Raw genomic sequence first — 57,671 nt, 5'->3', positions numbered from 1 at the left:
CGTCTAGAACTCCACGCCCGCCTGCGCCTTCACCCCCGACCGGAACGGGTGTTTCACCTGAGTCATCTCCGTTACCAGGTCAGCCATCTCGATGAGCGCATCCGGCGCGTTGCGTCCGGTTATGACGACGTGCGTCATCTCGGGCTTGCCCGCCAGTGCCGCCAGAACTTCGTCGACGGGCAGATAGTCGTACCGCAGCACGATGTTCAGTTCGTCCGCTACCACCATCGCATAGGAGGGGTCCGCGATCATCCGCTTGACCTCGTCCCACGCCTCGCGCGCCACCGCAATGTCTCGCGCGCGATCCTGCGTATCCCAGGTGAACCCCTCCCCCATCGGCTTGAACTCGCATAACTCCGGGAACGCGTCGAAGACCGCCTTCTCGCCCGTCGTCATCGCGCCCTTTACGAACTGCACCACGCCGACCTTGCGGCCATGGCCGATCATCCGCACCGCCATGCCGAACGCAGCGGTCGACTTGCCCTTGCCCTTGCCGGTGTGGACGATGATCAGCCCCTTCTCGATCGTCTTGCTCGCGACGATCTTGTCGTGGACCTCCTTGCGCTTGGCGCTCTTGGCATTCTGCTCGTCGTCGGTCCGCATGGTCATGTCCTCTCCTGCACCCGATGGCGGATCGCGCCGCGCGGCGCTAGAGCGACCGACATGCTCCGCATCACCGACCTCAAGCTCCCGCTCAACCACGCCGACGAAGCGCTCCCCGCCGCGATCCGCGACCGCCTGCGCGTCACCCCGCGCGACCTGATCCGCTACACCATCGCTAGGCGCGCGCACGATGCCCGCGACAAGATGGACATCCAGCTCGTCTATTCGGTCGACGTCACGCTGAAGAACGAGGACACCGTCCTAACCCGCTTCCGCAAGGATCGCCACGTCCAGCGCACGCCGGATACCGGCTACCGCTTCGTCACCAAGGGCGGCGCGAGCTACACTGGCCCCCGCCCGGTGGTGGTCGGCGCAGGACCTTGCGGGCTGTTCGCAGGCCTGATCCTCGCGCAGATGGGGTTCCGCCCGATCATCCTCGACCGCGGCAAGGTCGTCCGCGAGCGCACCAAGGATACCTGGGGCCTCTGGCGCAAGAGCGTCCTCAACCCCGAATCGAACGTCCAGTTCGGCGAGGGCGGCGCCGGCACCTTCTCCGACGGCAAGCTCTGGAGCCAGATCAAGGACCCGCGCCACTTGGGCCGCAAAGTCCTGACCGAGTTCGTCAAAGCCGGCGCGCCGCCCGAAATCCTCACCGAAGCGCACCCGCATATCGGCACCTTCCGCCTCGTCACGATGGTCGAGAGCATGCGCGAGACGATCGAGGCACTCGGCGGCGAATACCGCTTCTCGACGCGCGTCGACGGCCTCGACATCGTCGAAGAGGCCGGCACCCGCCAACTTCGCGGGCTCCACCTCAGCACCGACGACTATCTCGAAGCCAACCACGTCGTCTTCGCGGTCGGGCACAGCGCGCGCGACACGTTCGAGATGCTTCATGCCAAGGGCGTCCATGTCGAAGCCAAGCCGTTCTCGATCGGCGTTCGCATCGAGCATCCGCAATCCTGGATCGACGAAGCCCGGTTCGGGCCGTGCGCGGGCCACCCCGATCTCGGCGCCGCGGCGTACAGCCTGTCGCACCACTGCAAGAACGGCCGCACCGTCTACAGCTTCTGCATGTGCCCGGGCGGCACCGTCGTCGCAGCGACCTCGGAGGAGGGGCGCGTCGCGACCAACGGTATGAGCCAATATTCGCGCAACGAACGCAACGCGAACTCGGGGATCGTGATCGGCATCGATCCCGAGCGCGATTATCCCGGCCACCCGCTCGCCGGCATCGAACTCCAGCGCCACTGGGAATCGCGCGCCTATGTCGCGGGCGGCTCGAACTACAAGGCGCCCGCGCAACGCATCGGCGACCTGCTCGCGGGCCGCGCGTCGACCGCGCTCGGGTCGGTGATCCCATCGTACAAGCCGGGCGTGCACATGACCGACCTGTCGGAATGTCTACCGGAGTTCGCGATCACCGCGCTGCGCGAGGCGCTGCCCGCGTTCGGGCGCGAGATACCCGGCTACGATCATCCCGACGCGGTGCTGACAGGCGTCGAGACGCGTACGTCCTCACCGGTCCGCATTACCCGCGGCGACGATTTCGTCAGTCTTAACACCGCCGGGCTGTTCCCGGCGGGTGAAGGAGCCGGCTATGCGGGAGGCATTCTGTCCGCGGCGGTCGATGGCATCAAGGTCGCGGAAGCGGTTGCACTGAGCATGGTCGGGTAAAACCCCAAACGGGCCACGTCGACCACGTCCGCAAACCAAACCACCCCGGCGAAGGCCCAGGCGCAGTTGAAGGACGGCCGTAACTTTCGGGCGGTTCCCGCTTACGAAAACCTTGCCGATTGGGCCCCGGCCTCCGCCGGGGTGGTATGCGGTCGTGGATGCAACGCCCCTATTTCGCCCGATCAGGCCGTGTCTTGATCAGCCAGGCCCGCGGCAAACCCGTCGGCTTGGCCACGCCGTCGAGCCGCCGCGCGCTGACCAGTGCCACCCGCTTCAGGATCATCTGGTCCTTGAACGCATCCATCCCGCCGCCAGTCGGCTTGGCGAGAATGCGCTTCACCACGTCCATCCCGGCGACGACATGCCCGAACGCCGCGTACCCCGGATAGCCCGCGCGCGCGTCCATCGCCGGCGCCGGACCGACGGTGATGAAGAAATTGCCCCCCGCCGACGCCGGGTTCATGCCCCTCGCCATCGAAATCGTCGCATCGCCGTGCTTGATCCCGGTCTGCGCGGTGGTCTCGAGCGGAAACGGCGGCAGGATGCGCCGCGCATCGGTGCGGATCCCGGCCTGGATGAAGCCCGTCGTCGGCGACGATTTCTGGCGGCTCGCGCGGTAGAAATCGGTTCCGTCGAAGCGTCCGTCATCGACATATTCGAGGAAGTTCTGCGTCGTCTTCGGCGCGTGCCGCGCATCCAGCGCCAGCAGGATCGGCCCTTCCGACGTAACGAGGCGGACGCGCACCGTGCCCGGCTTCGGTCCCGCCCGGTTCGCCGCTTGCGGAGACCCAGCGCCGGCGAGCGTCGCAACGGCCAGCAGCCCCATCATCACACGCCGCATCTTCGATTACTCATGCCTTTACCGATCGATGTCGGCTAGCCGTCCGTCTCCGGCGAGGCAAGCGGGCATGGCGTGACAGCCGGTCCAGTCGTAGAAGCTCCGCCCGAGCAATCCCTCCCGGCGGCGGCGGAGTACGACACGGCTTTCACGATCCACCCCCTCAAATATACCGAGGGATCGGCCCCGATTGCGGCGTCTGGTCCGGCAGATCGACCATCATCTCATCGACGAAACACCAGCCCCAGCCTTCGGGCGGATCATAGCCTTCGATGATCGGATGCCGCGTCGCGTGGAAATGCGCGGTCGCGTGGCGGTGTGGGGAATCGTCGCAGCAGCCGACATGCCCGCAGCTTCGACAGAGCCGAAGGTGCACCCATTCGCTCCCCATCTTCAGGCATTCCTCGCATCCCTTCGCGCTCGGCACGACCGGGCGGATCGTCTCCATATGCGTGCAACCGTAACTCATCCTGCCTCCTGTTCCGCCGCCGCGGCCAGCGCGACATGAATCTGCGCAACCACCGCCGCCCCCTCGCCGACCGCGGCGGCGACGCGCTTGGTCGAGCCCGCGCGGACGTCGCCGATCGCGAACACCCGCGGGCGGCTCGTCTGCAGCGCGAGCGCCGCGGTGCCGGTGACGATGAACCCCTTGGCGTCGGTATCGACACAGCCCTGCAGCCAGCCGGCGTTCGGATCGGCGCCGATGAACAGAAACAGGTGGCGCATCTCGCAGCGCGTGGTCGATGCGTCGCCGCGATGCCGAAAAATCGCCGCGGTCAACCCGGTCGCGCCATCGCCCTCGAGCCCGACGACCTCGGTGCCGACATACAGCGTCACGTTGGGCAACGCGGCGATCCGGTCGATCAGATATTGCGACATCGTCGCCGCCAGCGGTCGTCGCACGATCAGGTGCAGATGCTTCACGCGCGGCGCGAGGAACACCACTGCCTGCCCCGCCGAGTTTCCGCCGCCGACCAGCGCGACTTCCTGGCCCTCGCACAGCCGTGCCTCGATCGGCGACGCCCAATAGGAGACGCCCGCGCCCTCGAACATCGCCAGGTCGGGGATGTCGGGCCGGCGATAGCGCGCGCCCGACGCGACGATGACGGTCCGCGACCGCACGCGCCGATCGCCCGGCAGCGCGAGCACCAGCGGATCATCCTCGGGTCGCGCGTCGTCGCAATCGAGCAACGCCACTTCGAGCGGCACTGCGATCTCCGCGCCGAATTTCAGTGCCTGGTTGAACGCACGTCCCGCCAGCGCCTGCCCCGAAATGCCGGTCGGGAAGCCAAGATAATTCTCGATCCGCGCCGACGCGCCAGCCTGCCCACCGATCGCGCGCTTGTCGAGCACGATCACCGACAGCCCCTCGGACGCGGCGTACACCGCCGCCGCCAGCCCCGCCGGTCCCGCGCCGACGATCGCGACATCGTACACCATGTCCGGATCGAGATCGGGCGTGATGCCAAGGCATGCCGCCACCTCGACATCGGACGGCCGCTTCAGGATCGTCCCGTTCGGACACACCACCAGCGGCAGGTCGCCGCGCAGCACGCCGATCCGCTCGACCAGCGCCCGGCCCTCCTCGTCCGACGCGGCGTCGAGCACGATGTTGGGATAGCCCGATCGCGTGAGGAAGCCCTGTAACCGGACGATATCTGGGCTTCCCGGCACGCCGACGATCACGGTCCCGCCGCTGCCCTGCTCGATCAGGCCGACGCGGCGCAGGATCAGCGCGCGCATCACGATCTCGCCGACGTCCGCCGACCCGACCATCAACGCGCGCAGATGCGCGGGATCGAACGGCAGCGCGGTGCAGCCATCGGCTCCGGCCCGGCCGCCGGCGAGCGATGGCCGCCCCGCCAGCTGGTTCACCTCGCCAGTGATCTGTCCAACCCCGTGCGAGGTAATCGGGGCTTCGTGGCTCAATCCGTCGCGACGGATGACCTTGATCGATCCGGATAACACCAGCCATGCCGGCGCGCCCTGTTCGCCGATCGCATAGATCTGCTCGCCGGCGGAGAAAGTGCGCGCCGGCCCGCTGGCGAACCGCCTCGCCGTTGCCAGCTGGTCAGCGTCGAGCACCGGGAACATCTGGTGCTCGCGCGATCCGCCGATGGTCATGCCTTTGCCACCGGTTCGAGCCCGAGCAGCACGGTCGGGATCAGCTCGGAGACGGTGGGATGGATCGGCACCGCCCAGCGCAGCGCGTCGAGTGTCTGGTCGGCGTTCATCATGTCGAGGATGCCGTGGATCGCCTCGTCGCCGCCCGTCCCGAGAATGGCCGCGCCGAGGATGCGCCGTGTCCCGGCATCCGCGACGATCTTCATGAACCCCTTGGTTTCGCCTTTCTCGACCGCGCGCCCGACGCGGGTCATGGGCCGTTTCGAGACGAGAACCGGTCGCCCGGTCTTCTCCGCTTCGGACTGCGTCATCCCGACACGGCCGAGCGGCGGATCGGTATAGAGCGCGTAGCCGACCAGCCGCTCGCTCAGTGTGCGGTCGTCGCCGTCGAGCAGGTTCGCCGCAACGATCTCGAAGTCGTTATAGGCGGTGTGCGTGAACGCCCCGCGACCGTTGCAGTCGCCGAGCGCCCACACGCCAGGCACGTTGGTCTGGAGCAGATCGTCGACGACGATATCTCCTTTGCCATCGGTCGCGATGCCCGCAAGATCGAGGCCGAGATCGTCGGTATTCGGCCGCCGCCCGACTGCGAGCAGCACATGGCTGCCGACCAACACCAGCTCTCCTGCGTGGCAATCGACCGTCACTGCGACACCAGAGTCGTGCGCGGCGAAGGCGATGCAGTTCGCGCCGGTCCGCACCGCGATCCCCTCGTCCTCCAGGATCGCGCGCACTGCATCGGACACGTCGGCATCCTCATGCGCGATCAGTCGCCGGCCGCGTTCGACTATGGTCACGTCGGCGCCAAACCGGCGGTACATCTGCGCGAACTCCAGCCCGACATAACTTCCGCCGATCACCACCAGATGCTCGGGCACGAGGTCCAGCGCGACCATGTCGGTATTGTCGAGATGCGGAACGTCGCCGACGCCCGGCATGTCCGGCACGCTCGCGCGGCCGCCGACGTTCAGGAAGATGCGCGGCGCGGTCAGTTCCGCATCGTCGACAGCGATCACGTTTGGCCCGGTGAACCGCGCATGCCCGCGAATGAGCGTGAGCCCGGCCATGTCCCCAAGCCACCGTTCGTTACCGGTTCGCGCGTCCAGCACCACCTTTCCCGCGCGCGCCGCGACGGCCGGCATGTCGACCGAGACTGCGCCGGTGACGATGCCGAAATCCTGCGCGCGTCTTGCAAGATGGGCGGCATAGGCGCTCGCCACGAGCGTCTTAGTCGGCATGCAGCCGGTGTTGACGCACGTTCCGCCGACCAGCTTGCGCTCGATCAGCGCCACCGTCATGCCGGCCGCGGTCAGCCGGCCAGCGAGCGGCGGCCCGGCCTGCCCGGCGCCAACGATGATCGCATCGAACCTCTGCATCACGCCGCCACCGCTAGAGCGCCGAAAACACCAGCACCGCCAACAGGATCGCGACCGCGTCCTCGATCAGCGCCGCCGGTCGATCGCTGCCGAACGCCGACGCCAGTCCCGCGCGCGCCGCGGCACCGCCATAGGTGCCGATCACCGCACCGACGATGCCCATTACGAAACCGGGCAGTGGCGCTGCGATGCCATAGCCGATCGCCGCGCCCGATAGTCCCCCCAGCACCATACGTGCAGCGAATTGTGCGGGCACCTTGCGGCTTGGCGTCGACGGCAGTTGGTCGGTGATGAGTTCGCCGATCGCAAACAGCGTGAAGATCCATGGTGTGAACCGCCACCCCAGGAACGCCAGCAAAGTACCCTGCAACGGTAACGCGCCGCGGCTTGCCGCCCATGCGATCGCGGTGGGCGCCATCATCGCCCGCAATCCCGCAACGATTCCGATCGCAAGCGCTAGCAGAAGTCCTTCGACGAGCGGGGGGACGAGCATGGCGTTCTCCGATCCGGCGTGAACCCGATTTATTCCACGCGCCTCCTCCATCGTCAAATCGTAACGCTATCGATATGATCCGAAAACGATGGAAGGGCGCCCTTCGACGGGCCAACGCACTGGAATCAAGCGGGAACGCCCACCGCCATTGCCCGCGATTTATTTTGCCGCAGTCGCCTCAATCTCGACCAGGAACGCGGGGCCGGCGAGTGCGGCGACCTGCACGGTCGATCGCGCGACCGTATTGGGGTTGTCCGCGGTGCCAAAGAACATCTTGAAGGCGTCGTTCATGCCCGCAAAATCCATTTTGCCGCCGAGCTTCGGATCGCCCGCGACGAACACCGTGAGCTTGATGATGTCGCTCATTGCATAGCCTTGCGCGGCGAGGATCGTCTTGATCTTCGTGAACACGCTGATCGTCTGCGTCTTCGTATCGCCGAAATCAGCGATCGTCAGGTCGGCAGGTGCAATTTTCCTGCTCGGATCGACCTGCGCGGCGAGCTGGCCGCTGAGATACAATGTCGTCGCGCCAGCCGGCACCGTGACGCCCTGCAGGATAAGACCCGGTGGCGTATTGGCGTGCCGAACCACCGCGCCCTTGGTCGTGGCAGCCGAGGCCATGCCCGGCATCGCCAGCACACAGGCGATGACTGCGGCAATCGTTCCGGTCGTGATCTTCATTGCGTATCTCTCCCTCAATTTTACTCGAACGGTTCGGACGCGGCGGTTCGTCTCGCCGCGCCCGATCTCTCAGAAGCTTACGTTCACGCGGGCATAATAATAGCCGCCGTTGATCCCGTATGGGCTGAAGGTCAGCGGTGCGTCGAGCTGGTTGCCGCCGCCGACCAGCGTGTTGTTGGTCGTGCCCGGAACCAGTCCGAGCGTCGGCGACTTCTTGTTTAAGACGTTGTTGGCACCGAACGACAATTCCAGATCGTCGGTTGCCTGGAAGTTCAGTTCGACGTCGCCGATGAACGCGGTGCCGATCTTCTGCGTGTAGAACGTCCCGCCATCCGGGCTGTATTTCGACGAGCTCTTTCCGTAGACGGTGCCGCGCAACGTCATCGAGACCTTGTCGATCGAGTAGAAGGTCGATCCGATCAGCTTTACGCGGGGCGACGCGGTCTCGATGTTGGCGCGGGCGCCAGCGTCGAACAGCAGGATGTTGCCCAGTGCGGTCGGCGCGGCGGCCAGCTTGGTGATCTTGGTCGTGTTGTAATTGCCCGACAGCGTCCAAGTCGCCTTGCCGTAATCGCCGAAATCGCTGGCATAGCTGGCGACTAGGTCGACTCCGCGGGTGCGCGTGTCGGCACCGTTGGTGAAGATGTTGATACCGGTCTGGCTGACGGTCGCGTCGAGGACGTTGCCGTTGGCGCGGATCGCGGTGGTGACGATCGGGAAGTTCGTCGCGCCGCCGCTGCCGAAGATCGATCCCGTGCCGAGAATGCGATCCTCGATCTTCACCTGGTAGGCGTCGAGCGTGATCGTGAGGCGCGGGACTGGCCGGATGACCGTACCGAGACTGTAGTTGGTCGACTTCTCCGGCTTCAGATTGTCGAAGCCGATCAGTTTGGCGGCGGCCGAGTTCGCCGGAAGCTGGACGAACGCCGATGTCGGGGAGACGTTCGTCGCCGAGTAGAAGGACTCCGCCAGCGTCGGTGCGCGGAAGCCGGTCGAGAACGTGCCGCGCAACGCGAACGCATCCGAGAAGTCGTAGCGCGCCGTGCCCTTGTAGATGAACTTGCTACCGAAATCGGAATAATGCTCGTACCGGCCGGCGACATCGACCTTGAGGCCCTCGACCGGCATCAGTGCGAGGTCGATATAGGCGGCCTGGCTTTCGCGCCCGTTCACGCCCGCATCCGAATTGCGGAAACCGGGATAGGACTGGCCGCCTTCCTTGTAGGTCGATGCGGCATCGCCGGCACCGATCTCATAGACGTTCTTGCGATACTCGCCGCCGAAAGCGAGGTTGATCGGCGCTGCCATGCCGGCTTCGATCTCGTGCGTGAAATCGGCGTTGGCGGTGAACTCGCTCGACTTGAAGAACCCGTTGTAGAAGCTGGTCGGGGTGAAGCCGGTATCCGCATAGAGCGAGGCGTTGGCGGAATTGACGGTGTAAATCTCGTTCTTGTCCTGCCCGAACGTCGTCGACAGGTCGTAATGGAAGCCGCTGGCGTCGCCGCGCAGGCCGCCGGTGAACGCCATGTCCTCCTCGCGAATCTTCTCGCGCGGCGAGAAGCCGTTGACCGGGCTGTCGCCCTCGGGATCGAAATAGGTCGTCACGCCCGCCACGGTGCGCGAGACGCGGGTCGGCACGCGGACATTCTCGTACGCGCTGGCGATCCGTCGCGAGAACGTCCCGAAGCTGTAGACTTCGACACTGCCGAAATCATAGCCGGAGTTGAACTGGAGGTTGGTCAAACGCGATTGGGCGTCGCCGCTGATCTTGTTGACGTAGGGAAAGTCCGACATGCCGGGATACAGTTGTGACTGGATCGGCGTGATCGAAGGGCTGGTCGTGCTGGTAAGCAAATTGCCGTTGATATCGGTGACACGCCGATCGAGCCCGCCGACCTGCGTGAAATCATGATAGCGGTAGAAGCCGGTAACGTTGATGAACCCCGCATCGCCGAGCTTGGTCGCGAGATGCAGCGTGCCGGCATAGGTCCGACCGCCCGTATCGTAATTCTCGCCCGCGGTGATGTAGCCGTCGCCGCCTTCCTTGTCGTCCTTGAGGATGACGTTGATGACGCCAGCGATCGCATCCGACCCATATTGTGCCGCCGCGCCGTCCTCGAGCACTTCGATGCGCTTGATCGACGACGGCGAGATCAGGTCGAGATCGGCGGTTGCCGCACCTTGGTATGGGCCGCCAAGGACGGCGAGGTTCGACGTACCGTGACGGCGCTTGCCGTTGATCAGCACGAGCGTGTGGTTCGGGCTCAGTCCGCGCAACCGCGCCGACAGCGTCAGGTTGGCGGTATCGCCGCCGAACGCCTGCGCGGTAAACGACGGTACGAGCTGGGTCAGCACCTGGTTCAGGTTCGGCTGGCCGACATGGCTCATCAAATCGGCATCGAGCACCTTGATCGGCGCCGCGCTTTCGGCGGCGGTGATGCCGGTGGCCCGCGTCCCCGTGACGATGATGTCGTTGCCCGCGTCGGCGCTGGATTTGGCGGATGCCTGTCCCATCGCCTCGACGGCCTGGGCGTGAGCAGCAGTGATCGAAAGACTTGCGAGTGCCACGACGAGAGCACCACGTGAAATGCTGGTAACGGTCTTCATAAGGTTCCCCCCTTATTGGTGATCGCTCCCAGACACCTTCCCATTACGCATGATGATCTCAGCCATCTGTGCGCAGTTCACCACTTTCGAAAGCTAAGTTACGAACTCATATCCTCCAGCATTCTTGTTGAACCTTATGTGCATGGTTGCGGTAGTTTGTTATCAACGCAACTGATTCGACATAATATCGAAACCGGATCGTCTTTAATTATTGAAACGTTACTTTTAAGCAACGATCCAACAAGGCCGAGTGTCAGGCCGCTCGGCGCGACCCTTCGACCGAGGCTTGCGCGGCAACCCGCCGGGCGAGCGCCATCACCTGGCCTTGCGCGGACTGGATGCCGCCCTCCTGCCATCCCGGCGTCTGGCTGAGCGCGGCGGAGGCAAAATACACGCGCCCGTCGGGTTTCTGGAGCAGGCGGAATTCGGGCGTGTCGATATGCCCCTCCTGCCGTCCATTGGCGCTGCCCGTGTTCCAGTCCGGCCAAGGACCGAGGCTGTACGGAACCTTGTGCCAGTTCACCGCCAGCCCATTGACCAGATCGACGCCATGCCCGGGATGCAACCGGTCGATCACCCCACGCGAGAACGCGATCTGCTCGGCGATCGGACGCTTGGCGAACTCGGCCGCATTAGGGCCCGACGAGTAACAGCCGAGCAGCATGCCCCGCGCCGAATGCAAGCCGGCCGACGGATACCAGATCAGCGTGGTCGGGCCGCCGACGAACGAGATGCCGCCATAGATCTGCTCCCGCTCCCAGAAGCGCGGGCTTTCGAACGCCACCTTGTTCGAGTGATCATAGACCACGCCGGCGATCGTCTTCTTCAACGCCGGCGAGAAATCGGTGTCGATCTTGGCCAGCACCGGGAAAGGGATCGTGCAGATGATATAGTCCGCCGCGATCGTCTCGACGACGTCGCTCCCCTTGTCGCGGTAGACAACCTCGACGCCGCGCGCCGTGTGGCGGATCTTCGTTACCTCGGCGCCGCGGATCGCCGGGCGGCGGAGGTTGCGATCGAAGCCGGCATGGATCCGGTCCATCCCGCCGACCGGCTCGAACATCGTCGCCTGCATGTAGAGATTGTCTTCGAACAGTGTCATCGGCAGCCGTTCGTTGGCGAGCAACTGATCCATCGGCACTGCGCTGGCGGCCGACGAGAACGTCACGCCCGCCCCCGGCGCCGCGCCGAACCCCGATCGTTCGGTCCCGATAAACGCGCCTTTCTCGTCGAGATCGCCATACGCCTTGAGAAACGGCATCAGCTTCTGCTTGTCGGCCGCGGTCATCGCCTGATCGAGCGATCCCTGGTTGATCGCCTTGGCGAGCAGCTCGGCGATATGTCCGCGCATGTCGTTGATCGCGGTCCGCATCCGGATCTTGCTGCCGTTCTCGGCCATGACATAGGCCGAACGACTCGAGTTCACCTCGACCTCGAGCGGCACGCCGAATTTCTTCGCATAGCCGATCAGGCCCTGGTGAAAGCTCGGAATCCTCGCTGGTCCGGCGTTGAAGTAGATCCCGTCCGAGAATTTCGCGGTCTGCGTCGCCTCGCCGATCATCTCGATCTTGTCGCCGTCGCGCACCGTCCAGGCCCGTCCGCCGACCCGGTCGCGCGCCTCAAGCAACGTCACATGGAAGCCGGCCTGCTCCAGCTCGTAGGCGGACACCAGACCGGCGATGCCCGCGCCTAGTACGACGACATGGACCCCCTTGCCCAGGGTGGGCGTCAGCGTCGCGATGTCCTGGCCGTGCGCCTCGCCGATCAAGCCGCCGGTCATGCCCAACGCCTGCATCGCACCGAGCGTCGCTCCCAGCCCGCCGATCAAGCCCAGTCGTTCGAGAGCCGTCCTGCGAGTAATCGCAAGAGTGTCCGTACCAGTCTTGTTCGAAACAGATACCGTCCGTGTAGTTGTCTTCCCGCGTATGATCATCGAGGCCCCCGAGAACGGCACCCCTCCCCAGAGTGTGCCGAGTGTCAGAAACACCGTCGGGTAAAACCCTTCGGCGGCCTTCGAGATCATCTTCCCCCGTCAGTCGCGATGGACGGCAGGCTACGAGCGGAAAGGAACACCAATTGGTCCTATCCACGCGGCGTCCCGGCCCGTTGCATCTTTTCACTGAACGAGTCGGAGTGAACAGCGAAACGCAGCGTAACGCAATAGAAATATTTGGGCTCCCGAAAGCCGGTACTTGCAATTTTGCGACTCCCTGGCCCCCGTCGACGCCATTGTATTTCAAAACTACCGCGGATAATCCCCGGGCCATTCCGGCGACGCATGATGTTAGGGCGTGGCAATCCGGGAGGCTCGCGCCCCTTGAATTCGTTTCACTGCCCGGCCAACTCTCGCCCAACGAATTCAAGCGAAAGATCACCCGGACATCATGACCACCGACGCTCATCCAGTCGAAGCCGGCGCAACCGCAACAGCCGCCTCCGAAACTGCAGCCCCAGCAACGCATGCCTTCGAGGCGGACGTCTCGCGGCTGCTGCACATGATGGTGCATTCGGTCTATTCGGATAAGACCGTGTTCCTGCGAGAGCTGATCTCGAACGCCGCCGATGCGTGCGAGAAGCTGCGCTACGAGGCGTTGAGCGCGCCCGAACTGCTCGGAGACGAAGCCCGTACGCAGATCGCGATCACACTCGATCCCGACGCGAAGACGCTAACGATCGAGGACAACGGCATCGGCATGACCGCCGACGACATGGCCGAAGCGCTCGGCACGATCGCGCGGTCGGGCACCAAGGCGTTCATGGACCGGATTGCTGCATCCTCCGGGGCGGACGGCGCGCAGTTGATCGGTCAGTTCGGCGTCGGCTTCTATTCGGCGTTCATGGTCGCCTCGAAGGTCGATGTCGTCTCGCGGCGCGCCGGGGCCGACACTGCCTCGGTCTGGTCGTCGGACGGCCTCGGCACCTACACGATTGCGCCGATCGACGCGGCCGGCGCTCCGGCACGCGGAACACGGGTCGTGCTTCACCTGCTCGACGACGCCACGTCCTACACCGAGCGCTACACCGTCGAGCGGCTGATCAAGGACCAGTCGGGTCATGTGCCCGTCCCGATCACGCTGCGCGAAAAGCCCGATGCCGAACCGGTCGAGATCGCCGACGGCGCTGCACTCTGGACAAAGCCTAAGGCGGACATCACCACCGAAGATTATGCGGACTTTTATCGCAGCGTGTCGGGCCAGTTCGACGAACCCGCACTGACGCTGCATTACCGCGCGGAGGGGCTGCACGAATATTCGGTCCTCGCCTACGTCCCCGGTGCCAAGCCGTTCGACCTGTTCGATCCCGACCGCAACGGCCGGATGAAGCTGTACGTGAAGCGCGTCTTCATCACCGACGATGCCGAGGTGCTGCCGCGTTATCTCCGCTTCATGCGCGGTCTGGTGGATTCGTCCGACCTGCCGCTCAACGTCTCGCGCGAGATGATCCAGGAGAGCCCGATGCTCGCCGCGATCCGCAAGGGCGTGACCGGCCGCGTGCTGGCCGAACTTGACAAGCTCGCGACGCGCGATGCCGAGGCGTACGCCAAGATCTGGGAGAATTTCGGTGCGGTCCTGAAGGAGGGTCTGTACGAGGATTTCGAACGGCGCGAGGCGCTGCTCAAGCTCGCGCGCTTCAAGACCACGACGTCGGGCGGCGCTTGGCGCTCGGTCGCCGACTATGTCGCGGCGATGAAGGAGAACCAGACCGCGATCTATTACGCGGTCGGCACCGATCTAGACCGGCTCGAGGCGTCGCCGCAGCTCGAAGGGTTCCGCGCACGCGGGATCGAGGTGCTGCTGCTGCCGGACTCGGTCGACGGCTTCTGGGTGACCGCGGGCATCGATTCCGACGGCAAGCCGTTCAAGTCGGTCACGCAAGGGGCGGCCGACCTGAGCCTGATCCCGCTCGCCGATGGCGTGACTGCACCGACCGCCGACGCGACGCCCGAAGTCGCGGACTTCATCGCGTTCGTGAAGACGACACTCGCCGATGCCGTGTCCGAGGTTCGCGCGTCCGAGCGGCTGACCGACAGTGCGGTGTGCCTGGTCGCGGCGGATAGCGGCATGGACCGCCAGCTCGAACGGATCCTCGCCGCAAGCGGCCAGGCAATGCCCGCCGCCAAGCCGGTGCTGGAGATCAACCCGCGCAGCCCGCTCATCGCCAAGCTCGCCGCGCTCGGCGAGGACGAGACGGCGCTGCGCGAGGATGCCGCGCACCTGCTGTTCGACGAGGCGCAGATCGCCGATGGCGAGCGTCCAATCGACGCACGTGCGTTCTCGGGCCGCCTGTCGCGGCTGTTCGAGCGCGCGCTCGGCTGAACATTCCGGGCCACGGTGCTGCATGATTTGCGGAACCGTGGCCCAGCGACTAACCCGCTCGCAAAGTTCAAGGAGCAGGACATGTCGACCATAGTAGACCGCCGCCAGCTGCTGACCGGCGGCGCGGCCATCGCCGGCCTGTCGCTCGGCTCGACCGCCGCATTCGCCGAGAACGACCGGATCGAGAGCCTGATCGCCAGGATGACCCCGGCCGAAAAGGCGGGCCAGCTCAGCTGTTTCTCCGACCAGATCCGGCCGATCGGCGTGCCCTTCAATCCCGGCCTCGCAACCGGTGGCGCAGCAGAGCAGATCGCCCGGATCAAGACCGGCCAGATCGGCATGCTGTTCAACGGCGTCGGCTATGCCGGCGCAAAGGCCGCGCAGGATGCGGCGATGGCAACCCGGCTCAAGATCCCGCTGATCTTCGCGGGCGACGTCATTCACGGCCTGCGCACCGCCTACCCGCTGCCGATCGCCGAGGCCTGCGCGTTCGACCCCGACCTCGCCGAACGCACCGCGCGCGCCGCGGCACTGGAAACCACCGCGCTCGGGATCCACTGGACGTTCGCGCCGATGGTCGACGTCGCCCGCGACCAGCGGTGGGGCCGCGTCGCCGAAGGCTCGGGCGAAGACCCGTATCTCGGGATCCAGCTTGCGAAGGCGCGCGTCCGCGGCTTCCAGGGCGAGAACCTGCGCGACCCGACCCGCGTCGCCGCCTGCGCCAAGCATTTCGCCGCCTATGGCGCGGTATCCGGGGGGCAGGATTACAACTTTACCGAGATCTCGCCCGCGACGCTTCACGAAGTCCACCTCGCACCGTTCAAGGCTGCCGTCGACGCGGGCGTCGCGACGTTGATGAGCGCGTTCAACGATATCGACGGCGTTCCTTCCAGCGGAAATCATTGGCTGATGACCGATCTGCTGCGCGGGCAATGGCGGTTCCGCGGCATGGTCGTCGGCGACTACACCGCCGACGAGGAACTGATCGCGCACGGCTATGCCAAGGACGGTCGCGATGCGGCGAAGAAGGCATTCATGGCCGGGATGGACATGGCCATGCAGTCGAACCTGTTCAATCTGTGGCTGCCCGACCTGGTCGAGAAGGGCGAGGTTCCTCTCGCACGGCTGGACGAAGGCGTTCGCCGCGTGCTCCATCTGAAGGATGCGATCGGGCTGTTCGACAATCCCTATCGCTCGGTCAGCCAGAAGGCGGAACGCACCAGCGTCTCGACGCCGGCGATGCTGAAGCTCAGCCGCGAGGCGGGGGCGCGTTCGATCGTGCTGTTGAAGAACGAAGGCAACCTGTTGCCGTTGAAGAAGAATCCCGGTCGCGTCGCGCTGATCGGTCCGTTCGCCGAGGATCGCCAGAACGTCGTCGGGACCTGGGCGTTCATGGCCGACGAGACGCTCAACGTCTCCGTCGCCCAAGGCCTTCGCGCGCGTGGCGTCACCGTGACGACGTCCCCTGGCTCGGCGATCGAAGCACCCCTGCCCGGCGGGATTGCCGCCGCGGTTGCCGTCGCACAAGCCGCCGACATCGTGTTGCTGGCGATCGGTGAGTCGCAGCTCATGTCTGGCGAGGCGCAGTCGCGGACCGACATCACCATCCCCGCGCCGCAGATGGCGCTGGCCGAAGCGATCGCAGCGACCGGCAAACCGGTTGTCGTGTTGCTCCGCCATGGCCGCGCACTCGCGCTCCACGGCGCGGTGAAGGAAGCGCCGGCCATCCTCGCGACTTGGTTCCTCGGCTCGCAGAGCGGCCATGCGATCGCGGACGTCCTGTTCGGCGACGTCAACCCGTCCGGCAAGCTGTCGGCGAGCTTCCCGCGCGAAAGCGGGCAGGAGCCGTATTTCTACAACCACAAGAACACCGGCCGCCCCGCCCCCGACACCGGCAGCCAGGAATACAAGTCGCGTTACCGCGAGACGAAGAACGAGGCGCTTTATCCGTTCGGTCACGGCCTCAGCTATACGAGCTTTGCGGTATCGAACGTGTCGGTCCCGGCGAAAATGACCGGCACGCTCAGCGCGACCGCCACCATCACGAACACCGGCGCCCGCGCGGGAGACGAAGTGGTCCAGCTCTACATTCACGACCGGGTCGCCAGCCGGACGCGGCCCGTCCGCGAACTCAAGGGCTTCGCACGCGTCTCGCTATTGCCCGGCGAGTCCAAACGCGTGACATTGACCCTGAAGCGCGACGATCTCCGCTTCTGGGGCGACGGCGACTGGGTGATCGAGCCCGGCATGTTCGACCTCTGGGTCGCCACGAACTCGGTCGATGGCGAGAAGCAGAGCTTCGAACTCGTTTAGACGATCACATCCGCACGACCCGGGTGCCGATCCGCTCGGCCTCGTCCGGGTCGTGCGTGACCATCAGGATCGGAAGCTTGAGTACGTCGCGGACGTGTTCGATCGCGCGCAGGATCTCTTCTCGACGCGCGCGATCTAGCGAGGATAGCGGCTCGTCGAGGAGGAGGAAGCGGGGCCGGCTGAGTAGCGCGCGGCCGATCGCGACGCGTTGCGCCTCGCCGCCGGACAAAGTGCGTGGCCAACGATCGAGCAGATGACCGATGCCGAGGAAACCGATCCGCTCCTCGTATGCTTCCGTTTCGGTCCCCGCCCCGTACAGTAGGTTCGTGCGGACCCGCATGTGCGGGAACAGTCGTGCTTCCTGGAATACATAGCCCGCCCGGCGTCGCTCGGGCGGAACGTCGATCCCGTCTCCGAACAGTGTTTCGCCGTCCACTGCGATCCGCCCGCGATCGGGGCGAAGCAGTCCCGCGACCATGTTCAGTATGCTCGACTTGCCGACGCCCGAGGGGCCGAACAGCACCGTCGCGCCATCGCCTGCCTCCAGCGTCAGCGAGACGTGTGCGTCGCCCAGTCGTTTGTCGATGTCGATCTCAAAGGACATGGAGCCCCCGTCCCGCCCGCCGGGTCAACAGTTCGGACGCGATGAGAGCGATCAGCGACAATCCGACCGACACGCACGACAATCGCCAGACCATCGCATCCGCCCCCGGTTGCTGCAACGCCGAGTAGATCGCCAGCGGCAGCGTCTGCGTTTCACCGGGGACGTTGGAGACGAAGGTGATGGTCGCGCCGAATTCGCCAATCGATCGCGCGAACCCGAGTACCGCACCGGCCATGACGCCTGGAATGCTAAGGGGCAGCGTCAGCGTCCGGAACACGCGCCACGGGCCTGCGCCCAGCGTCCGCGCCGCATTTTCCAGCCGGCGGTCGACCGCCTCGATCGACAACCGCATCGCGCGCACCATCAGCGGCAGCGCCATCACCCCCGCCGCGATAGCCGCACCGGTCCAGCGAAACAGCACGGTCACCCCGAACCAATTCTCCAACCACGCGCCGAGCGGACCGTTGGGGCCGAATGCGAGCAGCAGCAGCCAGCCGGTCACCACCGGCGGCACCACCAGCGGCAGGTGAATCGCCGCATCGACGATGACCTTTCCGGGAAAGCGGACACGCGCGAGCAGCCACGCGAGCGCAAAGGCGATTGGCAAGGTGACCAGCATCGCCACGCCGCCGACCTTCAGCGATAGCGCGACGATCTCCCATTCGGCCGCATCGATCATCTAGCGCGCGGAGAATCCGTAGCGGACGAAGATCGCCTTGCCCTCGCGCGAGACGAGGAAGCGGCGGAATGCCTCGGCGTCCGGATTGGTCGATGCCTTAAGCCGCGCGACCGGATAGGTTATTGCGGGGTGCGTGTTTTCGGGAAAGACGCTGGCGATGCGAACCTTGGCGGACGCCTTCGCATCGGTCGCATAGACGATCCCGAGCGGCGCGGCGCCGCGTTCGACCAGCGCCAGCGTCGCTCGCACGTTCTCGGCGCGGACCACGCGCGGCGCGACCTGCGCCCAGACGCCCAGTTTTTCGAGCGACGCCTGCCCGTATTTTCCGGCTGGAACCGCGGTGTCCGCCATCGCCAGCGGACCGGCGGTCAGCACGCGCGCGAGCGCCGCGGGCGGGCGCACCGGGATCCGGATCTTGCTGCCGGCCGGCGCCGCTACGACCAGGCGATTGCCGAGGAAAGTAACCCGGGTCGAGGCGACGATCAGGTTCTTCTTCGCGAGCTCGTTCATCCAGTCTTCGTCGGCCGAAACGAACAGGTCGGCGGGCGCACCGGACTCGACTTGCCGGGCGAGCGCCGACGAGGCGGCGAACGAGATGGTCGGCTTGATATGGCCTTTCCTCGCCCAGACGTCGGCGGCGGCGGTCAGCGATTCCTGCAGCGATGCGGCCGCAAGGACGAGCGGCGGACGCTGTGCCTGCGCGCCGCTCGCGGCAATACTTGTCGTTACTGCCGTTACGACGATCAGATACCGCATGCGCTTTCCTCGATCAGACACCCAATGATATACGCCGATATACAGAGCTCGATCATAATGCCACCGGTGCCGCTACGTTCCGCGAGGTCCGGTTCGAGAAGATATCGCCCGCCTATCCTGCCCGCGGGAGAGACGGCAGAACGCCCTTCATCAGTTGGCGGTCACGCGTCCTGTCCGCGCCAGCTTACCCCAGCCGACCAGCGGCCCCCTCAACGCCTGCGCGATCGCCTTTAGAACAACATAGTACATCACCTGGCGGTAGCCGATCCGCTGCGGGATCAGCAGCCAGAGCAAGCGCCAGCGTTCCTTGCGCTCCAACGCGAACGCGATCGTCGCGGCGAGCAGGTCGATCGCTGTGAAGATCAGCCAGTATGCCAGCATCGTGTAGACGTCGTGGCTTGTCTGCTCCCAGCCATGCGCCTGCACCGCGACATAGGTCGAGGCGAAGCTGACCAGTAGCGCGAGGTCGATGATCGGCGAGATAGAGGCGAGCACGATCTGGAACACGATCGCCTGCGGCAACCCGACCCAGCCGAGCCCGCGCGGATGCGAACTCCCAATCGCCGAACGGTGCTTGTAGAGGCACTGCAACGTCCCGAATGCCCAGCGGAAACGCTGCTTGGCAAGTGCACGCATCGTCTCGGGCGCCTCGGTCCAGGCGATCGCGAACTGGTCATATTGCACCTTCCAGCCATGGCGCTGGATCGCGATCGTGAGGTCCTGATCCTCGGCAAGCGTATCGTCGGGATAGCCGCCGACGCTGCGGATAGCCTCCAGCCGCCATGCGCCGACCGCCCCCGGCACGACGGTCATCGCGTTCAGCCGCGCGAGCGCACGGCGTTCAAGATTCTGCGCAGTGATGTATTCGAGCGCCTGCCATTTGGTGATCAGGTTGACGCGGTTGCCGACCTTCGCGTTACCCGCGACCGCGCCGAGCTTCGGATCGTCGAACCAGCGCGCGAGCCGCGCAATCGTCATCGGTTCGAACTGCGTATCGGCGTCGAGCGCGATCACGATCTCGCCTCGCGCCAGTTCGAGCCCGCGGTTGAGCGCCCGCGCCTTGCCGCCGTTCTGCAGCGTCAGCAGGCGGACGCGGTCGTCGCCGGCGAACGCCTCCGCGACGACGCGGCTGGTGCCGTCGCTCGATCCGTCGTCGATCACTATGACCTCGATCGCGACGTCGTTCGACGCCAGCACGCCCTCCACGGCGCGGACGATCACGCGCTCCTCGTTGAACGCGGGGATCATCACCGTCACGAACCGCGACGGATCGATCGCCGGGAACACCGTCTTCAACTCGCGGCGTGCCTGGATCAACGCGAGCGCGGACAAGGACAGCGCGCGCAGAATACCGATCGTGATGGCGATGCCGAAGATCCAGCGTAGCGCGACGACGATGCCGCCAAGCGTGCTGAACAGCGCAAGATCGGCTACAGCGGCGACACGGTCGCTCGACGAGATCACCGGCATCGACTGGTTTCGCGACAGCCCGGCGAGCGTCGAGACGGGGACGAAGCTGTAGCCCATCGCCCGCAACCGTTCGATGATGATCGGCAGCGCGGCGACGGTTTCGGCGCGGTTGCCGCCGGCGTCGTGGAGCAGAATGACGTTGCCGCTACGCTCGGGATTGCCCGCCTCGACGCCCGCAATGGTCCGGTCGATGATCGCCTGCACGCCGGGGCGCTTCCAGTCGTCGGGATCGACGTGGAGGCCGACCGAGATATAGCCGCGCTGCTGCGCTTCGAGGGCGGGAAGGATCTCGTCCGCGGTGCTCGGCTCGGCATCGCCGAAATAGGGTGCGCGGAACAGCCGGAGCGAGCGGCCGGTGAATGCCTGGAACAGCCGCTGCGTGGTGTTCAGTTCGTACTTTACCTGCCGCTGAGAGACGTTCGCGAGGTTGGGATGCGTATAGGTATGGCTGCCGATCTCATGGCCTTCGTCGACCATCCGCTGGAGCAAAGACCGCTCGGTCAGCGCATTCTCGCCGATCACGAAGAACGTCGCGGGCGCATGCTCGCGCTTGAGTACGTCGAGAATTTGCGGCGTCCATTCGGGGTCCGGGCCGTCGTCGAACGTCAACGCGAGTTGCTTCGGGCGATAGCCGGTGCGGACCACGACATAGGGCGACGGCATCCGCGTGAAGTTGACGTCGGCGATCGTGCCGTCCTTCGCCGGCACGGCGTCGCGAATGCCGGTGACGGGTTCGGCGGCGATCTTGAGGATCTCGCCGCTGCCCTCGATATCGACATTGGTGCCGGCGGGCATGTTATCGATCGAATCGGGGATCGGCAGCTTCCGGTGATCGCGACCCCAGATCGACCAGAGCCCGGGATCTTCGGAGCCGAGACGCCAGAGCGCCACGCTGCCGAGACCCGCCTTTTGCAGGAACGCGATCTGGTTGTACGCCGACGCCGCGTCCAGCAGCCAGACCTGATGCTGCACCCCGCCCTCCGAATAGGCGAAGCTGCTGTTGCCGCTGGTCTTGTCGAAGGTCGGTACGGTGCCCGAATCGGCTGCGGCCTGCCACGCCTCCTCGACGTCGAGTGCGTCGCCGTTGCCGGCATCGGCGCCGGCATGCCAGTCATAGGCATAGGAACCGATCGCGACGACCAGCTTCGACGGGGGAATGCCGCGCGCCGCGTCGGCGACCATGCGCGCGAACCAGCGTTGCGACGCGATCGGGCCGGGCGCGCCGCCCGTCTCGTGCTCGTCATAGGCCATCAGGAAGACCTTGTCGGTCACCTTGGCATAGGCGGGCAGGTTCCAGTCGGCGTTGGCGACCGGCGCCGCAATCGCAACGACCCAACCGCGCGGGGTAAAGCGCGCGCGCGTTTCGGCGAGGAAGGCGCGATAATTGGGCTGCGCCGATGCGGGCAGGTCCTCGAAATCGTAGAACACGCCGCCGGCATGGTTCGCGCTGAGGAACGGTACGAGTTTATCCAGGAAGGCTGCGCGGGCCTTCGGATCGGCGAACAGCGCGGCGCTGCCCGCACCGTCCCAGTTCCCGTCGACCGCGTTCTGCACCATCGGCAGGATCATCGGGCGGTGGACCGCCTTGTTGAGGATGTCGCGCCCAGCCTGATCACGGAACACGGTGACGTGGTGATCCTTGCCGGTGATCGAGACCCAGCCGGGGATCAGCCAGTCGAGCTGTTCGACATGCCGCGCGAGGCTCGCCGTGCTGGCTTCGTCCCACGGCGCGTGGAAGGCGATCGCGAGCGGCGGGTTGGCGCCGTTGCCGACACCGGGCTTGGCTGCGCTCGTCCCGAACAGCTGCTTGGCGTAGTAATTGAGGTCGCGCCGGGTCTCGCGGAGGATACCGCCCCGCGGTGCGGGCAGCTTGTGGAGCGCAGGATGCTCGGGCTCGATCGGGAGCAGCGGCGCAGTCGGTACCGCGCCGATCGAGACGGCGAACATCGCGATCGACAGCAGCAGCAGGGCGATGAACGCGGCGACGCCAAATGTGAACCGCCGCCGACGACGGCCACTTGCATCATAGAATACGGGATTGAGTGACATGGAACGAGTATCAACCGGCCGAAGGAAAACGGCAACTCGCCGCGACATTGCGCTACAATGCCATTTGCGCCCACGCTGCTGAAAAATGCGTCACGCTTGGTTTAGTTAGCGACGGAGGTTCTACTGCATCCCCTCCCGCATGAAGTCGGCAATTCGAACGATCCTCCCCCGCCAGGGGGAGGTGGCACCGAAGGTGACGGAGGGGGAGGAACACACAACAGCGGTTTCCCTTACCTCCCCCTCCGTCTGGCAAGTGCCAGCCACCTCCCCCTTGCGGGGGAGGATTGATGGCACCCTACCCGATCAACGGAACTTGCCGCTGAGCGAAACGCCGATGATCCGCGGTTCGTTGAACACCGCCGCCATGTAGTTTTCGATCACGCCCTTAAGGTTCTTTTCGCCCGTGATGTTGCGCGCGAACACAGCCAACTCATAGGCGTCGTCCGGTGCGGCATAACCAATCTTCAGGCCGCCCTCGAAGTTGCCATTCGCGGTGAACTCCTTGGTCTTGTACAGCACGAACTGCGTATAGCCCTGGATGTTGAAGTCGCCCGCGATGAACGCACGACCGCCATTGCCAAGCGGCTGGTCGTAGCGCGCGGTAAGGTCGACATTATATTCCGGCGCATTCGGCAGCGGCTCGCCGTCGATCTTGACCAGAAACGTCGTGCCGAACTGACCGACGATCGCCCGCGGCGTCCGCGATGGCGTGCAGACCACGACGCTGTTGAGCGCGCAGATCTGTACCTCGGTGGTCTTGTCGCGGATCGCGCTGTGCAACAGGCTGAGCCCTGCACCCAGCGTGAGGTTCGCGACAGGCTTCCAGTTTGCTTCGGCTTCCATGCCGTAGGCCTCGGCCTTGTTGCCGTTGAACAAGATGCCGTTGCCGTTCACATCGTTGCCGTTGAGCTGGATGTCGTTGACGCGGTAGCCGAACACCGTCGCGTTGAGGCTCAGCGTGTTGTCGAGCAGACGCGTCTTGATCCCCGTCTCCCACGACAGGATCGTCTCCGAGTTCGCGGTCGAGAAGTCGGAGTTGAACACTGCCGAACGACCCTGGATCGTCGGTCCGCGGAAGCCTTGGGCCACGCGCGAGTACAGGCTGATGTCGGGGTTCGCCTGGTAGAGGACGCTCGCATCCCAGCTCGGCTTGGTCGACTTGAGCGTCACGTCACGACGGCCGCGATACGTTACGGTCCCATCGGCTTGGTCCGCCGTCTTCAGCAGCTCGGTCCGCTTCTTGTCTTCGGTGATCCGGCCGCCAAGCGTCACGGTCAGCTTATCCATCAGCTCATAGCTCACTTGGCCGAAGCCAGCCCATGAGGTGTTCACGTCGTGAAGCCGCACCCAGTTATTCGCGTTGCGCGCCGTACCCGTCAGGAAGAACGCTCGCTGGTAGAAATCGGTAATGTCACGATTGTCGAAATACAGACCGCCAACCTGCCAGTTGAACCTGCCACCGGGGGTGCCGGCGACGCGAAGTTCCTGCGACCATTGATCGAGATCGCGGATCTGGCCCTGGGACTGCCCGGATTGCGCGCGCCCAGGGAAGTTTACCGCAGCCCCGCCGTCGGTATCGCCCCGGCTGAAGCCCGACGTCGTTTCATATGCGGTGATCGAGGTGAGCGCCGCCGGACCGAAGTCGTACGTCGCGCGAGCCGAGCCACCGTAGGTGTTGTAGCTCTGCGGGTTGTCATTCCCCTCGTCGAAGGACACGATATTGCGCGGCTCGGCCGAGGCGTCGCTCGACCCCTTCTTCAGCGCACCGCGGTGGAACAGCGTCGAGGTGCCGTCATACCAGCGGGCGTGGCCCGACAAGTCGAGCGTGAAGCGCTCGCCCGGCGTCAGCGCCAACTGGACGCGGATGTTGCGGTCGTCGAAGCCGCCCATGGCGTTGTTGCGCGGCGTGGCGGTGCTGTCCGCACTGAATCCTGCGAACCGGTTGTCGACATAGTTCTCGCGGTGCTGGATCAGCGTTGACAGGCGGATCGACAGCAGGTCCTTAATCAGCGGACCACCCACTCCCGCATCGAGGCTGACGCTGCCGTAGCTGCCGACCGAGGCCGAGGCGCGGCTCTCGAAGTCGTTGGTCGGCTTGTTCGTGTCGAACTTGATGATGCCGGCGGTGGTGTTGCGCCCGAACAGCGAGCCCTGCGGGCCGCGCAGCACTTCGACTTGGCGGACGTCGAACACCGGGTTCGACTTCAGCACGACATGTTCGAGGATCACGTCGTCCTGGATGATCGTGACCGGCTGCGATGCACCGAGGTAGAAATCGATGTTGCCGAGGCCGCGGATGTAGAAGCGCGGGAAGATACGGCCGGTGGTCGATTCGACGTACAGGCCGGGGACGCGACCAGACAGCGCGAGCAGCGTGTCGTCGCCGCCAGCTGTAAAGGCGCGCAGCGCATCGCCCGACGCGACGCCGACCGATAGCGGGACCTTCTGGAGGTTTTCCGAACGGCGCTCGGCGGTGACGACGATATCGCCGAGACCTTCCTCGGGAGCAGACTGCCCAGCTTGAGTCTGGGCCTGATCTTGGACCGGCGCGGCCTGTGCGAATGCAGCCGATCCACCCACAACCGAACCAAACGCGACGCCGAGCATCAACGCCGACTTAACGACCGAAATCTTCAAGATGATATTCCCCAATCGTGCGGCGCCGTCCCTGACGGCCCGCCGCACATCCCAAAAGACAACGTCGTTGCTTGTCCTCGACCGTCCTCCCCCGGACGGCCCGACGACGCCTCGCGACGCTCACTCCCCGATCCGGCGGTTAGGTGGGGATTGTGTTAGGATGATGACAGTTGGTTGCGGTGGCGTCGGGCGAGCGCCGGTTTGCAACACGGTGCGATATTTTTGCCGATGGCGCGGATCGGAGACGCCATGCTAGCTGCGCCCTATGGAGTTGGTGATGCGATTTTGGCTGACTATCCGGCGCTCGGGGTGGTTCGAGCCCAGTGCGATCGGTAGCCTCTTCCCGTTCCCTTTCGCCTGGCAGGCTTGGGCGATCATGGCGGCGTTTATCGCCGCGATCGCGGCGAGCGTCGTACTGCATGGTGAGGCCGCTTGGCTGACACGAATTCTCCTGTGCATCGGCTACATCGCGTTTGGGGTCGCTACGTACGAGTGACGGCGACGGGCGGCGGTGCGCCTTTCCAGGATGGACAGGCATTCGGGGTTTGGCTCACGACAGTTCGGAAGCTGATAGATCTCCCCGGACTGGTTTGGCACTTATTCCGTGGAGGCAAGAATAGCTTGTCTCCCCGCGAAAGCGGGGACCCAGACTGGGCTCCCGCCTTCGCGGGAGAACAAGCAAGATAGGACTATCGTTCGACTGCGCCCCAATCGCGCCACGGCAAAGCCGCGTCGTCGGACGACACGACCGAGGACAAGCTCGGCCGGTCGCCGTCCGGCTAGACGCTTATCCTCGTCCAAGCAGAGCTTAGCTTCAGGCGTCGTCGCCCATCCGCAGCGCGGCAATAAACGCCTCCTGCGGGATGCTGACCGAGCCATACTCGCGCATCTTCAGCTTGCCCTTCTTCTGCTTCTCCAGAAGCTTCTTCTTGCGGCTCGCGTCGCCACCGTAACACTTCGCGGTCACGTCCTTGCGCATCGCGCTGATCGTCTCGCGCGCGATCACCTTGCCGCCGATCGCCGCCTGGATCGGGATCTTGAACAGATGGCGCGGGATCAGCTCCTTGAGCCGCTCGACCATGCCGCGGCCGCGGACTTCGGCGGTGCCGCGGTGGACGATCATGCTCAGCGCGTCGACCGGCTCCTCGTTGACCAGGATACCCATCTTGACGAGATCGCCCTCGCGGTAGCCGATCTGGTGATAATCGAAGCTGGCATAGCCCTTCGACATCGACTTCAGCCGATCGTAGAAATCGAACACCACTTCGTTCAGCGGCAGTTCGTAGGTCGCCTGGGCGCGACCGCCGACATAAGTGAGGTTCTTCTGGATGCCGCGGCGGTCCTGACAGAGCTTGAGGACGCTGCCGAGATACTCGTCGGGGACGTAGATCGTCGCCTCGATCCACGGCTCGCTGATCGTCGCGATCTTGTTCGGCTCGGGCATGTCGGCGGGGTTGTGCAGCTCGATATGCGTCGTACCGGACGGATCGGGGTGGGTCAGCTCGATCTCATAGACGACCGAAGGCGCGGTGGTGATCAGGTCCAGATCATATTCGCGCGTCAGCCGCTCCTGGATGATCTCCAGATGCAGCAGCCCGAGGAAGCCGCAGCGGAAGCCGAAGCCCAGTGCGGCCGACGTCTCCATCTCGAACGAGAAGCTCGCATCGTTGAGCCGCAGCTTCGAGATGCTCTCGCGCAGCTTCTCGAACTCGGCGGCATCGACCGGGAACATCCCGCAGAACACGACCGGCTGGACTTCCTTGAAGCCCGCCAGGGCCTCAAGAGCAGGCCGCTTCGCATCGGTGATCGTGTCGCCAACGCGCGTCTGCGCGACCTCTTTGATCTGCGCGGTGATGAAGCCCATCTCGCCGGTGCCGAGTTCGGTCAGCTGCTCTATCTTCGGACGGAAGCAGCCGACTCGGTCGACCAGATGCATCGTGCCGGTCTGCATGAACTTGATCTGCTGGCCCTTTTTCAGGACGCCATCAATCACGCGCACCAGGATGACGACGCCGAGATACGGATCGTACCAGCTGTCGACCAACATCGCCTTCAGCGGCGCCTCCGGGTCGCCGCTGGGTGGCGGGATCTTGGTGACGATCGCCTCGAGGATCTCGACGATTCCGATCCCCGACTTCGCCGACGCGAGCACTGCCTCTGATGCATCGATGCCGATCACGTCCTCGATTTCCTTGCGCACCTTCTCGGGTTCGGCGGCGGGCAGATCGATCTTGTTGATCACCGGCACGATCTCGTGGTCGTGCTCGATCGACTGGTAGACGTTGGCGAGCGTCTGCGCCTCGACGCCCTGCGCGGCATCGACCACCAGCAGCGCGCCTTCGCACGCGGCCAGGCTGCGGCTTACTTCATAGGCGAAGTCGACGTGCCCCGGCGTGTCCATCAGGTTGAGGACGTAATCCAAGCCGTCCTTCGCGTGATACGCAAGGCGCACGGTCTGCGCCTTGATCGTGATCCCGCGCTCCTTCTCGATGTCCATATTGTCGAGCACCTGCTCGGACATTTCGCGCGCGGTGAGGCCGCCAGTTTCCTGGATCAGCCGGTCGGCGAGCGTCGACTTGCCATGGTCGATATGGGCGATGATGGAAAAATTGCGGATGCGGTCAAGCGGAGTCATGGCGCGCTCCTAGCAGCGACGCCGCGTGCGCGATAGATCGCGGACACACTCCATAATTGTCTTGAACGTTCGAGATGGCGCGGCTAGGGCGCTCACCGGCAATGTTGTCGGGGCGTGGCGCAGTCTGGTAGCGCACTGGTCTCGGGGTCCAGGGGTCGTAGGTTCGAATCCTATCGCCCCGACCATTGCCGATTATGGGGCAGTTCGCCCCCCTTCCCCGAGCTGACTTCACGATTGATACGCGACCTGGCCCTGGAGGGCAGGTGTCCGACGATATCCACAGGCGAAGCGACACCATCCTCCCCCTGCCTGGGGAAAATTGGTGGCGCTTGCCTCCGGAGGGGGAAAGCGCCCACTTCCGTTCCGCATCCTCCCCCTCCGTCACCTTCGGCGCCACCTCCCCTTGGCGGGGGAGGATCGTAAGGTCGAGGACCGACGGCGAGTTCAGGCGATCTTTTCGAGTGGCCGATCGGGATGCGCGGCGGTTGCACGGAAACGGGCGGCGGTTGCCTGGGTGTAGGGCTTGGCCATCACCGTCGACACCGTCACCGAGTCCGCCGTCGCGTGGTCGGGCGTCAGCGTCAGCAGCGTGAAGCCCTTGGCGTCCTGATCGCAGAAGCGGACCTCACCTGCGTTTGCGTCGGCGATCAGCGATCCGATACCGGGAAGCAGCGAGCCGTAGGACGGGCTGGTGATCGCGGTGCAGCCGAACTCGGCGGCGACCAGCGTGCCCGAAGCGTCGTGCAGGTCGTTCGCCCACGCCGCATGGCTGTCGCCCGACAGCACGATCGGCCGCGATTTTGCACGCTGGAATGCCGCATACAGACGCTCGCGTGCCGGGGGATAGCCGTCCCAGCTGTCGAAGCCGAACGGCAGACCCGCGCGGTACGAGGCGATGCTGGCGGTCAGCCGCTCGCGCCACATCGCCGGCAACTTGGCCATCGTCTCGGCGAACTTCACCGGCCCGAGCTGGCGCTCAATGTCGGGCCCTGCAACCTTCGCCATCACCACCTGGTTGCCGAGCACCTGCCACGGCTTGCCCGCGGCGACCGAGGACGCCATCGTCTGCTCGACCCAGACGAGCTGCGCGGGCCCGAGCAGTTCGCGATCGGTCCGCGCGCGCTCGGCGAGCATCGGCGCGTATTCGGCCTGTGTGATCTCCTCGCCCTTCGACACTACCTGATGGCTGCGCGCGAGCAGCCGCGTCTCGACCATCACCAGCGTCGCGAGATCGCCGAACTCGAAGCTGCGGTTGATCGCCGCCCAGGGCTGGCCGGGCTTGGGATCGCGGATCGGCATCCACTCGAAATAGGCCTGCATCGCCGCTGCCTTGCGCGCGTCCCAGTCGCCCTCGGTCTTGGGATCGTGGTTCTCGGCGCCGTGCATCCAGTCGTCGTTGGCGACCTCGTGATCGTCCCAGACGCAGATGAACGCGGCGCGGGCGTGCGCGGCCTGCATGTCGACGTCGCGCTTCACCTGCGCGTGGCGCATGCGGTAGTCGGCGAGGCTGACGATCTCGTGGCGCGGCTCGACCAGGCGGCCGATCTTCTTGGCGATGTCCGCGCCGTACCCGTCGACGCCGTATTCGTAGATATAGTCGCCGAGGTGGAGCACCGCGTCGAGCCGGCCGAGCTTGGCGATCGCGTCATAGGCATTGAAGAGGCCGCCTGCGTAGAGCTGGCACGAGACGACCGCCATGACGACATCGGCGACCTTACCCCTGGGCAGCGTGCGGAACCGACCGATCGGCGAGCGCGTCCCGTCGGCGGCGTCGAACCAATAGCGGTATTCGCGGCCCGGCTGCAGCCCGTTCGCCTCGACCTTGGCGGTGAAATCACGTGCCGCACGCGCCGTGACGCTGCCCGAGCGGAGCGGCTTGCCGCCCTCGGTTTCGGCTACGTGCCATGCCAGCGCGATATCGCCGGCGTGCGCCTGGTCAACAGGCGTCGCGCGCGTCCATAGGATCACGCCGTCGACCGCGGGATCGCCGCTCGCAACACCGTGATCGAAGCGGATATTTACCGCGCCCGCCGCCTGCGAGGCGATGGCTGGTAGCGCGAGCGTCGCGCCGGAGCCGGCGAGTTTGAGCGCAGTCTTCAGGGCATCGCGGCGGTTGATCGTCATCGGCTCGGACTTTCGTATCGGGTGTCGCACGCCTGCTAGTCACGATCGAAGACACCCCCGTGGCAGCGATGTGACACGGCCGTTACGCAATAGTCATCTTGCTTTCATCATCGCGACGTCGAAACGTCACGTGCCGCCCCTAGTGCCTCCCCAACGACACGGGGGACTTAATGACACGCATCTTCACGCGGCTGGCACTGGCCACGCTGGCTACGACCTGCTCGACCGCCGCATTGGCGCAAGCCGGCGCCCAGGTAGCCGCGCCGGCCGACGTTCAAGCCAGCACGCCCAACGACGAGATCGTCGTCACCGCGCAGAAGCGCGAACAGCGCATCGCCGACGTCCCGGTCACCGTCACCGCGGTCACCGGCGCGAGGATGGCGTCGATCGGCGTCAATTCGCTGACCGAGGTCGCCGCCTATATTCCCGGCTTGCAGATTCAAGAGCAGAGCGCGAACAACCCGGGCTTCGTGATCCGCGGCATCACCTCGGACAATGGTTCGTCGCAGCAGGGCGCGCGCGTCACGCTGTATTACAACGGCATCGACATCAGCCGGTCGCGCGGCGCGTATCAGGATCTGTACGATCTCGAGCGGATCGAGGTCGTGAAGGGCCCGCAGGCGACACTGTTCGGCACCGCCGCCGCGGTCGGCGCGATCAGCGTCATTTCGGCGAAACCACAGCCCGGCGTGTCGGGCGCGATCAACGGCTCGTACGGCAATTACAACCGGACGCAGGTGTCGGGCTTCCTCAATGCCGGTAACGACGTGCTCGCCGGGCGGATCGCCTTCGCCTACAAATACCGCGACGGCTATGTCCGCAACATCGCCGGTGACGCGAACGTGCCGAACCAGAATCAGGGTGGCGTCAACCAGGACGATCTGAACGGCCAGGACCAGCGCGGTATCCGCGGCTCGCTGCGTTATCGCCCGAGCGACAGCGTCACCGCCGACCTCGTGCTGACCTATGATGGCCAGCGCAACCCCGGCACCGCGTTTAAGAGCCGCGCGCATGCCCCGACCGGCGGGCAGACCGGCGACTATGGCTATGCCGAACTGTCGGGCTCGCCGTACAGCGCGGCGGTGCTCGGCGCTCGGAAACTCGGGCTCGACCGCAACGTCTACGACGCTAATTTGACGATCACCGCGGAGCTGTCGCCGGGGGTCACCTTCACCACCGTCAACGGCTATCGCCGGTTCGACGCGCTCGAGGTCTTCGACGCGGACGGTGGCCCCGCCGCCTATCTCGAATTCGCCGAGGATGCGAAGGGCGACCAGTGGAGCCATGAGAGCCGGTTCGCCTTCGAAGGGCCGAAATATCGTGCCTCGGTCGGTTGGAATGCGTTTTTCGAGAACGGCTTCCAGCGCGTTCCGTTCGCGACCGAAGAGGGCACGTATCTCGCCTGCTCGGTTGCCGCGGCGTATCAGCCGATCCGGACCGCGCTCAACCGCGCGGGCATTCCGACCGAGACCGGCTGCGTCGCCGCCAACGGCACGATCCCGGCCACCCGCGCGACGTCGATCCTGACCGGCGGACGTGCCACCGCAATACCTTACGCGGCAGAGTTCACGAACTTTGGTAGGAACAACACCTACTCGGTGTTCGCCGACGCGACGTATATCCCGGTGCCCGCGCTCGAGCTGACCGCCGGCGCGCGCATCCTGATCGAGGATCGCCAGTCGGGGTATTCTTCGGTCCAGCCGAACTCGGTGATCCTCGCATCGCTCGGTATCCAGTCGAGCCTGCTCGGCACGGCGAACACCAACGGCAGCAAGTTCGTCGCCGAGAGGAGCTTCACCGCGATCCTGCCGCGCTTTAACGCGCTGCTGAAGCTCAACAGGGCGGTCAATCTGTACGGCACGATCAGCAAGGGCCGGCGCTCGCCGGTGGTCCAGCTTGCCGCACAGCGCACCGCGTTCGGTGTCGGTCCCAACCTCCAGATCATTCCGGAAGAGAAGGTCTGGAATTACGAAGGCGGCATCAAGGGAAGCGTCGGACCGTTCAGCGGCGCCGCCTCGGTATTCTACCAGACCTATGACGGCTTCCAGTTCTCGGTGACGAGCAACGGCGTGACGACGGTCCGTAGCGCGGATTCGGCGAACAGCGTCGGCGTCGAGCTCGAAGGCAATCTGAAGCTCGCGTCGTATCTCTCTGCCTTCGCGACGTTTGCGTATATCGATGGCGGGATCGGCGACGACGTCGCGAACGGCCCCTATGCCGGGAACCAGTTCCGCCTTCAGCCCAAGACGACGGCGTCGGGCGGCCTGATCCTGCGCGCGCCAGTGGGCGGCGTGACCGTCTACGCGACCCCCAGCGTGACCTACAAATCGAAGGTCTTCTTCGAACTGCCGAACACCGAGGCGATCAGCCAGAAAGGCTACACGCTGGTTAACCTGCGCGCCGGGCTCGAGTTCGCGCAGGGTCGCTACAGCGTCGGCGGCTTCGTCCGAAACGCGACCAACAAGCGCTACCTGATCGACGCGGGCAACACCGGCGGGGGCTTCGGCATCCCGACCTACATCGCCGGCGAGCCACGCTTCTACGGCGTCGAGCTGGGCGCGAAATTCTAATTTCCACGCATCGTTACACACCACGCAACCATCCCCGGGGGGACCAAGCATGACGTTCGAGACCATCTATACCGACGGCGATATCGACACCAATCCGACCGCGAACCCGCATCTCAACGATCTGATCGAGGTGCGCTATTCGCGGCGCCAGACCTTGATGGGCGGCATGTCCGCGACCGCCGCGGCGGTGTTCGGCGGCATGCTGCTGACTGGGTGCGACGATGACAATGACGGCGGCTCGGACCCTGTCACGGTGACCGCGACCGCCGGGGGCAGTTCGACCGCCGGCCGCGTCGCGACGCTGACCGGTGCCGCGATCGGCCAGGTCGACAGCGTGAGCTGGACGCAGACGGCTGGACCGACGGTAACGCTGGCAGGCGCGACGACGACGGTTGCGACGTTCGTCGTGCCGGGTGCCACCGCAGGCACGGTGCTGAGCTTCCTGTTCACCGCCGTTTCGGCAAGCGGATCGGTCACCGCGACGACCAGCGTGACGGTCGGCGCGGCGTCGCTGGGCTTCACGGCGGTTGCGAAGAGTCTCGCCGATGTGGTTGCAGTACCGTCGGGATACGCCGTCACCGTGTTGTATCGCCTCGGCGATCCGATCGGCAGCGGCGTCGGCGCCTATGTCAATGACGGCACCGATGCGACCTTCTCGAAGCGCGCGGGCGATCATCATGACGGCATGAGCTATTTCGGGATGTCTGCCACGGGTACGCCGGATGCGAACGGCAACACGCGTGGTCTGCTCGTGCTCAACCATGAGAACATCACGCAGGCCTATCTGCATCCGAACGGCCCGACCAATAGCGGCGGCGTCCGTCCCGAAGCCGAGGCGCTGAAGGAGATGGAGTGCCACGGCGTATCGGTGATCGAGATCAACCGCGCCGCTGCCTGGAGCTACACGACCGCGTCGTCGTTCAACCGCAGGATCACGCCGCTGACGCCGATGAGCTTTTCGGGGCCGGTGCGCGGCGCCGACAGCCTCAAGACGCGCTACTCGCCCGATGCCACCACGGGCCGCGGCACGATCAACAATTGTGCCAATGGCACAATGCCTTGGAATACGTACCTCACGAACGAAGAGAACTGGGTCGGCTATTTCCGCCGCGAGGTCGGCGACGCTGCGCGCCGAGCCGCCACCGGCCCGGCCGGCGTGAAGGCGAACACGTCGCTGACCCGGTATGGCAAGACCGAGAGCAGCAGCAGCACGGCTGGCAATTACGGCTGGTGGTCCGTCACGCCGGCGGACACGACCAGCACGATCTATTCGCGCTGGAATATCACCGCGCAGGCCGGCGCGCCTGCCGATGGCACGGGCGATTTCCGCAACGAGATCTTCCAGTACGGCTGGGTGGTCGAGATCGATCCGTTCGACGCCAATTCGACTCCCCGCAAGCGGACGGCGCTGGGTCGTATGAACCACGAGGGCTGCCAGATCGGCCGGACGATCGCGGGTGTGAAGCCGGCATTCTACATGGGCGACGATGCTCAGAACGAATATATCTACAAGTTCGTGTCGGCCACACCGTGGTCGGGGAGCGATGCCACGGCTGCGAACCGCCTGGCGATCGGCGACAAGTATCTCGATACCGGAACGCTTTACGTCGCGAAGTTCGCGGCCGATGGCACCGGCCAGTGGCTGCCGCTGACCTATAATGTGGGCCCGCTGACCTCGGCCAATGCCGCCTATCCATTCTCGAGCCAGGTCGATGTGTTGATCAACACGCGTCTTGCCGCGGATGCGCTGGGGGCGACGCGGATGGATCGACCGGAGTGGACCGCGGTCAACCCTGCGACCGGCGAGATGTACTGCACGCTCACCAACAACGCGTCGCGCACCGTGGCGACGGTCGATGCGCCCAACCCGCGCGCCTACGTCGATGCGCCGTCGACCTCGGTCGGCAACCGCAACGGGCACATCATCCGCCTTCGCGAGAGCGGCGATACGTCGGAGGCGTCGACCTTCGCTTGGGACATCTACGCTTTCGGCGCGGGTAGCGATCTCGATCCGACCAACATCAATTTGTCCGGCCTTGACGCGACCAACGACTTCTCGTCGCCCGACGGCCTCTGGTTCGGACTGCCGAGCAACGCGTCGGGGACGATCGCACCGGTGATGTGGATCGAGACCGACGACGGCGCGTATACCGACGTCACCAACTGCATGCTGCTCGCCTCGGTGCCGGGGATCGTCGGCGACGGCGGCACGCGATCGGTCACCAGTTCCGCGGGCGGCGTCAGCAACACCGTCACGACGCGGATCGGCAAGGCACCGGGTGCGGCGCTGCGTCGCTTCCTGGTCGGGCCGAAGGAGTGCGAGATCACCGGCATCCATACGACGCCGGACGGCCGGTCGCTGTTCGTTAACATCCAGCATCCGGGTGAGAATGGCGGGCCGACGAACATCACGAGCAGCTGGCCTGCGAACCAGACGGGAACGGTGACGGCGCCCTCACGGCCGCGGTCTTCGACGATCGTGATCACGAAGAACGACGGGGGCGTAGTGGGGCTTTAAGCGCCGCGCAGCTAGCGGCATTCACTCGATCCTCCCCCGTAAGGGGGAGGTGGCACCGCAGGTGACGGAGGGGGAGGACACGGAACGGCGGTTTCCCTCTCCTCCCCCTCCGTCTGGCAAGCGCCAGCCACCCCCCCTGGCGGGGGAGGATTTTAGGCGCTCCTCGATCTGCACAGTGTGCCCCGCCCCGGCGCAGGCCGGGGTCCAGTTGGGGAACGGTGCTGATTGGTGCTGCGCTTCGTTATTGCCACCTCTCCAACTGGGCCCCGGCCTTCGCCGGGGTGGGGCAGTTTCGAGAGGTGGTGCAGTTTAAGGGCGGTCGCGTCCCGTAGGCCCTAGACAGTTCCCGCCGGGATCCGCGCAAGAGCCTCCTGCTCGATCTTCTCCAGCTCGTCCCGCGTCTGGACGATCGCCTCGCGTTGCGCATCGAGCAGGTCGATCCGCTGGCGACAGCGTTCGGCCAATGCGCGCATCTGTTCCACATGCTGCGGGTCGGCGTCATAGAGGTCGAGGAACTCCTCGATGTCGCGCAGCGTGAAACCGAGGCGTTTGCCGCGCAAGATCAGCTGCATCCGGGCCACTTCGCGCCGCGTGTAGACCCGCGTCGTACCGATCCGGCAGGGTTCGATCAGCCCCTTGTCCTCGTAGAACCGCAACGTTCGCGCGCTCACGCCGAGCATGCGCGAGACTTCCTGTATGCCGGTCAGATCGTCCTGTCGGTCGTTCACGCGTCCACTCCCCTCGCCTCCGACGCCGCCGCCTTTGCGGTCTCTTCAGCGACAAGTTCCTTTTTGGATAGCTTGCCGATCAGCGTCTTGGGGAGACTGTCGCGGATTTCGACCTCGCGGGGAAGCTCGATCTTGCTGATCTTGTCGCGCAGAAAATCGCGCAGTTCGAGCGGGGTAGCGACCGCACCTTCAGCCAGCACCACGAACGCCTTGGGCGCCTGGCCGCGGTATTTGTCGGGGACGCCGATGACGACCGCTTCGAGCACGGCGGGGTGTTCGTACAACGCCTCCTCGATCACGCGCGGATAGACGTTGTAGCCGCCAGCGAGGATCAGGTCCTTGATCCGGTCGACGATAAATAGGTAGCCGTCCGCGTCGAGGTGCCCCACGTCGCCGGTACGCAGCGCGCCGTCCGCGAACAGATCGGCGGTGGCGGCGGGCTTGTGCCAATAGCCCTGCGTGATCTGGGGACCGCGCGCGCAGATCTCGCCATTCTCACCGACCGGCAACAGCCGGGTCGGGTCCTCGCGGTCACGGATCTCGATCGTCGTGCCGGGAAAGGGCAGCCCCGCGGAGCCTGGCTTGTTGAGGCCGTCGATCGGGTTGCACGTAATGATCGGCGAGGCTTCCGACAGGCCATACCCTTCGCACAATTTGGCGCCGGTCGCCGCCTCGAACGCGATCCGCACCTCCGCTGGCAGCGGTGCGCCGCCCGAGATGCAGGCGTGGATCGAGGACAGGTTAATCTTCTGCGTTTCGGCGGCCGTCGTAATGGCCGCATAGATCGTCGGCACCGCAGGGAAATAGCTCGGCTTGGTGCGGTCGATCGTCTTGAGCAATTGCTGCAATGCGAAGCGCGGCAGCAGGATCATCTCCGCGCCGGTGCGGATCGAATAGGTCAACACGGTGGTCAGCGCGAAGACGTGGAACAGCGGCAGCGCGCCGAGCACGCGGTCCTGATGCGGCTGCTCGCCGCCGACGAACACCACCATCGCGTCGGCGTTCGCGACGAGGTTGGCGTGGCTGAGCATCGCCGCCTTGGGCTCGCCGGTTGTCCCGCCGGTATATTGCAGCACCGCGACCTCGTCCGGGGAAACGGTAACGGGGGACGGCGCACCCTTCGCCTTGAGCAGCGCGTCGAACGTGGAATGGCGCGCGTCAGTCGGTGCCCGACCGATCTCGGCGCGCTTGAAGATGCGGTAGGCGATCGACTTCAGCGTCGGCAACGCGCCGGCGATCGGACAGGTTATAACGTGCTTCACGCCCATCTGCCCCGCGACCTTGAGCACGCGCGCGTGGATCTCGGCGATGTCGCAGGTGGCGATGATCGTCGCGCCGGAATCTTCGAGCAGATGCGCCAGCTCGCGCTCGACATAGAGCGGATTGACGTTGACGACGACGCCGCCCGCCTTGAGGATCGCGAAGAAGAGGATCGGATAATAGGGCGTGTTCGGCAGGCACAGCGCGACGCGCGTGCCCTTCACGACGCCGAGATCCTGGAGTCCCCGCGCCGCTCGGTCGACCGACTCGCCGAGCTCGGCATAGGTCAGCGTCCTGCCCATGAAGTCGAGCACGTTGCGCGACCCGAACCTCTGCACCGACGCATCGAGCATGTCGCCCAGCAGCCGCGGCTCGCCCAGCAACGGGACGCCGATCGCCTTGCCCCCGGAAGTGTCCTGCATCTCGCTCTCCATTGCTCAATGTGCGTAAGCCATATTGTCGGCCGCTTCACCTTGACGTAAAGGTGAGGTATCGCACCTTAAGGGCAACCCGCAAGCGTTAACCGGGTCGACCGCAATATGAGAGGATCATCGTGACCAACGTCGTCATCGCCGGGTACGCCCGTTCGCCGTTCCACCTCGCCGGCAAGGGCGAGCTCGCCCGCGTCCGTCCGGACGATCTCGCCGCGCAGACGATTCGCGGGTTGCTCGACAAGACCGGCGTCGATCCGGCCGAGATCGAGGACATCATCCTCGGCTGCGCGTTCCCCGAGGGCGAGCAGGGCCTCAACGTCGCCAAGCTGATCGCGCAGATCGCCGACCTGCCGATCTCGGTCGGCGGGATGACGGTCAACCGGTTCTGCGGCTCGTCGATGAGCGCGATCCATATCGCCTACGGCCAGATCGCGGTCGGCGCGGGCGAGGCGTTCATCTGCGCGGGCCTCGAATCGATGAGCCGCGTGCCGATGGGCGGCTACAACCCCCTCCCCAACCCCGAGCTCGCGAAGAAGAGCGCCGGCGCGTACATGGGCATGGGCGAGACCGCCGAGAACGTCGCGCGCAATTACCAGATCACGCGCGCCGAGCAGGACGCGTTCGCGGTGAAGAGCCAGGACAAGGCCGCCGCGGCGCGCGCTGATGGCCGCCTGAGCGACGAGATCGTGACGATCCAGACCAAGGCGGGCCCGGTCAGCCAGGACGGCACGATCCGCGCCGGCACGACCACCGAAGCGCTCGCCGGCCTGAAGCCTGCGTTCAGCGCGGATGGCTCGGTGACCGCCGGCACGTCGTCGCCTCTGACCGATGGCGCTTCCGCGGTGCTGGTCACCTCGGAAGAGTTCGCCAAGAAGCACGGCCTGACGATCCTCGCGCGGATCAAGTCGATCGGCGTGTCGGGCTGCGCGCCCGAGACGATGGGGCTTGGCCCGATCGGTGCGTCGAAGAAGGCGTTGGAGCGGGCCGGGATCACCGTCGCCGACCTCGACGTGGTCGAGATCAACGAGGCGTTCGCGAGCCAGGCGATCGCGTGCATCCGCGATCTCGGTCTTAAGGACGAGACGATCAACCTCGATGGCGGCGCGATCGCGATCGGGCATCCGCTCGGCGCGACCGGCGCTCGGATCGTCGGCAAGGCGGCTGCGCTCTTGTCGCGCGAAGGTGGCCGTTATGCGCTGGCGACCCAGTGCATCGGCGGCGGTCAGGGCATCGCAACGGTGCTGGAGCGCGCATGATGGTCGACGTTGTGAAAAAGGTCTGCGTCATTGGCGCAGGCGTGATGGGTGCAGGGATCGCGGCTCAGGTCGCCAATGCCGGCATCCCGGTGCTGCTGCTCGACATCGTTCCCCGCGAGGGTGATGATCGCGACGCCGTGGCGAAGGGCGCGGTCGCCAAGATGCTCAAGACCGACCCCGCGCCCTTCATGTCGAAGCGTGCGGCCAAACTGGTCGAGACGGGTAACATCGACGATCATCTGGGTCGCGTCGCCGAGTGCGACTGGATCGTCGAGGCGATCGTCGAACGGCTCGACATCAAGCAGGCGCTGTATGCCAAGCTCGAAGCGCTGAAGCGTCCAGGCACCGCCGTGTCGTCGAACACCTCAACGATCCCGCTCGGCAACCTCGTCGAGGGGCGGTCGGACCAGTTCAAGGCCGACTTCCTGATCACGCACTTCTTCAATCCGCCGCGTTACATGCGGCTGGTCGAGATCGTCCGTGGTGAGCATACCGACGTCGCGGTCGCCGAGAAGGTCGAGGATTTCGTCGATCGTTTCATGGGCAAGCGGATCGTCCGCGCGAAGGACACGCCGGGGTTCATCGCCAACCGCATCGGCACCTACTGGCTGGCGATCGCGATCAACGCGGCGATGGACCAGGGGCTGACCGTCGAGGAAGCCGACCAGATCGGTGGCCGTCCGATGGGCGTGCCGAAGACGGGCATCTTCGGGCTGGTCGATCTCGTCGGCGTCGACCTGATGCCGCTGCTGTCGAAGAGCCTGTCGTCCACGCTGCCCGCTGGCGATCCGTATTTCGATACGGTGCGTCCGCTGCCGCTGGTCGACAAGATGATCGCGGAAGGGTTCACCGGCCGCAAGGGCAAGGGTGGGTTCTATCGCTTCGACAAGGCGACGCGGACCAAGCTCTCGCTCGACCTCGCGACCGGCGAGTACCGTGCTGAAGCCAGGCCCGCTGAATTGCCGGGCAAGACCGGCAAGGACCTCGCGGCGCTAATCGCTGAGCCGGGCAAGATCGGCACCTATGCTTGGTCGATCCTCGGCAACACGCTGTCCTATGCGGCGATGCTCGTCGGCGAAGCAGCGGACGATGTCGTCGCGATCGATGACGCGATGAAGCTCGGCTATAATTGGAAATACGGTCCGTTCGAGTTGATCGACCGGATGGGGCCGGGTCTCCTCGCCGCGCGCCTCGCCGAGGAAGGTCGCGACGTTCCTGCGATCCTGACGACCGCGGGCGATCGTCCGTTCTACCGCGTCGAGAACGGCCAGCGTCAGTATCTCACGGCTAATGGTGACTATGCCGACGTGCCGCGCGCGGACGGCGTCGAGCTGCTGGAGGACATCAAGCTCCGCTCGCAGCCGATTCTCACGAACCTGTCGGCATCGCTATGGGATGTCGGCGACGGCGTCGCGGCACTCGAGTTCCACACCAAGATGAACGCGCTCGACGATCAGGTCGTGGCGTTGATCAACGAGGCAATCCCGGTCGTCCGCGAGCGCTTCAAGGCGCTGGTGGTGTATAACGAGGCGTCGAATTTCTCGGCGGGCGCGAACCTGGGCGCTGCGATGTTCGCGGTCGGCGCGGGCCTTTGGGACATGGTCGAGGCCAGCGTCTCGGGTGGTCAGCAGGCGTACAAGGCGCTCAAATACGCGCCCTTCCCGGTCGTCAGCGCGCCGGCCGGGCTCGCGCTGGGCGGCGGGTGCGAGATCCTGCTCCACTCGGACGCGGTGCAGGCGCATGCCGAGACCTATGCGGGTCTGGTCGAATGCGGCGTCGGGCTCGTTCCCGGCTGGGGCGGCAATGGCGAGATGCTCGACCGCTGGACCAAGTCGCGCACGCTGCCGAACGGGCCGATGCCGGTGCTGACCAAGGTGTTCCAGGCGGTTTCCACCGCGCAGGTCGCGAAGTCGGCAGCGGAGGCGAAGGAGATGATGATCCTGCGCAAGGCTGATGGCATTACGATGAACCGCGATCGGCTGCTGGCGGATGCAAAGGCCAAGGCACTTTCGCTGGTCGAGGGCTATGTCGCGCCGGAAAAGCCGACATTCCGCCTGGCGGGCGCGAGCGGCCGGACGGGGCTGAACATGGCGGTCGCGGACTTCCACAAGAAGGGCATGGCGACCGACTACGACCTCGTCGTCGCAGATCGCCTCGCCGAGGTTCTGACCGGTGGTGAGGCGGATCTGGTCGACACGGTGACCGAGGACCAGCTGCTCGACCTGGAGCGCGCGGCGTTCATGGCGAGCGTGAAGGATCCGCGCACGCAGGCACGGGTCGTGCATATGCTGCAGACCGGGAAGCCACTGCGGAACTAAGACTGTTCCCCCGCGAAAGCGGGAGCCCAGGGTTCAAGCAGCGCTGCGTTCGTGATCCTGGGCCCCCGCCTGCGCGGGGGCACACCGTGCGCATGAACACTTTTCGCCCCCGGAAATCAGTAAGAAGACTTGACTTGTCTTCGTACAATTCTAGTCGGGATCCACACCTGCCGTATACGGCAACGAGGTCGCGGTAACGTCGACGACTTTACGAGATTTTAGCGACCGTACGCATACGGCGCGTCCAACGACACTAGGAGAGGATAGAAGATGTCCCTGTTGATCGCTACCGCCCTGCTCGCCGGCGCATCTGCCACGCCCGAGACCGTCATCGGTCGCTGGAAGACCGAGACGCACAACGCCATCGTCGAGATCGCCCGCTGTGGTCCGTCGATCTGCGGCAAGATCCTCACTTCCGACGCACTGCGCGCCAATCCTTCGATGAAGGATGCGAACAATTCCAACACCGCGCTGCGCAACCGCCCGATCCAGGGTTTGCAGATGCTCAGCGGGTTCAAGTCTGACTCAGGCGGCGTCTGGAGCAGCGGCCAAGTCTACAACGCCGAGGACGGCAAGACTTATAGCGGCAAGATCACCCCGCTCGGCGCGAACCAGTTGAAGCTGCGCGGCTGCGTCTTCTTCCCGCTCTGCAAGACCCAGACCTGGACGCGTGTGCGCTGAGGCGCGGCTTCCACCTCCCTATTCTCAGTATAGCTTTCAGGATCTTACCCATGATGCTTCGCACCAAAGCTCCGCTTCTCGCGGTATCAGCGCTCGTCTCCGCCTTCGGCTTCGCCAGCACCGCCTACGCCGACGCCTTCTATCTACAGGCGCAGTCCGCACGCGGTGCTGGCCGCGCATTCTCGGGCGAAGGTGCCGACACCGGTCCTGACTCGCTGTGGTGGAACCCGGCCGCGATCGCCGGTATCCGCGACGGCAGCGCGACGCTGAGCGCAAGCGCGATCCTGCCCAAGGGCGACGTCGTCGACACCGGCACGCTCATCGGCCGCCCGACCTTCTCGCCGACGACCGGCCGGCCAACCGGGTTCAATTACGCGCCGGTCGGCGGCAACGGTACGTCGAGCGATCCGATCAACAAGGGCGTCGTCCCGTCGGGCGCGATCGCCTATCCGCTGACCGACCGGATCGCGATCGGCGTGGCGGTAACGTCGCCCTTCAGCTTCACCACCAATTACGAAGCCAACAGCTGGGCACGCTACAGCGCGGACAAGACCCGGCTGCGGACGATCGATATCCAGCCGTCGATCGGTGTTGCCGTGACCGACTGGCTGCGTGTCGGTGGTGCGCTGAACGTCGAATATACCGATGCGACGCTCAACAACGCGCTCCCCAACCTGTCTGCGGGGCTGCCCGACGGCTTCCAGGAGCTGAAGGGTGACGGCTGGGACTTCGGCTGGACCGCAGGCGTTCAGCTGCATAACGACTTCGCGACCGTCGGCATCAGCTACAAGTCGAGCATCCGCCACAAGCTGAAGGGCAGCCTGAACGTCACCGGGCTGGTCGGCCCGCTGGCAAGCTCGAACGTTTCGATCGACGGCGCCAAGGCGAGCTTCAACACGCCGGGCCAGGTTATCGTCGCCGGTCGCATCCGCGCCACCAACGCGCTGACGCTCAACGCACAGGTCGTCGCGTACAACTGGAGCAAGTTCGACACGATCGATCTTGGTGCCCCGCTGAACACCGCGATCCCCGAGAACTACCAGGACAGCTGGAGCCTGGCGGGCGGCTTCGATTACGCCGTCACCCCCAAGGCGACGATCCGCGCGGGTGTCCAGCGCACCAAGACGCCCACGCAGGACGGCTTGCGCGATGCCCGCGTGCCCGACGCCGATCGCTGGACCTATGCAGCGGGTGGCTCGTACCAGCTGACCCCGCGCATCGCGCTCGACGCCGCCGCGCAGTATGTCGACTTCGAGAACACGACGATCGACCGCAGGACCGCTGCCTATGTCGGCACCGCCGCACAGACGAACATCCTGACCTCGGGCGCACTGCGCGATGCGTCGGCCGTCGTGCTGTCCCTCGGCGGACGGCTGAGCTTCTAACTGATAATCCTCCCCCGCCAGGGGGAGGTGTCTGGCACTTGCCAGACGGAGGGGAAGGAAGGCGACAACGTCTGTTCCGTGTCCTCCCCCTCCGTCACCTACGGTGCCACCTCCCCCTCGCGGAGGAGGATTTTAGACTTCGACCAATCTCAAACCTTCGGCGTAAACGCGCTGCTTGGCCGCGTACGACGCTGCGGACATCTTCAGCCCCGCAATCGCTTCCGGGGAAAGTTCGCGAACCGCCTTTGCCGGCGAACCGACGATGAGGCTCCCGGCCGGGAACATTTTCCCCTCGGTCACCAGCGCGTTCGCACCGATCAGGCAGTTCTCGCCGATCACTGCGTTGTTGAGGATCGTCGCGCCCATCCCGACCAGCACGTTGTCGCCGATCGTGCAGCCATGCAGGATCGCGTGATGGCCGATCGTGCAGCCTTGGCCGACGGTCAGCGGCGCACCGGGATCGGAGTGCAGCATCGCGCCCTCCTGGATATTGGTCTGCGCGCCGACGAGGATCGGCGTATTGTCCGCGCGGATCACCGCTCCAAACCAGACACTGGCCCCCTCCCCCAGCCGCGCATCGCCGATCACGTCGGCGGACGGCGCGACCCAGACGTCGTCGGCAAGCGTCGGTCGTTTTCCTTCGATCGCGTAGAGTGGCATCAGGCGGCGTCCCTCTCCTTCGCCCGCGCGCGGAACGCGTGGAGCAGCGGCTCGGTATAGCCGCTCGGCTGCGTCAGGCCATCGAACACGAGAGCGCGGGCGGCCTGGAACGCAAGGCTGTCGTCCTCGTGCCCCGCCATCGGCCGATACAGCGGATCGCTGGCATTCTGCGCATCGACCTTCGCGGCCATCCGCCGCAGCGCCGCGTCTGCCTCGTCAGGTGTGGCGATGCCGTGGAGCAGCCAGTTCGCCATGTGCTGCGAACTGATCCGCAGCGTCGCGCGGTCCTCCATCAGGCCGATGTCGTGGATGTCGGGCACCTTCGAGCAGCCGACGCCCTGGTCGACCCAGCGGACGACGTAGCCGAGAATGCCCTGTGCGTTGTTCTCGAGCTCCTCGCGAACCTCGTCGGGTTGCCAGTTATGGCCGATCGCGACGGGGATCGTCAGCAGTGCGTCGAGCGAGGCGATCGGTTCGGCCTTCCGCTCCGCTTGCCGCGCGAACACGGCGACGCGGTGGTAATGCGTCGCGTGCAGTGTCGCGGCGGTCGGCGACGGCACCCAGGCGGTGTTCGCGCCGGTCATAGGATGTGCGATCTTCTGCTCAAGCATGTCCGCCATCCGGTCCGGCGCGGCCCACATGCCCTTGCCGATCTGCGCCTTGCCGCTGAGCCCGCAGGCGAGCCCGATCTGGACGTTGCGATCCTCATATGCCTTGATCCACGACGAGGCCTTCATGTCGCCCTTGCGGATCATCGGACCGGCGCGCATCGACGTGTGCATCTCGTCGCCGGTGCGATCGAGGAAGCCGGTGTTGATGAATACGACCCGGTCCCTCACCGCGGCGATGCAGGCGGCGAGATTGGCGGACGTACGCCGCTCCTCGTCCATCACGCCTACCTTGATCGTGTGGCGCGCGAGGCCGAGCAGGTCTTCGATCGCGTCGAACAGCCTGTTGGTGAAGTCGGCTTCGTCGGGGCCATGCATCTTCGGCTTGACGATGTAGATCGAGCCCGCGCGGCTGTTGCGGATCGGGCCGGTGCCCTTCAGGTCGTGGAGCGCGATCAGCGACGTGACGATGCCGTCGAGGATGCCTTCGGGCGCCTCTTTGCCGTCGGACAGCAGGATCGCGGGCGTGGTCATCAGGTGGCCGACATTGCGCACGAACATCAGGCTGCGGCCGGGGAGCGTGAACGCGCTGCCGTCGGGTGCGGTGTATGGGCGATCCGGTTCGAGCGCGCGCGTGACCGTGCGGCCGCCCTTGGCGAAGCTCGCGGTCAGGTCGCCCTTCATCAGCCCGAGCCAATTGGCATAGGCGGCGGCCTTGTCGTCGGCATCGACCGCGGCGATCGAATCTTCAAGGTCGGCGATCGTGCTGAGCGCGGATTCGAGCACGACGTCGGCGAGGTTCGCAGGGTCGTCGCGCCCGATCGGATGCTCAGAGTCGATCACGAGTTCGATGTGTAGGCCGTTGTATCGCAACAGGATATTATCGCTGGCATGGCCAACGAGCTGGCTCGGATCGGCAAGCTCAGGCGTGCCACCTGTCCAGTCGGTCCACGATCCGTTCGCCAACGGCACCGCATCGTCGAGAAATGCCTTCGCCCACGCGATCACCTGAGCCCCGCGTGCCGCGTCATACCCCTTGCCAGACGCCGCGCCCGGGATCGCATCGGTCCCGTAGAGCGCATCGTACAGGCTTCCCCAGCGCGCGTTCGCGGCGTTGAGCAGGAAGCGCGCATTCAGGATCGGCACCACCAGCTGCGCGCCGGCGAGCGAGGCGACCTCCGCATCGACGTTGGTCGGCGCGACCGCGAACGGCGCTGGCTCGTCGACCAGATAACCGATTTCGCGGAGAAACGCTTGGTACTCCGCCTGGTCGATCGGCTTGCCGGCGCGGGCTTCGTGCCACGCGTCGATCTTAGCCTGAAGGTCATCGCGGACCGCGAGCAGCGCGGCGTTCTCCGGCGCGAACTTGGCGTAGATGTCGGACACGCCCTGCCAGAATGCGGCCGAATCGAGCCCCGTGCCCGGCAACGCCTGCGTCTCGATGAAGTCCACCAGCGCTGCGGCGACCTTCAGACCCGCCTTTTCGATCATCTCGGCCATGCTGCTCTCCTATGCTCTTGCAGCACGATAGACGTCCGTCACCTTCGCCACTAGACATCATAAACCGAAAGCTGTTGATCGCCCGGAGAACGAATGGACCCCGATATCGTCCTCTTCGCCGAGGTCGTCCGCACCGCCAGCCTCAGCGCGGCGGGGCGTTCGATGGGTATCTCGCCGCCTATGGTGTCGAAACGGATCGCGCGGCTGGAGGCCCGGCTGGGCGTGCGGTTGCTCAACAGGACCACGCGCCGGCTCGACCTCACCGCACGCGGCGCCGCCTATCACCGCGACATGGTGGAGATCCTCGCCGCGATCCGCGACGCCGAGGCGCGGGTGTCGGACCGTACGGATACGCCGGCCGGGCCATTGCGGGTCAGCGCACCCACGTCGTTCGGCCGCCTCCACATCGCGCCGCACCTCAAGCCGTTTCTCGATGCGTATCCGGGGATCGAACTCGACCTCGATCTGTCGGACGGCTTCTCGAACGTCATCGGCGACCGACTCGACTTGGCGATCCGGATCGCCCCGGCCGTACCGCCGAGCCTCACCGGCTATCGCCTCGCCGACAGCCGTCGCGTCCTCTGTGCTGCTCCGAGCTACAGCGCGCCGTGCGACGCGGCCGATCTTACGGAACACCGTCTGCTTGCAGCGAAAGGCCAGATGCCGTGGCGCCTGGCCGGACCCGATGGCGACGTCACGATCGATCGCCCGAGCTATGTTGCGACCAATTCAAGCGAGGTGGTGCGCGAACTCACGCTGGCCGGTGTCGGCATCGCACTGCGCTCGCTATGGGATGTCAGCGCGGATTTAGCGAGTGGCCGGCTCGTGCGTGTCCTCTCGGAACTGGCTGGTTCGGCGGACGTCGGGATTTACGCCGTGCATGCGCGCGGGCCGGTGTCGTCGGGTACGACCGCGCTGCTCGATTACCTGCGCGGTCTCTGGTCGCCGATACCGCCGTGGGACTCCTGAACGAGGTCGATCGTCACCGCGTCGATCCGTCGCAGCATCGCGACGAACTGCTCGACTTCCTTGGGGGAGAAACCCGCGAAGATCCGGCGCTCCAGGTCGAGCGCTTTGGGTGCCACCGACGCATAGAGCGTTTCGCCGTCATCGGTCAGCTTCAACAAATGCGACCGCCGATCTTCCGAATTCACATGCCGCTGCATCAGCCCGCGCTCGACCAGGGCGATCGCCGCGCGGCTGACGGTGACCTTGTCCATCCGCGTCTGTTGACCGATCTGCTGCTGCGTGATGCCGCCGGCTTCAGCGACCACCGCCACCAGCCGCCACTCCGGGATCGTCAGCCCGAATAGTGCCTCATACGTATCCGCCACCGCCTCACTGACTAGGTTCGAGGTGATCGACAGGCGATACGGGATGAAGTCGTCCAGGACGAGTGCGCGGGTGGCATCGGAGTTGAGCATATCAAAATCGTAACGATTGACACCAGTTGTTCAACCCGCCAGATTGGTAACAACGGATACCAACTGTCAGGATATGATCATGGACCATATGGACGTAAACCCGATGGGTCTCGACGGGTTCGAGTTCGCCGAATTCACCTCGCCCGATCCCAACCGGATGGCCGCGCAGTTCGAGCAGTTCGGCTTCGTCGCCGCCTCGACCCATCCGACCAAGGCCGTCACCCGCTACAAGCAAGGCCGCATCAACCTGCTGCTCAACCGTGAAGACGGTGGCCATGCGGCGGCATTCCGCGCGGATCATGGCCCGTCTGCGAGCGGCATGGCGTTCCGCGTCCATGACGCCAAGGAAGCGTTCGACGCGGCGCTCGCACGCGGCGCCAAGGCGGCCGATGCCAGCATGGGTGCGCTCGGCGAGGGTAGCTATGTGCTCGAAGGGATCGGCGGTTCGCTGCTATATCTGGTCGACAAGCACGGCGCGGCCGGCAGCCTGTATGACGACTGGAACGCGGTACCGGGCGCGGCCGAAGCCGAGGCTGAGAACAACGTCGGGCTCGACCTGCTCGATCACCTCACGCACAATGTGAAGCGTGGCCAGATGCGGACCTGGGCGGAATTCTACGGCCAGATCTTCGGCTTCGAGGAGCAGAAGTATTTCGACATCAAGGGCAAGGCGACCGGTCTCTTCAGCCAGGCGATGATCGCGCCCGACCGCGCGATCCGCATCCCGCTTAACGAGAGCCAAGACGACAAGAGCCAGATCGAGGAATTCATCAAGGATTACAACGGCGAGGGCATCCAGCATCTGGCGCTGACCACCGACGATATCTTCGAGACGGTCGAGAAGCTGCGCGCCCGCGGCGTCAAGCTGCAGGACACGATCGAGACCTATTACGAGCTGGTCGACAAGCGCGTGCCGAACCACGGCCACGACCTCGAACGCCTGCGCCGCAACCGTATCCTGATCGACGGCAATGTCGGCGAGGAGGGGCTGTTGCTGCAGATCTTCACCGAGAACATGTTCGGGCCGATCTTCTTCGAGATCATCCAGCGCAAGGGGAACGAGGGCTTCGGCAACGGCAATTTCCAGGCGTTGTATGAGAGCATCGAGCTCGACCAGATCCGGCGTGGGGTGATCACGGTCGATGCGTAAGCTGAAGTAAAGCGACCGTCTGACACAAGTTCATCCGTCATGCCGGGCTTGTTCCGGCATCTACGGTTCCGCAAAACCTGAAGCAGTCGGTTTGCGGCACGGTGGACCCCGGAACAGGTCCGGGGTGACGGAGCATTTAGTGCACCGTCGTCCACCAAACGGCATGCGTTAGATAGAGTTACCTCATCCTTTGGTTGAGGTCAGAAGTTTGAACGGCCGGCGGTTCGGGCGTTGATCGGAACAGGTGACGGAGAGGAAGCCATGACAATCCACCAGCCGACCAATGCCGCAGGCGAGACCGCCGGCCAGACCGAAGACACGGCGTATCAGCCCGGCTTCGGCAACCACGTATCGACCGAGGCGATCCCCGGCGCGCTGCCGATCGGCCGCAATTCACCGCAGCGCCCCGCGTTCGGCCTCTATACCGAGCAGCTCTCCGGTACCGCCTTTACTGCGCCCCGGCATGAGAACCGCCGCAGTTGGCTCTACCGGATGCGCCCGACCGCGGAGCATCCGCCGTTCGAGCGCTACACCGGCGCCAAGCGGTTTGCGCCTGGCACCACCGACGCGCCGCTCGCGCCCAACCGTCTGCGCTGGAATCCGATCGCGGCCCCCGCCCCGGATACCGATCTGATCGACGGCATGACGACGATGCTCGCCAACCGCGATCCCGCCGATCTCGAAGGCGTGGCGCTGCACGTCTACGCCGCCAACACCAACATGATTTCGCGCGTGTTCATGGATGCGGACGGCGAACTGTTGTTCGTGCCGCAGGCCGGACGGCTACGACTGCTGACCGAACTCGGCCGGATCGACATCGCTCCCGGCCAGATCGCGCTGATCCCCCGCGGCGTCCGTTTCCGCGCCGAACTCCCCGATGGCGAAGCGCGCGGCTATGTCGCGGAGAACCACGGCGCGCTGTTCCGGCTGCCCGATCTCGGCCCGATCGGCGCCAACGGCCTCGCCAACCCGCGCGATTTCGAGACGCCGGTCGCGTGGTTCGAAGATCGCGACGAGCCGGTCGAGGTCGTCCAGAAGTTCATGGGGTCGCTGTGGACCACCACGCTCGATCACTCGCCGCTCGACGTGGTCGCGTGGCACGGCAATCTTGCGCCATGGCGTTACGATTTGTCGCGGTTCAACACGATCAACACGGTCAGCTTCGACCATCCCGATCCGTCGATCTTCACGCTGCTGACCTCGCCGAGCGACGTGCCCGGCCGCGCGAACGCCGATTTCGTGATCTTCCCGCCGCGCTGGATGGTCGCCGAGGGGACGTTCCGGCCACCGTGGTTCCACCGCAACATCATGTCGGAAGCGATGGGGCTGATCACCGGCGCGTATGATGCGAAAGCCGAGGGGTTTGCGCCGGGGGGTATCTCGCTGCACAACCTCATGTCCGGCCACGGCCCCGACGTGGCAAGCTGGCAGGGCGCGAGTGCGGCTGATCTGAAGCCGCACAAGATCGACGGGACGATGGCGTTCATGCTGGAGAGCTGCTGGCCGTACAAGCCGACCGCCTATGCGCTGGAGCATTCGCAGCTCGATTACGACGCGGTCTGGTCGGATTTCCCCAAGGCGATCCTGCCGAAGTGAGCCCGACGCTGCACGGCTATTGGCGCTCGACCACCGCCTACCGCGTCCGCATCGCGCTAGCTGTCAAAGGCGTGGGGTACGCGCAGGTTACGCACGACCTTCGCAAGGGCGAACAACGCGACGCCGAGTACGGCGCGCTTAACCCGCAGGGACTCGTGCCGGCGCTAGCGACTGACGACGCCGTCCTGACCCAGAGCCCCGCGATCCTTGAATGGATCGACGAGACCTGTCCCAGTCCACCGCTGCTTCCTGCCGACGCGAACGGCCGGGCGATCGTCCGTGCGATGGCCGCAACGATCGCCTGCGACATTCATCCGGTGAACAATCTTCGTATCCTGAACGCCTTGCGCACCGAGTTCGGGGCCGACGAGGCAGCGGTAAACCGCTGGATCGCGCGTTGGATTGGCGACGGTTTCGCCGCGCTCGAGACGCAGATCGCGCGCTATGGTAACGGCTTCGCGTTCGGCGCCACACCGACGATCGCCGATTGTCATCTCGTGCCGCAAGTCTATTCGGCCGAGCGGTTCGCGGTCGATCTTTCGCCCTACCCCCGCCTCATGGCCGCCGCTGACAAGGCCCGCTCCCTCCCCGCCTTCGCCGCTGCGCATCCCGACCGGCAGCCGGACGCCGACCCCGCATGAGCGACAGCGAACGGCTGACCCCGACGCCCGGCGGGATCAAGCTCGCGCCGCTCGACGCGATCGCGGACGGCAAGGCGCGCAACTTCGTGCTGCAGATGCGCGCGGGTCGGTTCCACGGATTCGTCGTGCGCAAGGACGACGCGGTGTTCGGCTATGTCGATCGCTGCCCGCATATGGGCCTGCCGCTCGCGCAGGTGCTCGACGACTATCTCACGCCGCGCGGCGATCTGATCGCGTGCAGCTGGCACTCCGCGCTGTTTGAGATCGACAGCGGCGCGTGCGTCGGCGGGCCGTGCGGGGGAACGCGGCTGACGCCCTGGCCGGTCGCGGTGGTCGACGGGATGATCGTCACCGCAGGCTGACGCGGCGGGCGACTTGCGCTAAGGGAGCGCACCTCCTCCCCTGCACGATGAACCGATGACCGAAACCCTGCCCATCCGCGTCGTGGCGCTGTACCGCTTCACGCCGTTCGCCGACATCGCCGCGATCCAGCCGCCGCTCGCGTTGGTGTGCTGTTCCAACGGCGTGAAGGGGACGCTGCTGCTCGCCGCCGAGGGGATCAACGGGACGATCGCCGGGTCCGAAGAGGGGATCGACACGGTACTCGCACACATCCGTGCGCTGCCGGGATGCGCCGATCTCGACGTCAAGGAATCGCGCGCGGAGACGATGCCGTTCCACCGGATGAAGGTTCGGCTGAAGCGCGAGATCGTGACGATGGGCGAACCGACGATCGATCCGCTGACGGGCGTCGGCCATTATGTCGAACCGGAGGACTGGAACGCGCTGATCGCCGAGCCCGGAACGATCGTGATCGACACGCGCAACGACTATGAGGTCGCGGTCGGGACGTTTGCCGGCGCAGTCGATCCGCAGACGCGGACGTTCCGGGATTTTCCGGCGTGGTTTCGCGAGCATCGTGACGAACTGGCCGGGGATGGACCGCCCCCGAAGATCGCGATGTTCTGCACCGGGGGGATACGGTGCGAGAAGTCGACCGCGTTTCTGAAGGCCGAGGGGCTGGACAAAGTTTATCACCTCAAGGGCGGCATCCTGAAATATCTGGAGACGGTGCCCGCGGCGGAAAGCTTGTGGGAAGGCGAGTGTTTCGTGTTCGATCAGCGGGTTGCGGTCGGACATGGGCTTGCGTTGGGAAGTTATGTGTTGTGTCACGCGTGCCGGATGCCGGTGAGTGTCGGGGACCGTACGTCGCCGCTGTATGTCGAGGGGGTGAGTTGCCCGGCTTGTCATGATGCTCGCGACGAGACGCAGCGAGCGGGGTATGCCGAGCGGGAGCGACAGGTGCGTCTGGCTGAGGCTCGTGGCGAAACGCATGTCGGGGCGGTTTTAGCGACGAAGAACGAGCCAGATTAAGATTGTTCGACCCTAATCCTCCCCGGCGAAGGCCGGGGTCCAGTTGGAGAGGTAGAGGTAATGACGGACGGCGCTCCGTTACTGCCGTCCCCCAACTGGGCCCCGGCCTTCGCCGGGGTGGCGACTTGGTAGGCTAAGCTGAAAAACGCGCCGCCAACGCCGTATTGCCCTGCGATACCGCGAGCGAATGCACGCTGTTCCCTGCCGCATCGACGATCTTCGGGTCCGCGCCGTGCTCCAGCAACAGGTCGATGATCGCGGTCTTGTTCACTAGCGCCGCCATCATCAGCGCGGTCTGGCCGACGCCATTCCGCCGGTTCACTTCGGCCCCCGCGTCGAGCAGGATCTGCGCGATCTCGGTATAGCCCTTGAAGCAGACGCCCATCAGCGCGGTGTTGCCGCGCGCGTCCGCTGCGCCATCGACCTGCGCGCCTGCCGCGAGGAGCGCTGCGGTGGCTTCGGCCTGGCCGTTGTAGCTCGCGATTACGAGCGGGGTGTAGCCCTTCGCGTCGGTCACCTCGATATCGACGCCGGCCTTCAGCAGCGCCGGGATCATCTCGTCGCGCCCCGTCCGCACGGCATCGAACATCAGTTCGATTAGCCGCTCCATCGGCGGCAACGGGGGTAACTCACGCGCGTCAGTCATCATTCGCCTCGATGATATGCGGCACGAACCGCGCGAGATTGCGCGTCACGACCGTGTCATCCTCACGAACGCCGATGCCGGCGGCTTCGTTGCCGACCATCCACGCGCCGATCACCGGATGGCGGCCGTCGAACACGGGTGGAGGCGCATAGGCCTGGCGGATCGCGCCCTCCGCGCCGTAGCCCTGATCGAGCACGGCGTGGCCGCTATCGCCGATCACCTCGACGTTTGCGCCCTCACGCGAGAACAACGGCTTGCGCACATATTTCGGGCCGAGGATCTTCGCGGCAGGATCGTCATCGAAAAATGCCGGTAGAAGGTTCGGGTGCTCGGGATGGCGTTCCCATAGCAGCGGCAGGATGCCCTTGTTCGACAGGATCGACTTCCACGCCGGCTCGATCCAGCGCACGTCGGCGCGCGACAGGTTCGGCGCATAGGGTTCGCGGAGCATGAACTCCCACGGATACAGCTTGAACGCAGCCTGCACCTCGAACCCGTCGGTATCGACGAAGCGCCCGTCTGCGGCGAGACCGATATCCTTCATCTCGACGAACTTCGGCTCGATCCCGACTTGGCTCGCCAGATCCTCGAAGAACCGCACCGTCTGACGATCCTCGATGGCGCTCGCATCCGCCGCGAAGTGGACGAAGCCCCCGCTTGGAAAAAGAGCGCGGAACCGCTCGCGCAGCTTGTCGAACAGGCTGTTGAACTGGTCCGTCCCAGCCGGCAGCTTGCCGCTCGCGAGCAGATCCTCCAGCCACATCCACTGGAACGTCGCGCATTCGAACACCGAGGTCGGCGTGTCGGCGTTGTACTCGTAGAGCTTGGCCGGCCCGGTGCCGTCATAAGCGAAGTCGAACCGCCCGTAGAACGACGGCTGGCGCGTCCGCCACGTCTCCGCGACATAGTTCCACTGCTCGCGCGGGATCGCGAGGCGTTCCATCAGCTGCTGATCGCGGACCACCTCGTCGACCAGATCGAGGCACATCGCGTGCAGCTGTTCCGCGGCGGGTTCGAGGTCGTCCTCGATCTCCGCCAGCGTGAAGGCATACGCCGCGCCCTCGTCCCAATAGGGCTCGCCATCCGTGTCGTGATAGACGAACCCGATCGCGTCGGCCCGTTCGCGCCAGTCGCCGCGCGGGTCGACCGCGATCCGGCGCATCAGGAGTCCGACGTCTTGGAGTCGTCGCGCTGACCGATCTGCAGCGTCTGGCCGAGTTCCGGCGTCTTCGGCGCGGTCAGCCGCGCAAGCACGTCGTCCGCCGACGACTGCCCCGGTCCGATGCCTGCCAGCCGCAGCTTCTCGTCGAGGTCGGCGCCGGTACGACGATCTTCCAGTTCGCCTGCCGCCTTGATCCGCTCGCCACGGATCGCCTGCCGCTCGCGAATACGCGCGAGGCTGTCCGCCGCCGAGCCGAGCTTGTTACCCGCGCCCATGCTCCCTGACGCGACCGAGGCTTGCGCCTTCTGCACCGACTCGTTGACCTTCACGACCTCGACCTCGCGGCGGAGCTGTTCGATCTTGCGATCGGTCTGCGCGACGGCGGTGTGGATCTGCTCCTCGGCGGCGCGCATGTCCTCGACCTGCGGGGACTTCAGCGCGATGTCCTGTTCGAGATCGGCGATCCGCTGCGCGACCTGGCGCGCGAGATCCATGTTGCCCTTCTCGACCGCGATGCGCGCGGAGGCCTCGTACTTGGTGGCCTGAGCACGGAAGCTCTCGACCTCGGTTTCTAGGATGCGGCGACGTGCTACCAGCCCCGCGAGATCGTCGCGTGCCTTGCCCTGCGCCTTGTCGGCATCGCGAATTTCCTGGTCGAGGATACGCAGCGCGTTCGCATCGACGACCGCCGCGCCCGCTTCGTGCGCGCCGGCACGACCGAGGGTGAAAAGCTTGCTCCAGATGGCCATGCCAGTCTCTCCGTTTGTATCAGTTCAGGCGGCGGGAATCTGCGCGTGGCGCAGGTCGGTGGCCGCATCGATCGCATTCTCGGCAAGCGTGCGCAGTTCGATGATCACGGTATCGAGCCGGCTGGACGTCGCGAGTTCGCCGAACAACTCGTAATAATCGCGGCCATCGACGGTGCCGATTCCGAAGTTCGACAGCGGCACCAGCTTCTGCGATTTCAACAAGAAGGTGTTGAACGCCAGCTGGTCCTCCTGCTCGTCGCACGGCCACAGCAAAGTCGAGCACGCGATCTGCGCCTCGCTGACGTTGACGAACAGTTCGAGGTCGCCGTGGTGGTGCATCGTCACCAGCAGCACCGGGTCCGCGCCTTCCAGGATCCGTGCGGAAAACTCGCCGGCTTTCGCAGGCTCGGACGTGTCGAGCGCGGCTTTCAGGCTGCGGACGGTCCAGATGTCGGTCAATGCAAGAACTCCCGTGCTTGTCGCTCGCGGAGACACATAGGCGCAGGCGAGAGGCACGCCAATGGCGCTTTGCGACGGCTCGCGCTTTGGCCTATGCGGGGGGCCAATCAGAGATACGAGGATTGCATGTTCGATCGCCTGTTCGGCCGCAAGCCAGCACTTGACGGCAACGCCCTGCCCGTCGTCCGCAACGTCACGCTGGGGCGGACGGTGACGGTCGATCCGCTGGCTTGGCGCCGGTTCGGATCCGAACTCCTGTTCCCGTTCGACCGCGATACGCTGGTGATCGTCGCGCAGGGGCGGATTGACCTCAACGAGGGCGGCTTCGTCCACCGGTTCTACACCGACGACGACATCATGTTCCAGGCCGTGTCCAACGACCGCGACGGGCAGGACGTGACGGACGTCACGCTGTTCGCACCATGGGACAGCAGCTATCCATCGTCCGCCGCCGAGCGCCCGGCGTGGAAAAGCCGCCTAAAGGCGCGCATCTTCACCGCCGAGGGGCTGCCCGAATATAGCCGCGCCTGGTTCGGCCCCGAAGCCAGCGAGCAGGAGCCGGTGACGTTCTGGGAAGAACTGCACGACGACCGCGACGGGATCGTCGACCGGCGGATATTCCAGACTTGCATGCTGTTCAGCCGCGATCTGCCGGGCGACGACGGCCGCGAACTGCTGCTCGCGATCGACATGGAGACCGAGTCCGGCGACGTCTCGTTCGAGATCATGCTGGGCGTGGCACTGGAACTCGGCGAGTTCAGGGCCTAGCATCCGCGACGAACGGCTCCGGGGGAAACGCCATGATCGACCAATACAGCTTCGGCGCCAGCGCGCTCGCCTTCCTGATCGCGTTCGTCGCGGCGGGGGCGTTCACGATACTGTTCAAGATCGTCTATCAGGTCGCGACGCCGTATCACGAGAAGTCGCTGATCCGCGAAGGCAATACCGCCGCCGCGATCACGCTGGGCGCGGCGCTGCTCGGCTATGTCCTGCCGCTCGCATCCGCGCTGACGCATACCGTCTCGCTGGTCGAGTTCGCGGTGTGGGCGCTGCTCGCGGGCGTGATTCAGATCGTCACGTTCCTGGTGGTCCAGCATTTCGTGATGCGCGACTTCAACGACCGGATCGTCCGCGGCGAAATCGCGGCGGCGACCTATATGGGCAGCATCTCGCTGTGCGTCGGCATCCTCAACGCCGCCTGCATGACGAACTGAAGGGCATAGCGATGAAGCGTTCCAGATCGATCGTCCTCACCAGCCTGATCGCAGGCTCGGGCATCTCGCTGACCGCGTGCGACGGCGATGTCGGCGGCAAGCCGGTCGAGGCGCAGAGCTATGCGTCGGTACAGGAGTGCCGCGCGGCGGGTGCATTGTCGGCGGTCCAGTGCGATACCGCGTTCGAGCAGGCCAAGGCCGATGCCGCCAAGACCGCGCCGCGGTTTCAGGATCGCCAGACGTGCGAAGAGCAATACGGCGCCGCGCAGTGCGAGCCGCGCAACAACGGCAGCGGTGGGAGCTTCTTTACGCCGCTGTTGACCGGTTTCCTGGTCGGGCAGGCGCTCAACGGTGGCTTCGGCAATCGCGGCGCGCCGATGTACCGCGACCGCGACGGCAATTATTACGGTGGCGCCGGTGGCCGGATCAACCAGGACTATGTGACGGGCCGGACGCGCGTGGGCTCGGACGCCTTCACGCCGACCACCGCCAGAGCCCCTGCCCGCGTCCAGTCGCGCAGTTCGGTGATCTCGCGCGGTGGCTTTGGTGGCGGCTTTGGCGGTCGCAGCTTCGGGGGGTAACGCGGCCGCTACCCCCTCGGGGCAGGCTTAGCGGCGGACCGGCATAAGCGGGCCGCCGATTTCAGTCGCGGCGATGAACGCGGGACGGGAGCACAGGCGATCCAGATACGCCGCGACGTCCGGATGCTCCTTGAGCAATCCGGCGCTCTCGGCGATCGCCAGGATGTAGCACATCTGGATATCGGCCAGCATCAGCTGCTCGCCCATCAGATACGGGCCATCGCCAACCCCCGCGCCGATATAGTCGAGCGTCTTCGTCACTTCGGGCCCGGTGAACTTGGCAAGGCCGTCGGGCAGGCCGCCCATCCGCTTGCCCAGCGACGTCATCATGATCGGCAGCGACGCCGAGCTCTCGACATATTGCAGCCACTCGTCGTGCACGGCGGCCGCATCGCTGTCGACCGGCGGCGAGAAGCGGCGGTCGCCGTAACGCTCGTCGATATACGACAGGATCGGCGCGCTTTCGGCCAGCGTCAGCGCATCATCGACCAGCACCGGCGCCTTGCCGAGCGGATGGATTGCTTTCAGTTCAGGCGGCGCGCGGAAATTCTCGTCACGCTCGTATTTTACGAGGTCGTATTCGATGCCGAGCTCTTCGAGCAGCCAGATCACGCGGATCGAGCGCGAGTAGTTCAGGTGGTGGAGCGTTAACATAAGCGTCCTTCGTCAGGGAATGTGCTGCACTGCGGAACGGCTGGGCGGCGTCGAAGGTTTCGTCGATCATGGCTCCGGAATTCTCCGGCAACGGAGAGACGTATGACGAAGCTGACCTGCG

46 protein-coding genes and 1 tRNA gene (1 of these 47 cut by a window edge) are annotated in these 57,671 nt (G+C 65.4%); 21 read left to right on the top strand and 26 right to left on the bottom strand.

The window, feature by feature from the left end; genetic code table 11:
* Positions 1 to 3 precede the first annotated feature (3 nt).
* A complete protein-coding gene (gene cobO, locus O6Y00_RS11005; protein ID WP_353442626.1) occupies positions 4 to 609 on the bottom strand; it encodes a cob(I)yrinic acid a,c-diamide adenosyltransferase in 606 nt (201 codons plus the stop codon).
* Positions 610 to 663: 54 nt separating this feature from the next.
* On the opposite strand from cobO, the gene O6Y00_RS11000 reads away from it, so the two are divergent.
* Complete coding sequence (locus O6Y00_RS11000; RefSeq protein WP_353442625.1) at positions 664 to 2,280, top strand: NAD(P)/FAD-dependent oxidoreductase; 1,617 nt, start codon at positions 664 to 666, stop codon at positions 2,278 to 2,280.
* A 169-nt stretch (positions 2,281 to 2,449) separates the two neighbouring features.
* Here O6Y00_RS11000 and O6Y00_RS10995 read toward each other — a convergent pair whose 3' ends face one another.
* The 8 genes from O6Y00_RS10995 to O6Y00_RS10960 all read right to left on the bottom strand — a co-directional run bounded on the left by O6Y00_RS10995 (position 2,450) and on the right by O6Y00_RS10960 (position 12,227).
* On the bottom strand, positions 2,450 to 3,121 hold the full coding sequence (locus O6Y00_RS10995) for a peptidylprolyl isomerase (RefSeq protein WP_353442624.1): 672 nt from the start codon (positions 3,119 to 3,121) through the stop codon (positions 2,450 to 2,452).
* Positions 3,122 to 3,281: 160 nt separating this feature from the next.
* Positions 3,282 to 3,587 carry a UBP-type zinc finger domain-containing protein gene (locus O6Y00_RS10990; RefSeq protein WP_353442623.1) on the bottom strand — a complete coding sequence of 102 codons (306 nt, stop codon included), beginning with the start codon at positions 3,585 to 3,587 and terminating at the stop codon, positions 3,282 to 3,284.
* Positions 3,584 to 5,242 (bottom strand): FAD-dependent oxidoreductase, encoded by a 1,659-nt coding sequence (locus tag O6Y00_RS10985; protein WP_353442622.1) that lies wholly within the window; start codon positions 5,240 to 5,242, stop codon positions 3,584 to 3,586. Before O6Y00_RS10985 ends, O6Y00_RS10990 begins: the two co-directional genes overlap by 4 nt.
* Positions 5,239 to 6,621, bottom strand: a complete 1,383-nt coding sequence (locus O6Y00_RS10980) for an FAD-containing oxidoreductase (RefSeq protein WP_353442621.1) — start codon at positions 6,619 to 6,621, stop codon at positions 5,239 to 5,241. Before O6Y00_RS10980 ends, O6Y00_RS10985 begins: the two co-directional genes overlap by 4 nt.
* Positions 6,622 to 6,631: 10 nt before the next feature.
* Positions 6,632 to 7,111 carry a DUF4126 domain-containing protein gene (locus tag O6Y00_RS10975; RefSeq protein ID WP_353442620.1) on the bottom strand — a complete coding sequence of 160 codons (480 nt, stop codon included), beginning with the start codon at positions 7,109 to 7,111 and terminating at the stop codon, positions 6,632 to 6,634.
* A 159-nt stretch (positions 7,112 to 7,270) separates the two neighbouring features.
* Positions 7,271 to 7,792: a RidA family protein gene (locus O6Y00_RS10970; protein ID WP_353442619.1), complete on the bottom strand. Its 522-nt coding sequence runs from the start codon at positions 7,790 to 7,792 to the stop codon at positions 7,271 to 7,273.
* Positions 7,793 to 7,861: 69 nt separating this feature from the next.
* A complete protein-coding gene (locus O6Y00_RS10965) occupies positions 7,862 to 10,399 on the bottom strand; it encodes a TonB-dependent receptor plug domain-containing protein (RefSeq protein ID WP_353442618.1) in 2,538 nt (845 codons plus the stop codon).
* Between the two features lie 253 nt (positions 10,400 to 10,652).
* A complete protein-coding gene (locus O6Y00_RS10960) occupies positions 10,653 to 12,227 on the bottom strand; it encodes a flavin monoamine oxidase family protein (RefSeq protein ID WP_353442617.1) in 1,575 nt (524 codons plus the stop codon).
* 556 nt (positions 12,228 to 12,783) lie between these two features.
* Here O6Y00_RS10960 and htpG point away from each other — a divergent pair.
* Together htpG and O6Y00_RS10950 are read left to right on the top strand one after the other, a co-directional pair.
* The gene (htpG, locus tag O6Y00_RS10955; protein ID WP_353442615.1) at positions 12,784 to 14,715 is read left to right on the top strand and encodes a molecular chaperone HtpG; all 1,932 of its coding nucleotides are present in this window, start codon (positions 12,784 to 12,786) and stop codon (positions 14,713 to 14,715) included.
* Between the two features lie 81 nt (positions 14,716 to 14,796).
* A complete protein-coding gene (locus tag O6Y00_RS10950) occupies positions 14,797 to 17,028 on the top strand; it encodes a glycoside hydrolase family 3 N-terminal domain-containing protein (RefSeq protein WP_353442614.1) in 2,232 nt (743 codons plus the stop codon).
* 4 nt (positions 17,029 to 17,032) lie between these two features.
* Here O6Y00_RS10950 and O6Y00_RS10945 read toward each other — a convergent pair whose 3' ends face one another.
* From O6Y00_RS10945 to O6Y00_RS10925, 5 genes are all read right to left on the bottom strand, one after another.
* The gene (locus tag O6Y00_RS10945; protein WP_353442613.1) at positions 17,033 to 17,632 is read right to left on the bottom strand and encodes an ATP-binding cassette domain-containing protein; all 600 of its coding nucleotides are present in this window, start codon (positions 17,630 to 17,632) and stop codon (positions 17,033 to 17,035) included.
* On the bottom strand, positions 17,622 to 18,311 hold the full coding sequence (gene modB / locus O6Y00_RS10940) for a molybdate ABC transporter permease subunit (protein ID WP_353442612.1): 690 nt from the start codon (positions 18,309 to 18,311) through the stop codon (positions 17,622 to 17,624). Before modB ends, O6Y00_RS10945 begins: the two co-directional genes overlap by 11 nt.
* Positions 18,312 to 19,067: a molybdate ABC transporter substrate-binding protein gene (gene modA, locus O6Y00_RS10935; RefSeq protein WP_353442611.1), complete on the bottom strand. Its 756-nt coding sequence runs from the start codon at positions 19,065 to 19,067 to the stop codon at positions 18,312 to 18,314. It abuts the gene before it with no gap.
* A 150-nt stretch (positions 19,068 to 19,217) separates the two neighbouring features.
* The gene (locus tag O6Y00_RS10930) at positions 19,218 to 22,586 is read right to left on the bottom strand and encodes a polysaccharide deacetylase family protein (RefSeq protein ID WP_353442610.1); all 3,369 of its coding nucleotides are present in this window, start codon (positions 22,584 to 22,586) and stop codon (positions 19,218 to 19,220) included.
* A 303-nt stretch (positions 22,587 to 22,889) separates the two neighbouring features.
* Positions 22,890 to 25,193 carry a TonB-dependent receptor gene (locus O6Y00_RS10925; protein WP_353442692.1) on the bottom strand — a complete coding sequence of 768 codons (2,304 nt, stop codon included), beginning with the start codon at positions 25,191 to 25,193 and terminating at the stop codon, positions 22,890 to 22,892.
* A 307-nt stretch (positions 25,194 to 25,500) separates the two neighbouring features.
* On the opposite strand from O6Y00_RS10925, the gene O6Y00_RS10920 reads away from it, so the two are divergent.
* Complete coding sequence (locus O6Y00_RS10920; RefSeq protein WP_353442609.1) at positions 25,501 to 25,719, top strand: hypothetical protein; 219 nt, start codon at positions 25,501 to 25,503, stop codon at positions 25,717 to 25,719.
* Between the two features lie 318 nt (positions 25,720 to 26,037).
* Here the strand turns inward: O6Y00_RS10920 and lepA are convergent, their stop codons facing one another.
* The gene (lepA, locus tag O6Y00_RS10915) at positions 26,038 to 27,858 is read right to left on the bottom strand and encodes a translation elongation factor 4 (protein ID WP_056049136.1); all 1,821 of its coding nucleotides are present in this window, start codon (positions 27,856 to 27,858) and stop codon (positions 26,038 to 26,040) included.
* Between the two features lie 108 nt (positions 27,859 to 27,966).
* Between lepA and O6Y00_RS10910 the strand changes: the two genes are divergently transcribed.
* Positions 27,967 to 28,043 (top strand) — tRNA-Pro (locus O6Y00_RS10910).
* A gap of 259 nt (positions 28,044 to 28,302) precedes the next feature.
* On the opposite strand, the gene O6Y00_RS10905 is transcribed toward O6Y00_RS10910, so the two are convergent.
* Entirely contained in the window at positions 28,303 to 29,982 is a 1,680-nt protein-coding gene (locus O6Y00_RS10905) for an alkaline phosphatase D family protein (protein WP_353442608.1), read from the bottom strand.
* A gap of 170 nt (positions 29,983 to 30,152) precedes the next feature.
* On the opposite strand from O6Y00_RS10905, the gene O6Y00_RS10900 reads away from it, so the two are divergent.
* Positions 30,153 to 32,552 (top strand): TonB-dependent receptor domain-containing protein, encoded by a 2,400-nt coding sequence (locus O6Y00_RS10900; RefSeq protein ID WP_353442607.1) that lies wholly within the window; start codon positions 30,153 to 30,155, stop codon positions 32,550 to 32,552.
* A gap of 49 nt (positions 32,553 to 32,601) precedes the next feature.
* Complete coding sequence (locus O6Y00_RS10895; protein ID WP_353442606.1) at positions 32,602 to 35,070, top strand: PhoX family protein; 2,469 nt, start codon at positions 32,602 to 32,604, stop codon at positions 35,068 to 35,070.
* A 335-nt stretch (positions 35,071 to 35,405) separates the two neighbouring features.
* On the opposite strand, the gene O6Y00_RS10890 is transcribed toward O6Y00_RS10895, so the two are convergent.
* Both O6Y00_RS10890 and O6Y00_RS10885 read right to left on the bottom strand, forming a co-directional pair.
* Entirely contained in the window at positions 35,406 to 35,798 is a 393-nt protein-coding gene (locus O6Y00_RS10890; protein ID WP_120300301.1) for a MerR family transcriptional regulator, read from the bottom strand.
* Complete coding sequence (locus O6Y00_RS10885) at positions 35,795 to 37,480, bottom strand: long-chain-fatty-acid--CoA ligase (RefSeq protein WP_353442605.1); 1,686 nt, start codon at positions 37,478 to 37,480, stop codon at positions 35,795 to 35,797. The genes O6Y00_RS10890 and O6Y00_RS10885 overlap by 4 nt, the downstream gene beginning before the upstream one ends.
* Before the next feature lie 131 nt (positions 37,481 to 37,611).
* Between O6Y00_RS10885 and O6Y00_RS10880 the strand changes: the two genes are divergently transcribed.
* From O6Y00_RS10880 to O6Y00_RS10865, 4 genes are all read left to right on the top strand, one after another.
* Positions 37,612 to 38,748 (top strand): thiolase family protein, encoded by a 1,137-nt coding sequence (locus O6Y00_RS10880; protein ID WP_353442604.1) that lies wholly within the window; start codon positions 37,612 to 37,614, stop codon positions 38,746 to 38,748.
* On the top strand, positions 38,748 to 41,066 hold the full coding sequence (locus O6Y00_RS10875; protein ID WP_353442691.1) for a 3-hydroxyacyl-CoA dehydrogenase/enoyl-CoA hydratase family protein: 2,319 nt from the start codon (positions 38,748 to 38,750) through the stop codon (positions 41,064 to 41,066). The genes O6Y00_RS10880 and O6Y00_RS10875 overlap by 1 nt, the downstream gene beginning before the upstream one ends.
* A 270-nt stretch (positions 41,067 to 41,336) precedes the next feature.
* Positions 41,337 to 41,747 carry a DUF2147 domain-containing protein gene (locus tag O6Y00_RS10870; protein ID WP_353442603.1) on the top strand — a complete coding sequence of 137 codons (411 nt, stop codon included), beginning with the start codon at positions 41,337 to 41,339 and terminating at the stop codon, positions 41,745 to 41,747.
* 50 nt (positions 41,748 to 41,797) lie between these two features.
* A complete protein-coding gene (locus tag O6Y00_RS10865; RefSeq protein ID WP_353442602.1) occupies positions 41,798 to 43,132 on the top strand; it encodes an OmpP1/FadL family transporter in 1,335 nt (444 codons plus the stop codon).
* A gap of 132 nt (positions 43,133 to 43,264) precedes the next feature.
* Here the strand turns inward: O6Y00_RS10865 and O6Y00_RS10860 are convergent, their stop codons facing one another.
* Both O6Y00_RS10860 and O6Y00_RS10855 read right to left on the bottom strand, forming a co-directional pair.
* Positions 43,265 to 43,792 (bottom strand): gamma carbonic anhydrase family protein, encoded by a 528-nt coding sequence (locus O6Y00_RS10860; RefSeq protein WP_353442601.1) that lies wholly within the window; start codon positions 43,790 to 43,792, stop codon positions 43,265 to 43,267.
* Complete coding sequence (locus O6Y00_RS10855; protein WP_353442690.1) at positions 43,792 to 45,891, bottom strand: malate synthase G; 2,100 nt, start codon at positions 45,889 to 45,891, stop codon at positions 43,792 to 43,794. Before O6Y00_RS10855 ends, O6Y00_RS10860 begins: the two co-directional genes overlap by 1 nt.
* Before the next feature lie 102 nt (positions 45,892 to 45,993).
* Between O6Y00_RS10855 and O6Y00_RS10850 the strand changes: the two genes are divergently transcribed.
* On the top strand, positions 45,994 to 46,869 hold the full coding sequence (locus tag O6Y00_RS10850) for a LysR family transcriptional regulator (protein WP_353442600.1): 876 nt from the start codon (positions 45,994 to 45,996) through the stop codon (positions 46,867 to 46,869).
* Here the strand turns inward: O6Y00_RS10850 and O6Y00_RS10845 are convergent.
* Entirely contained in the window at positions 46,824 to 47,324 is a 501-nt protein-coding gene (locus O6Y00_RS10845) for a MarR family winged helix-turn-helix transcriptional regulator (protein ID WP_353442599.1), read from the bottom strand. The two genes, O6Y00_RS10850 and O6Y00_RS10845, sit on opposite strands and share 46 nt — an antisense overlap.
* 79 nt (positions 47,325 to 47,403) lie before the next feature.
* Between O6Y00_RS10845 and hppD the strand changes: the two genes are divergently transcribed.
* From hppD to O6Y00_RS10820, 5 genes are all read left to right on the top strand, one after another.
* The gene (gene hppD, locus O6Y00_RS10840) at positions 47,404 to 48,474 is read left to right on the top strand and encodes a 4-hydroxyphenylpyruvate dioxygenase (RefSeq protein ID WP_353442598.1); all 1,071 of its coding nucleotides are present in this window, start codon (positions 47,404 to 47,406) and stop codon (positions 48,472 to 48,474) included.
* Positions 48,475 to 48,735: 261 nt separating this feature from the next.
* The gene (gene hmgA / locus O6Y00_RS10835; protein WP_353442597.1) at positions 48,736 to 50,070 is read left to right on the top strand and encodes a homogentisate 1,2-dioxygenase; all 1,335 of its coding nucleotides are present in this window, start codon (positions 48,736 to 48,738) and stop codon (positions 50,068 to 50,070) included.
* Positions 50,067 to 50,711: a maleylacetoacetate isomerase gene (gene maiA, locus O6Y00_RS10830; RefSeq protein WP_353442596.1), complete on the top strand. Its 645-nt coding sequence runs from the start codon at positions 50,067 to 50,069 to the stop codon at positions 50,709 to 50,711. The genes hmgA and maiA overlap by 4 nt, the downstream gene beginning before the upstream one ends.
* Positions 50,708 to 51,073 carry a Rieske (2Fe-2S) protein gene (locus O6Y00_RS10825; RefSeq protein WP_353442595.1) on the top strand — a complete coding sequence of 122 codons (366 nt, stop codon included), beginning with the start codon at positions 50,708 to 50,710 and terminating at the stop codon, positions 51,071 to 51,073. The genes maiA and O6Y00_RS10825 overlap by 4 nt, the downstream gene beginning before the upstream one ends.
* A 55-nt stretch (positions 51,074 to 51,128) precedes the next feature.
* On the top strand, positions 51,129 to 52,085 hold the full coding sequence (locus tag O6Y00_RS10820; RefSeq protein ID WP_353442594.1) for a rhodanese-related sulfurtransferase: 957 nt from the start codon (positions 51,129 to 51,131) through the stop codon (positions 52,083 to 52,085).
* 133 nt (positions 52,086 to 52,218) lie between these two features.
* On the opposite strand, the gene O6Y00_RS10815 is transcribed toward O6Y00_RS10820, so the two are convergent.
* The 4 genes from O6Y00_RS10815 to O6Y00_RS10800 are packed head-to-tail and all read right to left on the bottom strand — an operon-like array spanning position 52,219 to position 55,101.
* Positions 52,219 to 52,731: an ankyrin repeat domain-containing protein gene (locus tag O6Y00_RS10815; protein WP_353442593.1), complete on the bottom strand. Its 513-nt coding sequence runs from the start codon at positions 52,729 to 52,731 to the stop codon at positions 52,219 to 52,221.
* Entirely contained in the window at positions 52,724 to 53,893 is a 1,170-nt protein-coding gene (locus O6Y00_RS10810) for a glutathionylspermidine synthase family protein (RefSeq protein ID WP_353442592.1), read from the bottom strand. Before O6Y00_RS10810 ends, O6Y00_RS10815 begins: the two co-directional genes overlap by 8 nt.
* Positions 53,893 to 54,642, bottom strand: a complete 750-nt coding sequence (locus O6Y00_RS10805; protein ID WP_060525423.1) for a PspA/IM30 family protein — start codon at positions 54,640 to 54,642, stop codon at positions 53,893 to 53,895. Before O6Y00_RS10805 ends, O6Y00_RS10810 begins: the two co-directional genes overlap by 1 nt.
* Before the next feature lie 24 nt (positions 54,643 to 54,666).
* Positions 54,667 to 55,101, bottom strand: coding sequence for a YjfI family protein (locus O6Y00_RS10800; RefSeq protein ID WP_056049210.1), 435 nt, complete (start codon positions 55,099 to 55,101; stop codon positions 54,667 to 54,669).
* 126 nt (positions 55,102 to 55,227) lie between these two features.
* Between O6Y00_RS10800 and O6Y00_RS10795 the strand changes: the two genes are divergently transcribed.
* Genes O6Y00_RS10795 through O6Y00_RS10785 form a run of 3 tightly spaced genes read left to right on the top strand, consistent with a single transcriptional unit; the run spans position 55,228 to position 56,896 of the window.
* Entirely contained in the window at positions 55,228 to 55,869 is a 642-nt protein-coding gene (locus O6Y00_RS10795; RefSeq protein ID WP_353442591.1) for a DUF2491 family protein, read from the top strand.
* A 32-nt stretch (positions 55,870 to 55,901) separates the two neighbouring features.
* Positions 55,902 to 56,315 (top strand): DUF350 domain-containing protein, encoded by a 414-nt coding sequence (locus O6Y00_RS10790; RefSeq protein ID WP_093397599.1) that lies wholly within the window; start codon positions 55,902 to 55,904, stop codon positions 56,313 to 56,315.
* A gap of 11 nt (positions 56,316 to 56,326) precedes the next feature.
* Complete coding sequence (locus O6Y00_RS10785; RefSeq protein WP_353442590.1) at positions 56,327 to 56,896, top strand: DUF1190 domain-containing protein; 570 nt, start codon at positions 56,327 to 56,329, stop codon at positions 56,894 to 56,896.
* 27 nt (positions 56,897 to 56,923) lie between these two features.
* Here the strand turns inward: O6Y00_RS10785 and O6Y00_RS10780 are convergent, their stop codons facing one another.
* Positions 56,924 to 57,550, bottom strand: a complete 627-nt coding sequence (locus O6Y00_RS10780; protein ID WP_353442589.1) for a glutathione S-transferase family protein — start codon at positions 57,548 to 57,550, stop codon at positions 56,924 to 56,926.
* Positions 57,551 to 57,652: 102 nt separating this feature from the next.
* On the opposite strand from O6Y00_RS10780, the gene O6Y00_RS10775 reads away from it, so the two are divergent.
* Positions 57,653 to 57,671 carry the beginning of a dihydrolipoyl dehydrogenase gene (locus O6Y00_RS10775; protein WP_353442588.1) on the top strand. Its footprint extends 1,397 nt past the window's final position, so only the first 19 of its 1,416 coding nucleotides appear in the window; the start codon lies at positions 57,653 to 57,655; its stop codon lies off the right edge, out of view.

Source organism: Sphingomonas faeni, assembly GCF_040407565.1.
Lineage (GTDB): Bacteria > Pseudomonadota > Alphaproteobacteria > Sphingomonadales > Sphingomonadaceae > Sphingomonas > Sphingomonas faeni_F.
This window is presented reverse-complemented; position numbering and strand designations above follow the sequence as displayed.

Bases quoted from the DNA above. Each gene is read 5' to 3' on its own strand.
- O6Y00_RS10975 (WP_353442620.1), bottom strand. From the start codon at position 7,111: ATGCTCGTCCCCCCGCTCGTCGAAGGACTTCTGCTAGCGCTTGCGATC.
- O6Y00_RS10945 (WP_353442613.1), bottom strand. From the start codon at position 17,632: ATGTCCTTTGAGATCGACATCGACAAACGACTGGGCGACGCACACGTC.
- O6Y00_RS10930 (WP_353442610.1), bottom strand. From the start codon at position 22,586: ATGTCACTCAATCCCGTATTCTATGATGCAAGTGGCCGTCGTCGGCGG.
- O6Y00_RS10870 (WP_353442603.1), top strand. From the start codon at position 41,337: ATGTCCCTGTTGATCGCTACCGCCCTGCTCGCCGGCGCATCTGCCACG.
- O6Y00_RS10815 (WP_353442593.1), bottom strand. From the start codon at position 52,731: ATGACTGACGCGCGTGAGTTACCCCCGTTGCCGCCGATGGAGCGGCTA.
- O6Y00_RS10900 (WP_353442607.1), top strand. From the start codon at position 30,153: ATGACACGCATCTTCACGCGGCTGGCACTGGCCACGCTGGCTACGACC.
- O6Y00_RS11000 (WP_353442625.1), top strand. From the start codon at position 664: ATGCTCCGCATCACCGACCTCAAGCTCCCGCTCAACCACGCCGACGAA.
- O6Y00_RS10845 (WP_353442599.1), bottom strand. From the start codon at position 47,324: ATGCTCAACTCCGATGCCACCCGCGCACTCGTCCTGGACGACTTCATC.
- O6Y00_RS10825 (WP_353442595.1), top strand. From the start codon at position 50,708: ATGAGCGACAGCGAACGGCTGACCCCGACGCCCGGCGGGATCAAGCTC.
- O6Y00_RS10850 (WP_353442600.1), top strand. From the start codon at position 45,994: ATGGACCCCGATATCGTCCTCTTCGCCGAGGTCGTCCGCACCGCCAGC.
- O6Y00_RS10885 (WP_353442605.1), bottom strand. From the start codon at position 37,480: ATGCAGGACACTTCCGGGGGCAAGGCGATCGGCGTCCCGTTGCTGGGC.
- O6Y00_RS10790 (WP_093397599.1), top strand. From the start codon at position 55,902: ATGATCGACCAATACAGCTTCGGCGCCAGCGCGCTCGCCTTCCTGATC.
- O6Y00_RS10780 (WP_353442589.1), bottom strand. From the start codon at position 57,550: ATGTTAACGCTCCACCACCTGAACTACTCGCGCTCGATCCGCGTGATC.
- O6Y00_RS10860 (WP_353442601.1), bottom strand. From the start codon at position 43,792: ATGCCACTCTACGCGATCGAAGGAAAACGACCGACGCTTGCCGACGAC.
- O6Y00_RS10895 (WP_353442606.1), top strand. From the start codon at position 32,602: ATGACGTTCGAGACCATCTATACCGACGGCGATATCGACACCAATCCG.
- O6Y00_RS10795 (WP_353442591.1), top strand. From the start codon at position 55,228: ATGTTCGATCGCCTGTTCGGCCGCAAGCCAGCACTTGACGGCAACGCC.
- modB (WP_353442612.1), bottom strand. From the start codon at position 18,311: ATGATCGATGCGGCCGAATGGGAGATCGTCGCGCTATCGCTGAAGGTC.
- O6Y00_RS10985 (WP_353442622.1), bottom strand. From the start codon at position 5,242: ATGACCATCGGCGGATCGCGCGAGCACCAGATGTTCCCGGTGCTCGAC.
- modA (WP_353442611.1), bottom strand. From the start codon at position 19,067: ATGCGGTATCTGATCGTCGTAACGGCAGTAACGACAAGTATTGCCGCG.
- hmgA (WP_353442597.1), top strand. From the start codon at position 48,736: ATGACAATCCACCAGCCGACCAATGCCGCAGGCGAGACCGCCGGCCAG.
- O6Y00_RS10905 (WP_353442608.1), bottom strand. From the start codon at position 29,982: ATGACGATCAACCGCCGCGATGCCCTGAAGACTGCGCTCAAACTCGCC.
- O6Y00_RS10865 (WP_353442602.1), top strand. From the start codon at position 41,798: ATGATGCTTCGCACCAAAGCTCCGCTTCTCGCGGTATCAGCGCTCGTC.
- O6Y00_RS10785 (WP_353442590.1), top strand. From the start codon at position 56,327: ATGAAGCGTTCCAGATCGATCGTCCTCACCAGCCTGATCGCAGGCTCG.
- O6Y00_RS10995 (WP_353442624.1), bottom strand. From the start codon at position 3,121: ATGCGGCGTGTGATGATGGGGCTGCTGGCCGTTGCGACGCTCGCCGGC.
- O6Y00_RS10820 (WP_353442594.1), top strand. From the start codon at position 51,129: ATGACCGAAACCCTGCCCATCCGCGTCGTGGCGCTGTACCGCTTCACG.
- O6Y00_RS10875 (WP_353442691.1), top strand. From the start codon at position 38,748: ATGGTCGACGTTGTGAAAAAGGTCTGCGTCATTGGCGCAGGCGTGATG.
- O6Y00_RS10950 (WP_353442614.1), top strand. From the start codon at position 14,797: ATGTCGACCATAGTAGACCGCCGCCAGCTGCTGACCGGCGGCGCGGCC.
- lepA (WP_056049136.1), bottom strand. From the start codon at position 27,858: ATGACTCCGCTTGACCGCATCCGCAATTTTTCCATCATCGCCCATATC.
- htpG (WP_353442615.1), top strand. From the start codon at position 12,784: ATGACCACCGACGCTCATCCAGTCGAAGCCGGCGCAACCGCAACAGCC.
- O6Y00_RS10965 (WP_353442618.1), bottom strand. From the start codon at position 10,399: ATGAAGACCGTTACCAGCATTTCACGTGGTGCTCTCGTCGTGGCACTC.
- O6Y00_RS10990 (WP_353442623.1), bottom strand. From the start codon at position 3,587: ATGAGTTACGGTTGCACGCATATGGAGACGATCCGCCCGGTCGTGCCG.
- O6Y00_RS10805 (WP_060525423.1), bottom strand. From the start codon at position 54,642: ATGGCCATCTGGAGCAAGCTTTTCACCCTCGGTCGTGCCGGCGCGCAC.
- O6Y00_RS10970 (WP_353442619.1), bottom strand. From the start codon at position 7,792: ATGAAGATCACGACCGGAACGATTGCCGCAGTCATCGCCTGTGTGCTG.
- hppD (WP_353442598.1), top strand. From the start codon at position 47,404: ATGGACCATATGGACGTAAACCCGATGGGTCTCGACGGGTTCGAGTTC.
- O6Y00_RS10925 (WP_353442692.1), bottom strand. From the start codon at position 25,193: ATGCTCGGCGTCGCGTTTGGTTCGGTTGTGGGTGGATCGGCTGCATTC.
- cobO (WP_353442626.1), bottom strand. From the start codon at position 609: ATGACCATGCGGACCGACGACGAGCAGAATGCCAAGAGCGCCAAGCGC.
- O6Y00_RS10855 (WP_353442690.1), bottom strand. From the start codon at position 45,891: ATGATCGAAAAGGCGGGTCTGAAGGTCGCCGCAGCGCTGGTGGACTTC.
- O6Y00_RS10810 (WP_353442592.1), bottom strand. From the start codon at position 53,893: ATGCGCCGGATCGCGGTCGACCCGCGCGGCGACTGGCGCGAACGGGCC.
- O6Y00_RS10920 (WP_353442609.1), top strand. From the start codon at position 25,501: ATGCGATTTTGGCTGACTATCCGGCGCTCGGGGTGGTTCGAGCCCAGT.